A 57,671-nucleotide genomic window follows, 5' to 3' on the forward strand; every position below is an offset into this window, starting at 1 on the left:
CTTTTTCGAGCTGTTCCTGATGTTCCATCATGTTCCCTGTCTGGCTGTGCGTCGATTCTTTTCAGGAGATGAAGGTCTCTCAGACCTCCATGATCTCCTTCTGCTTGGCTTCGAGCAGGGTATCAAGTTCATCAGTGGTCTGCTTGGTGATCTTGTCGAGCTCCTTGAGCAGACGATCGCCCTCGTCCTCACCCATCTCGCCGTCCTTGATGGCCTTGTCAAGGGATTCCTTGGCCTTGCGTCGGATGTTGCGCACTGCGACCTTGCCATCTTCCGCCTTGCCCTTGGCGAGTTTGACATATTCCTTGCGACGTTCCTCGGTCAGCTCCGGCATGGTCAGGCGAATGACGTTGCCGTCGCGACGCGGGCTGGCGCCCAGATCGGAATCACGCAACGCCTTCTCGACGGCATTGGCCTGGGACGCGTCAAACGGAGTGACGGACAGGGTACGCGGTTCCGGCACGCCGATGGTGGCGACGGCCTTCAGCGGGGTCGGAGCTCCATAATAATCAACGGTGATACCGTTGAGCAGCGCCGGATTCGCGCGGCCGGTACGAATGCCGGAGAAGTTCTCCTTGGTGGATTCCACGGACTTGGCCATCTGTGCCTTGGCCTGTTCGACAATAGTTGCCATTTGTACTCCTTGTTGTTGGTTGTTTGATCGATATTCGACGTTGAATGTCGTTATTCAGCGAGTGTGGACTCCGCGGTGGAAACCATAGTTCCGATTTCCTCACCGAGAAGGGCGCGGGTCACATTGCCATTGCCTTCGAGCCCGAAAACACGGATGCGCTGCTTGTTGTCGCGGGCCATGGAAAGCGCGGATGCATCCATAACGGCGAGATTGTCGACGAGGGCACGATTATAGCTCAATGTGGCGAAACGCTTGGCGTTCTCGTCCTTACGAGGATCGGCGGTATAAACGCCGTCCACGCCGTTCTTGCCCATCAGCACCTCATCGCAATGGATTTCCAAAGAACGCTGAATGGACACAGTGTCAGTGGAGAAATACGGCATACCGGCACCAGCGCCGAAAATCACGACACGGCCCTTCTCCAGATGACGAATGGCCTTGAGCGGAATGTACGGCTCGGCGACCTGACCCATGGTGATGGCGGTCTGCACGCGCGTGGCCTGTCCCTCCTGCTCCAAGAAGTCCTGCAGAGCGAGGCAATTCATCACCGTGCCCAGCATGCCCATATAATCGCCGCGGGAGCGGTCGATTCCAGCCTGTTGAAGTTCCGCGCCGCGGAAGAAGTTGCCGCCTCCGACGACGATGGCGACCTGAACGCCCTGCTGCACCGCGGGAACGATTTCCTCAGCGATACGGCGGATGACGGACGTGTCAATGCCGACTTTGCCGCCGCCAAACGCCTCTCCGGATAGTTTGAGCAGCACTCTGCGTGGATTATCACCAGTGTTTTCGCCAGTCATGAAAAGCCTTTCTTGCCCGAGAACTCACGAAATTTACCGCTCTCAAGAGTATCGGCAAACACAGACACCACACCGCAACGACACAGCGTCGAGAAGAAAACAAAGTTGGCCATCACCCTGTGGATGATGGCCAACCTCATGGAATCTCTAGCGTCTAACGCACGGATTCACCATTGAAGCCGAATTCACTCAGCCTCGCCCTTGCCGACCTCGACACGAGCGAAAGCCACGGCTGCGCCGCCGACTTCCTTGAACAGGTCGCCAACGGTCTTGGACGGATCCTTGACATAGGACTGCTCGAGCAGGACGTTCTCCTTGTAGAAGGCATTGAGACGGCCTTCCACGATCTTCGGAACGATCTTCTCCGGCTTGCCTTCGGCCAAGGACTTCTCGGTGGCCACGCGGCGCTCGGACTCGACCACATCGGCCGGAACGTCCTCGCGGGTCAGCCACTGGGCACCCATTGCGGAAATCTGCAGAGCGGCTTCGTGAGCCACAGCAGCGCCGGCCTCATCGGTGGCGATCATGGCCACGATGCTCGGCGGCATCTCAGCGGACTTCTTGTGGGCGTAGATCTCAACGTGTGGACCCTCGACCTTGGCGAACTGGCCGACCTTGACGTGCTCACCGAACAGAGCGGCCGCCTCTTCGACGGCTTCCTTCACGGTGGCTTCGCCGGAAGCGGCTGCCAGCACTTCGTCCACAGAAGCGGCCTCGGCTTTGACGGCGTCTTCGAGCACGCTGTCAGCGAACTCCACGAACTTCGGAGTCTTGGCCACGAAGTCGGTCTCGGAATTCAGTTCGACGGCGTAACCGGTCTGGCCATTGGCGGATTCCACGACCTGGGAGGCGATGGTGCCTTCCTGAGCCTTGCGACCTTCGCGCTTGCCAGCGGCCTGGATGCCCTTGGCGCGGATGATTTCCTTGGCGCGAGCCACGTCACCCTCAGCCTCGGTCAGAGCCTTCTTAACGTCCATCATGCCGGCGCCAGTTTCCTCGCGCACCTGCTTGATCAGAGCTGCAGTGATTGCTGCCATTGATTTGTCTCCTCTGAAAAATAGTGATGCCCCATATGATGGGAGGCACAACACCTCCCATCATAGTGGATATTTTCACTCAGCCTTGGCTTCAGCTTCGGCTTCGGCTTCAGCCGGTGCATCGGCGGCCGGAGCGCCCTCAGTGAGGAGCTCCTTCTCCCAAGCGGCCATCGGCTGCTCGGTCTCGCCCTCAGCCTTAGCGGCCTTGCCGGAACGCTCCAGCAGGCCTTCGGCCACTGCGTCAGCCATGAGGCTGGTCAGCAGTTCGATGCCGCGGATGGCGTCATCGTTGGCTGCGATCGGGTACTCGACGGACTCCGGATCAGCGTTGGTGTCGACGATGGCAACGACCGGAATGCCCAGCTTGTGAGCTTCCTCAACGGCCAAAGCTTCCTTGTTAACGTCAACCACGAACATGGCGGACGGAGTACGGTTCATGTTGCGGATACCGCCCAGCTGCTTAGCCAGCTTGTCCTTCTCGCGCTCGAGAAGCAGCAGTTCCTTCTTGGTCAGACCGGAACCACGCACGTCGGTGAAGTCCATCTCTTCGAGTTCCTTGAGACGGGAGACGCGCTTGGACACGGTCTGGAAGTTGGTCAGCATACCGCCGAGCCAACGCTCGGAAACGTACGGCATGTTCACGCGGACAGCCTGATTGGAAACGGCTTCCTGAGCCTGCTTCTTGGTGCCGACGAACAGCACGGTGCCGTTGTGAGCGACGGTAGCCTTGATGAAGTCGTAGGCCTTGTCGATCATGTCGAGCGACTTGAACAGGTTGATGATGTGGATGCCGTTGCGCTGGGTGAGGATGAACTGCTTCATCTTCGGATTCCAACGACGGGTCTGGTGGCCGAAGTGCAGGCCTGCCTTCAGCATGTCGCTCATATTGATCTGAGCCATGGTATTACTACCTCTTTCTGTCGGTTCTTGCCTGGTCATGCGTTCCTGCGTGCAGCCAAAGCCTTGCGGCGTCGGCCGACCGACACAGGTCGTCGCGAACATGACGCGAATTGGTTGTATGCCGGTTGACAATATTGGGTGGCTCAGGACTTTCACGACAAAGCCCTTCGCCGGATGGCACACAAGGCATAAAATACCATGGGGTCACGTCTTTTCGCAAAGACGTGACCCCAAGTCGTCATATCGGTGAGATGCGAACAATCACTTGTGGTGATTGCGCATGTAGCGCATCGCCTCTCGGCGTTCCTCTTTCTCCAAACGATCAAGATAGACATGACCGTTCAAGTGATCGGTTTCATGCTGCAACATGCGGCCCATAATGCCACGACCTTCCAGCACGACCGTCTTGCCTTCCAAATCGATGCCACGCACACGAGCGTAATCGGCGCGACGGGTCTTGTACCACAATCCCGGCACAGACAGGCATCCCTCATCTCCGTATTGTTCACCGCAGGTCTCTTCGAGGACAGGGTTGAGCACATACCCGATCTTGCCGTTGATGTTATAGGAAAATGCCCTCAGATTCACGCCAATCTGATTAGCTGACAAGCCAGCCCTTCCTGGATCGTCAACGGTATCAAGCAGATCCTGTACCAGATGACGCACGGCCGGCGTAATTTCCTTGATAGGATCACAGGGGGTACGTAGCACCGGATCAGGTACGACTCGAATCTCACGAATTGCCAAGATTATCGCTCCTCGTTCATGGTTGTTTCCTCAGTTTCCGATGAGTCTTCCGGCGTTTGGAACTCGCCGGCGTCTTCGGTCTGCTTCTTAATTTTCTCCTGCATGGTATCAAATGCCTGCCGAACCTTCGGACTTACGGATTCGGAAGCCTGACGCATGGATTCGGAAGCCTGCTTGACCGTTTCGGTGGTTCGGTCAAGAATCTGCACCGTCTTTGGCAGCGGTTTGTTGGATGGCTTCGGCGCATACAGCACATTGTCGATGACATTTTCGTACCGCTTAAGCACCTTCGGCCTGACAACTTTCAGGCTCGCCGTCAGAGTGCCCTTCTCCTGGCTGAACTCCTCGTCGAGGATTTCGAACTTGCGAACGGATTCAGCACGAGAGACATTCGCATTCGCCTTTTCGACATACTGCTGAATGAATGCGCGCACGGCATCGTTCTTCGCGATCTGCTCCATGGGCATGTTGCTATCAAGTCCCTGCTGTGCAAGCCAGGAACGAACCATCTCCTGATCAAGCTCAATCAAAGCTCCGATGAACGGCTTGCCATCACCGACCACCACACCATGCGACACGATCGGGCAAGTGTTGATGACATCTTCCATAGGTGCCGGACTGACGTTCTTACCGCCGGCCGTAATGATGATATCCTTCTTGCGACCCGTAATGTACACGAATCCGTCGTCGTCGATGGTTCCCAAATCGCCGGTCTTCAGCCAGCCATCAGCCATCCTGACATCGGCTGTCAGCTCCGGCTTCTTGTAGTAGCCAAGGAACACGTTGGGGCCCATCACCTGCAGTTCGCCGTCGTCATCGGTGCGCACGCCCATGCCCGGCCCGGGCTTGCCTACGGAACCGACGCGGTTGGCGTCCTGCCAGTTGACAATCATGGGAGCGGCGGTTTCCGTCATGCCATAGCCCTGAATGAAGGTAATGCCATCCATACCGTTGAAGAAATGGGCGAGATCGACGTTCAAAGGAGCGCCGCCACAAGCCAGATATCTCATGTTCGGACCCAAAGCAGAACGAATGGATTTGCCTACGACAGACATAAAGAACGAATGTTCGGCACGAGCCACAATGGAATGGCGTCCGGTTTCCTGCTCGTCCTTCGACCATTGCACAAAATGATCGAAAGCCTTGGCGAACACTCTTCCACGAATACCCGCTCCGGCCTTTTGCGAAGCCGCGTTATACACTTTCTCGAACACACGGGGAACTCCCAGCAGATAGGTCGGCTTGAAGCTACGCAGATCGGCAAGCAGATGCTTGGCTCCGGGCAGATAGCCGACCACCCCCTGCCCGCCAATCGCAACATACTGAATATAGCGAGCGAAGCAGTGCGCCAACGGCAGGAACAACATCAGACGATTCGGCTGATATAGCATTTCATCGAGAATGATGTAGCCGTTCAGCACGATATGCGTGAAATTCCGGTGAGACAGCATCGCTCCCTTGGGCTTGCCAGTGGAACCAGACGTGTACACAATGGTGAGCATGTCATCGGCCTTGACCCTGGAAATCACCTGATCGAGCGTGTCCTCGCCGACACCTTCTCCAAAATCAGCAACGGCATCAAGACCATCCGCCTTGAAGTTGAAGACGTAGCGCAGGCTGCTGTGCTCATCGCGAATCTGTTCAAGCGTTTGTGTATGCGCGAAATCACCGGCAAAGGCGATGATCGGATCCACCTCTTCGATGATGGACGCGGCCTGCCTGGCGGAATCGGTTTCATACACGGGCACGCTTACCGCGCCGATTGCGGCGCAGGCAAAATCGATGACTCCCCATTCGTAGCAGGTAGGCGAATAGATGACTACCATGCTTCCGGCCTTGACCCCTAGGCCAAGAAGACCTTTCGCAACCGCGCGCACACGCTCAAGCATCTCCCCCGCCGTAACGTCATGCCATCGACGAGTCTCGTCGTCCTGCCATTGGGCGATGAGATCATCAGGATCACGTTTAGCGCGTCTGGAGAGCAGTGCGAAAACGGTATCCTCATCCGTAGTGCTATACGCAGGTTCCGGTACAAATTCTCTCAACATGAGTCCCTATAGTAGTTGCAGTATGCTCAAGGCACGCTGAAAACCCTTGAAAACGGCTGAATTCAGCCAATTCCAAGGGTTTTGAATGGTTACTTGTTATACGTCACACGCCGAAATCAGCGACTTCGCACTTCCAAGCAGATCCCTTGAGGACGCACTTCAAATTGCTGCACAGCCTTCGTCCTCCAATGCCCATCAGCACGGTGCTTTCGAAGCATGTCGGAGAGACCAACCAGCTGTCAACGTAATATACGGTGATCGGAAGCAGACCCAACTGCGCGTATATCCTCACATCCTTCTTCATCTGTGCTGCGATCTGAGCGGAGGCATTTCTCAGCTTTCTCATGCAGGCCTCGCTCAATACCCTTTCCACGCGTGCTTCTTTCTGCCTGCCACGGAAGATATCGACAACATTGCAGATCAACTGCGCCGCGAACATGTTCATGGAGTAGGCAAATTCAGCATCGCACGGCCCAGGCATTATCTGGATGTAATGGAATGGTATTTTCCTGCCGAAAAGATCTGAATTAAGAAACCCATCATACGAGGGAAGCGTTTTATCGTAATCGAAAACCGGCTTTCTGCCAAGCTCAAGAGATATCCTTTCCCACTCTGTCAGGTTTTCTCCCTCGCGTTTCTTCCCACTTTTATCAGCGCGCTTCGCATTGGCCGCTGATCCCTGGTCAGAAGGTGGAACCTCCGAGAAGGGCTCGTTAGCCTCCGGCGGCGGAACATCATTTTCACATGAATCATCCATGATGAATCCCTTTCTTATTCGCCCGACTCATCGTTGAGAGGGGGTGTAAGAACCATTAAGGCACAAAAGCCATCCCCCGTCAAGTTGACATTTGATTCTTGTGGATAAGTGGATAACTTCAGATATTTCAAACACTTTAGAACACCCTAAAGATAAATTTTATACCCCTAAAACATTACAAAAAAGGTGGCATATCGTTGAAAAAGCAAAGAGAATCCTTCTTTGGCGAAAAACCCTAAGTTCGTCTCAAAAACGCTTAGTAAAAATGAACGGCATTAGCCTTCACTGAAAGATAATGATCATGTTTGTTCGTATATGCTCACATAAAGTTATGTTACCGGGCATACACTCCTCTAAGTGCGCTCAAGAAAAATAAAAAAAATTGGCTCTGCGGCATTCGCCGCAGAGCCGTCTGAGAATGGGCTCCCCCACCTGGACTCGAACCAAGACAAAGGGTTCCAAAGACCCGTGTGCTGCCATTACACCATGGGGGAATGGCGGAAAACCTTGCGGTTACCGCCAAGTGTCTATTATGCCACATGTCGCCAACACCGCGTGTCTCGACGTGTCGCACTAATAAAAAACGTTGTTTAAGGTGCACAAAAAGTGTTATGCGCACCTTAAACAACGGTACTCGCTTCACTGATATGGGAGTTACCCCACAAACATGCGGAACGTACGCTAAGCATGCCCGCACAACGCGTCATCAGGCGAACAAGAAGCCCTGTCCGTGATGCTCCGGATATGTGTCGAACAACTCAGCCACAGAGCCGTCTTCGAACACAGCACGGATGGCGCTGGCCAGCAGCGGCGCGATCGACAGCACGGTCAAACCGTCCCAACGCTTCTCTTCAGGAATCGGCACGGTGTCGGTAAGCACGACTTCGCGGGCTCCGCTGTTCTTCAAACGTTCGACGGCGGGACCAGACAGCACGCCATGTGTGGCGACGACAGTCACCGACTTGGCACCGGCATCCTTAAGCACGCTGCATGCACCGGCAATGGTTCCGGCGGTATCGATGAGATCGTCGACGAGCACGCAGTCCTTACCTTCGACATCGCCCACGACTCGGTTGGCGACCGCTTGGTTCGGACGGGTGATGTCACGCGTCTTGTGGACGAATGCGAGCGGACCACCGCCAAGACGCTGCGCCCACTGCTCCGCAACACGAATGCGGCCCGCATCCGGAGAGACGACGGCAACATTGTCAAGCTGGTTGGAGAAACGGTCGCGAATGTAGTCGACCAGCACCGGCATAGCGATAAGGTGGTCGACAGGACCGTCGAAGAAGCCTTGGGACTGCGCCGCATGCAGGTCGACACTCATGATGCGGTCGGCACCTGCGGTCTTCAGCAGGTCGAACATGAGACGGCAGGAAATGGGCTCGCGGCCGCGATGCTTCTTGTCTTGGCGCGAGTAGCCAAGCAGTGGGCAGACCGCGGTGATGGAACGCGCGGATGCACGCTTGAGCGCATCAATCATGATGAGCTGTTCCATAATCGATTGGTTGATCGGGGCTGCGTGGCTTTGCAGTACGAACACGTCCGCGCCACGCACGGATTCGGTGTAGCGCACGTACATTTCGCCGTTGGCGAAGTCGTATGCTGTGGTTTCCAGAACATCAATGCCAAGTTGTTCGGCGACTTCCGCCGCCAGTTTCGGATGTGTTCTGCCTGTGACAAGGATAAGGTTTTTATCCGGCTTTCCTTCAAGGATTGCGCTCACCATGTCTCCAAACGTCTGTTTTCGCGTCAAGTGGACGTGACCCATATTAACCATCTGCGCAGACCGTCTCACCCGCGCGTGTTCACCTGAAATTTACCGGTACAGTCCGTGCTTGCCAATATATTGCACCACGCCGTCCGGTACGAGGTACCAAACAGGCTCCCCATGCTCCGCACGTCGCCGCACATCGGTCGAGGAAATCGCCAGTGCCGGTATTTCCAACGTATCGACCTTGCCTTCCGGCAGTTTCACCCCTTCCGGCGATGAGTACCCGGGGCGGGTCACGGCCACGAAGTGGGCCAGATCCCACATTTTGTCGGCGTCTTTCCATTGCATGATTTCCGCGACCGCGTCAGCTCCGGTGATGAAGAAGAGTTCCGCGTCGGGATGTTGCGCACGGATGTCTCGCAACGTGTCGATGGTATAGGTGACTCCCGGACGGTCGATGTCCACGCGTGATACGGTGAATTTCGGATTGGACGCGGTGGCGATGACCGTCATGAGATACCGGTCTTCCGCGTTGGTGACGTTCTTGTCGAGTTTGAATACGGGGCGTCCCGTCGGCACGAAGATCACTTCGTCGAGGTCGTACACCCACGACACTTCTGAGGCCGCCACCAAGTGGCCGTTGTGGATGGGGTCGAACGTGCCGCCCATGATGCCGATGCGAGGCCTGCTATGCCAGTTGCCGCGTGCTGAACGTCGGCCTGTGGCCACCGCGGAACCTGCTGATTCCACGGAAAGGTCGGACATGCGCCGTTCCGGTTCCACCACATAGCTGATGGCAAGTTCGGAATCGGCTTCGGCGGATTCGGGCCGCATGCGTTTCGGGCCGGTCATGAGGCATCCTCGTTTTTTTGTTCCTGATCGGCGTCCGCGGTCTCACGGCCGATGCTGTCTGCCGTTGGCGATGCGTTGTCCGGGTCGATTTTGCCCATATCCTCATCCCACTCGTCCTGCACGACGCGCCTGATCTCCGCGAAAGTCGGCAGAGGGAAGTCCGGCTGATAGGCGCGACGCACTTCCGCCACACGTTCGGTGACGCGAATCAGCGTATCGGTCATGCCGTCAATATCCTGTTCGCGCTCCATGGCGCTGAATTTGGCGATGTACTGTTCCATGAGCCGCATCTGCTCATCGACGCTTTTAAGCTTCTCTTCGTCGAGTTCCACCACGTCTTCGGCATCGACTTCCGGCCAACCGATCAGCACCGCGTCGGCGTATTCGAGTGAAGCACGCTGTGCCGCCGATGCGATGCCGTCCTCGATCTGCACGAGAAACACGTATCGTACGATGCTTAATCGTTCGGATGCGAGCTTCAATCCCAGATAGGGGTCATTGAGATCCGCATTCCATGGGTTCTTAGCGTCAGTCATTGTTTCCTCCATCTGGCCGTCATTATTGTTGTGTTCGTTCATGCCCGTACCTGGCCTGTTCCGTAGCCGATCCACTTGGTCGTGGTCATTTCGCGTAGTCCCATGGGCCCGCGTGCATGCATTTTTTGCGTGGAGATACCAAGTTCCGCGCCGAAGCCGAACACTCCCCCATCTGTGAAACGCGTGGACGCGTTGACCATCACCACCGCCGAGTCGATGCGTGAGGTGAATTCCTCAATGGCCGAATAGTCTTCGGCGATAATGGATTCGGTATGCCCTGTGGAGTGGCGGTTAATGTGGCTGATGGCCTCGTCGAGTGAGTCGACCACTTTGACGCCGATCTTCAACGCGAGATACTCGGTATCCCAGTCTTCCTCAGTGGCATGTATCAGTTTCACCCCGTCAATACCGGTTTTGTCGATGATCTCGTAGGCCTGTTCGTCGGCATGCACTTCGACGTCGGCTGCGGCAAGCGCTGTGGCGATTTGCGGAAGGAACGCTTCGGCGATGTCACTGTGCACGAGGAGTTTTTCAGTGGCGTTGCAGACGCCGACGCGTTGCGTTTTGGCGTTGAGAATGATGGGGATGGCTTTGTTTTGGTCGCCGGTTCGGTCGACGTAGATGTGTACGTTGCCCGCTCCGGTTTCGATGACGGGTACTTTGGAGTTTTGCACGACGGCTTGGATGAGGCCCGCTCCCCCTCGTGGAATAAGCAGGTCGATGTGGCCTTGGGCCTGCATCATGGCGTTGGCGCCTTGACGCCCGTATTCGTCGACGGAAGCGATGAGTGCGGCATCATATCCGTGTTCGTGCAATACGTCGGCGATGATGTTGAGGGTGGCTGCGTTGGTGCGTTCGGCCGCGTGTCCTCCTCTGAGGAGTGCCGCGTTGCCTGATTTGATGCAGAGTGACGCGACGTCGACGGTGACGTTGGGTCGTGCTTCGTAGATCATGCCGAGCACGCCGATGGGCACGCGGGTTTGTTCGAGTCGCAGACCGTTGTCGAGGTGGTATCCGCGCACGATTTCACCGATCGGATCCTGTAGGGTGGCTACGTGGCGCACACCTTGTGCGGCTGCGTTGACGCGGGGTACGTCAAATTTGAGCCGGTCGAGTTTGCCTGCGTCCATGCCATGTTCGGCGGATTTCTGCATGTCGATGGCGTTGGCTTCCGCGATTTCATTGGCGCGCGCGTCGAGTGCGTCAGCGATGGCGTTGAGAAGTTCGTTTTTACGCTGCGTGTTGGTTTGGGCAAGTTGCGCTTGCGCGATTCGGGCGGCGTCGGCTTTGGCGCACACCTCGTTGAGCACATCGGGCTCCATGGCGTTGGATTGGGTCTGTGGGTTCGTCATAATTTCCTAGATTAGCGCGAAATCGCGCCTTGTTCCGTAGCTTCGACCATTATTTCGTCGTAGCATCGGAAACAGGGCGCGATTTCGCACGTCACGTGTCCTCAGAGATTTATATCCGAAACCGTTCTCGATCAACCGTTATTCGACATGGAATCAGTGGATCTGATCGAGACCCGGATACAGCGGGAAGTCTTCGGCGAGCTTGTCGACGCGAGCCCTGAGGGCTTCCACGTCGGCATCCTTGCCTGCTGCGAGTGCGGTTCCGATGATGTCGGCGACCTCTTCGTATTCCTTGTTGCCGAAGCCGCGGGTGGCGAGGGCGCTGGTGCCGATGCGCAGACCGGAAGCCACGCTTGCCGGACGCGGATCGAACGGAACGGTGTTGCGGTTGATGGTGATGCCGCACTGGGCGAGGAGGTCTTCGCCCTGCTGGCCGTCCATTTCGCTGTTGCGCAGATCAACCATGACGAGGTGGACGTCGGTGCCGCCGGTGAGGACGCTGATGCCGTTGTTCTTGACATCGTCGGACATGAGGCGTTCGGCGAGGATCTTGGCACCGTCGAGGGTGCGCTGCATGCGGTCCTTGAACTCCGGAGAGGCTGCGACCTTGAACGCGACGGCCTTGCCTGCGATGACGTGCATGAGCGGACCGCCCTGCTGACCCGGGAAGACCGCGGAGTTGAGCTTCTTGGCATAGTCCTGCTTGGCGAGAATGAAACCGGAACGCGGACCGCCAAGAGTCTTGTGAGCCGTGGAGGATACGACATCGGCGTACGGGACCGGGCTCGGGTGCAGTCCGGCCGCGACAAGGCCCGCGAAGTGTGCCATATCAACCCAGAACTTGGCTCCGACTTCGTCGGCGATTTCCTTCATGGCCTTGAAGTCTTCGATACGCGGGTAGGCGCTCCAGCCGCCGATGATCATGGCCGGGTGGGTTTCAAGCGCGCGCTGGCGGATGATTTCAGGATCGATGCGGAAGGTTTCAGGATTGACTCCGTAGGCTTCGGCATGGTAGAAACGTCCGGAGAAGTTGATTTTCATGCCGTGGGTGAGATGTCCGCCATGATCGAGGGCAAGACCGAGCACGGTGTCGCCCGGCTTGACGAGCGCCTGGTAGACGGCTGCATTGGCCTGTGCGCCGGAGTGAGGCTGCACGTTGACGTATTCGGCGCCAAACAGGCTCTTGGCACGCTCACGGGCAATGGTTTCGATCTTGTCAACCTGCTCGCAGCCACCATAGTAGCGGCGTCCCGGATAGCCTTCGGCATACTTGTTGGTCAGCACGGAACCCTGAGCCTGAAGCACGGCACGCGGCACGAAGTTTTCGGAGGCGATCATCTCCAAGCCGTTCTGCTGTCGAGACAACTCAGCGTTGAGTACCTCGGCGATTTCGGGGTCTGCTTCGGCGATAGGCGCGTTGAACATGTCGTTCGGAGTTTGCGCGAGAGGCGATGCGGTCATTGAGCTCTCCTTGGCTTGGAGGATAAATACGTTGCCCGTACGAACGTGCAGGCTTAACGATGAAGTGTACGTGCACAAATCGCATGAGGGAATAGGGCGTTTCGAAACATGGAAGCAATCACGAAACAAGCAGGAAACAATCACCACCCATAAACACGCATCGTCCCATTCCACGGACGCCAAACACGCTTCTTCCCGCCCATAACGCTACACTCAATATTGTTTGACGTTCATTGTCCGTTCTATTGCTAAGGAAATCCAGTGACCACGTTCCACAGCACTCGCAGCACCACCGATTCACTCACCTCCAAGCAAGCCATACGCAAAGGCATCGCCGACGACGGCGGCCTGTTCGTAACCGACTCACTGGGCGAAACCCACGTAGACGTCGCATCTCTCGCAGGCAAGCCCTACCAGCAGATCGCATTCGACGTGCTGAGCGTGCTGCTGCCCGACTTCTCCGAAACCGAACTCAAGGCATGCATCGATGAAGCGTACGGCGCGCAATGGTCCGACGAAAAGATCACCCCGGTCAAGCCGCTCGGCGATGACTACGTGATGGAACTGTTTAACGGCCCGACCTCCGCATTCAAAGATGTCGCATTGCAGATCCTGCCGCGTTTCATGGCACGCACCACCCCGGCCGGCGGCGACGGCAACGAGAAAATCATGATCGTGACAGCCACCTCCGGAGACACCGGCAAGGCGGCGCTCGCTGGTTTCGCGGATGCCGAGGGCACAGGCATCACCGTGTTCTATCCGGAAGGCAAGGTTAGCCAGGTACAGGAACTGCAGATGAGCACGCAGGCTGGTTCGAATGTGAATGTCTGCGCGGTGAAGGGCAATTTCGATGACGCTCAGTCCGCTGTCAAACGCATTTTCGGTGATCGTGAGCTTGCCAATCGTTTGGCTTCCGATTCGCATGTGGTACTGTCTTCCGCAAATTCGATCAATGTGGGACGTTTGGTGCCGCAGGTCGTCTATTATTTCTCCGCTTACGCGCAGCTGCTCGAACAGCAGGTCATCAATGTCGGTGATGAGGTCGAGTTTGTGGTGCCGACCGGTAATTTCGGCGATATTCTCGCCGGATATTATGCGAAGCTGTTAGGCTTGCCGGTCAAGCATCTGGTTGTTGCGTCCGATAAGAACAATGTGCTGTTCGATTTCCTGACTTCCGGCACGTATAACCGTCAGCGTCCGTTCTATCAGACGATTTCCCCGTCGATGGACATTCTTATCTCCTCGAATCTGGAACGCATGCTGTATTACATGTCCGACAAGGACACTCGTCTGATCGCCATGCTGATGAACGATTTGAACCAGTGGGGCGCCTATGAGGTTCCCGAACCGATGCTGGCCAAGATTCGTTCCCTGTTCGGCACCGGCTGGGCCGATGAGGATCAGGTGCGTGAGATGATCGCGGATTGCTGGAACAAGAACCATTATGTGATCGACCCGCATACCGCGTGCGGTTATTACGTGATGCAGCAGATGCCTCGCGATCCGCTGACGCCGCGCGTGCTGCTGAGCACCGCCAGCCCGTACAAGTTCCCGCGCGTGGTCAACGAGTCCTTGGGTTTGGATGCTTCCGGCACGGATTTCGAATGCATGGACGTGCTTGCCGAGGCGACCGGCACTACCGCTCCGGCCGCGTTGCGCGGTTTGGAGACCGCCGACGTGCGTTTCGACCATGTCGTTGACATCGACGGTATGGAAGGTTTTGTCGAGCAGGCCGCCAAAGCTCTGTAAAAACTCTGTAAGCGAAGCATACTTTCACATCGTTAAAGCCATCTCCATCGGCCGTCCGCAATATGTGGACGGCCGTTTTTCGTCAAGGCTGCTACAGTTGCATGCTCGGAGGCGAACAAGCATGACAGCACCAACGATACCCGCATCTGAATCGGTACGACAGAAGCAACCGGCACAACAATCGAACCAGCCCGAACAGCCCCGGCGTAAGCATGATCGTCTCATCACCCGTGATATGGCGTTGGTCATGCTTGCGACGTTCTGTTTCATGTCGAGCAATATGCTTGCCAATCCGATCGTTGCCGGATATGCGGAATCGTTGGGCGCGGACGGCATGCTGATGGGTGCGGTGGCCGGGTCGATGAGTTTCATCTCACTGTTCTGCCGCCCTATCGCAGGCAATCTTTCCGACAAAACCAGCAAGCGCACACTTGTGGCGGTTGGCACGGTGCTCTATTTCGCCGCCGGACTGCTGTACTATTTCGCAAACTCCCCCATCATGCTCATCATGGCTCGCGTGATCAACGGCGTTGGTTTCGCATGCTGCTCGGTCTGCCTGGCCACGTGGATGTCGCTTTTGCTGCCGATCCGGCATATGGGTGCCGGCATGGGATTGTATGGCACGATGAACGCGCTGGCTATGGCGGTCGGACCGGCATTGGGTATTCGCGCGCAAAAATACATCGGTTATCGTCTGACGTTTTTGAGTTCGCTGGTGCTGGCGGTGATCATGCTGCTCGCCACACTGATGGTGAAGAATGGCGGACAGCCGGTACGCAAAAAGCAGACTTCCATAACGGAGAATCCCTCCACTGCCGTAGACATTGACGGTTCTGCTAGCGCAACCAAAAAGCATCGTTTTTCGATCCGTTCGATTCTAGAACCGCGTGTGGTGCCGTTGTCGCTGACGTTCATGATGTTTGCTATAGCGTATTTCGCAAATCAGTCCTTCATCGTGAGTTATGTTCAGTCTCGTCATCTGCCGGTATCATCCGACCTGTTTTTCATGTTTTACGCGGTCGCGTTATTGGTGTTGCGACTGGGCTTGCGCGACCTGTTCGACAGCAAGGGCTTCCGTTTCTGGCTGACGGTCTGCTCGTTGGGCATGCTGGCGATGCTCGCATGCATGACGTTCCTGTTCAATGATTGGATGCTGTTGTTGGCTGCGATTTTCACCGCTGTCGGCTACGGTCTGATGAGTTCAGTCACGCAGGCGCAGGCCGTGGTAATCGCAGGCCGCGAGCGCAGTGGTATTGCGAATAGTACGTATTATGCGGGTATTGATTTGGGTATGTCGGTTGGTCCGTTTGTGGGTGGTTTGGTGTATGGGCATTTGCCTGCTGTGTGGTTTTATCCGGTGTTTATGTTGGCGATGCCTGTTGCTTGGTTGATTTATTTGTTGTGTGTGAAGCGTGTTTCGCGGTAGTTGTTGGCATCGTGTGCGAGGTTTCTGCCGTAAACCAGTCCAAGCGCGTGTCGTTCTAACTGTTTTTGCGGTCGGTCGTATTTTCCATATACGGCAATATGACCGACCGACGCCCATCCTGGCTCGTGCAAGGCGTCCATGCCGAAGGGGAGATGTCAGGATCGGTCCTTGCCGCCGTGTTCCGTTCCAGCCTTTCCGGCTATTTGACTTGGTGGATTTTGTTGCCTTTGACCATGTAGGCACGTCGGGCCATGTCGATCATGGGCTGGTCGAATCGGCTGTCTGTGTAGAATTCGTCCACTCGAACGTTGTCTCCGTAGAGTTCGCGGAATCGTTTGGGCTTGTTGGTGTTGAAGTTGAGGTAGTTTACGTTCAACGTGTTGTCGTCGATGGTGGACGAGACCAAATGTTGCACGCCAAGCCTGCGGCAGGCCTCGCCCACGGTGATGTCGAACGAGGCGGTGAGGATCGCATCGTCTTCGCGTGGCTTATACCAGGGTTTGATGCGCTTCATGTTCTGATCCCAGAAGGCGTTGACCAATTCTTCGAATTCCAACGATTCGGCAAGTTCGCTTATATATCCGTGGCATAGCTTGCCCACACCGTATTCCATTTGATCGAACGTGGCTCGTCCGAGCTTGTATTTGATGGCATAGCGCAGTACCGGGGCGATGTACCGCAATACTTTCGGATTGTATTTGGCCGAAAACAGGTACAGGTCGAACAGGCTTTCTCCGTCATAGATGGTTCCATCGAAGTCGAATACACGCATGTATGCAGCTCTCACTTCCTCGTATGCGCGCATTCAATACGCGCCATTGCACCTCATGCTAAAGTCCGAAGGCTGATTCCTTCTTACACCAAGGTGAACGGCCGGCGACCGCAATGTGCACAAATTGCACATCTCAATGCACATTCGGTTCATGTCACGTTTGGAAGGAGGAACACACAGTCGGACCGCTATTCGCCCCATAGGAGCCGTTCGCGCTGCTGATACTCCTCATTGAACAACGGCTGGGCCTTCGTGTCGATGAGCTTGGCGAATTCCAGATCCTCATCTCGTTCCACCCGATGCTCAGCCATATTCCATTGGTCATGGTACGTGTAACGCAATGCCTCGGCATCCGTTTTCAGAACATGCGACCGGTAAAGGTCCCGTTCGAATAGAAGCGTATCAACCAGCCATCCTGGCTCGTCCGGAAACTTACTGATGCCATTGACGTACTCCGCACGATACGCGTCATGGACAAGGACAGGCAACGCATCGATACGCAAAAGCTCCTTGAACATGATAAGCCGTCCGATTCGACCGTTGCCGTCCGAAAATGGGTGAATCTTCTCAAACGTCCAATGGACACGGGCGATCTGATATGGCTCGTCCTCAAGTTTCGTGCACATATCAAACAGCCTGTCCATAAATTCGGGAACATCCTGCGGCAGCGCGGTCCTTGTCGGAGTGACAGGATTGCCGATAAAGTTCGGCCGAGTCTTGTAGCCGCCCACGTTGAAAAGCGAGTCGGAGACCTGTCTGGTGCCCTGCTTGAGAATGGCATGCAGGTGACAGACCATATCCCGGTCCACCGGCTCATCAGCATGGTCGAGAATCCAACGGAACGCAGCAAAATGATTACGGGTTTCCAACGCATCATCAGGATTGACCTGTTCGCTGCCATCCGTGGTATAGGTACCGGTGGCAAATAGCTGCGCGGTCTGTTTGGCAGTAAGGGTGGAACCTTCCATATGATTGGAATTCCATGCGAACTGGATTTGCGTGGTCGTGTAAATGCCGTCACCATATCGAGTATCACGCTCTCGGATAAGACGCTCCACGATACGTTCCGCCATAACCCCATCCTTCCTTCATTCCGCTCGACTATCCTCCCATGGTAATTCATTTAGGCTAGAAACCGTGGTGGATGTCGTATATCCTGCAGGTTGGTTCCATGTCGAACGTGACCGTGTCGAACTGTTCGGGATGGTGTACGAACGTATCGATCAGTTTCCATTGGCGACGGCTGATGCCGATACGATAGTCCGGGCGGACCATAAGCACCGGCGCTTTCGGCTGGAGTTCCTCCAAGAGCTGCGCGCGCTGTTCGAAGCATTCATCATCGTCGATCCATACGATCGGCGCGGGTTCATTCTCTTCGCATTCGATGCGTACGCGTCGTTGGATGGTCTGCCATTTGCCTGCCTCACGTCCCCATTTGGTGACAGGATCGTACCAGGTGATGACATCGACCAGCATGGGATCCCATCCGAGCATCGGGTCGAGAATCTGACTGCAGTATGGCTGCCAGGTGGACAGCCACCACAATTCCACAATGCCGTCAACTGCCAACGCGTACATGGCGTCGGATAGTTCGCTGGACCAGTGGATGCGCCATGAGCCTACGGGCGTGTGGGCTTTTTCGTTGCCGTTCAGGTGGAACGCTTTTTCAGGATTGTACATTTTCGCGTAGGGACTGTCGGGCTTCGCCCAGGTCATAACTTTGTTCACGCCGCCCCTGCGCAAAAGCTTGTCATCCGGAAAGGCGTTGAGCACCCCATCGAAATCCGTGAACACCACAGGCTTGGAAAACATTTTCAAATCCGTCATCACCACTCCCCTTTCAATCATCAACTATCTTCTTATATTGACCTTACGGTTTCCTCATTACGTTTTACCTGACAAATACTGACAGCACCGCCATCGTTTTATTTGCTATACTCGGATTGGTTCGGCACGGACGCCGAACGACCGCAGGCACGAGCATAGGCAACCGCAAACATGGTCCATAGATGCGCAAAACATGATGCGCGGACGCATCCAAAAAAGCGGTCACCATCACGCAAAGGAGCGAAACATGGCAGACGAATCATCGAAGATTCCAGAGAAAACCGTCGAACAAATCTTCGACGAACGTTATCCCCTCGACAAATGGGAGGATTCAAACTACTCGATACTCGACAAATTCTCAATGCGCGGCCGCAAAGGCTTCGTCACCGGAGCCGCAGGCGGTCTAGGACGCAACGCGGCGGCCGCGCTCGCCCAAGCCGGAGCAGACGTCGCACTAGTCGACCTGCCCAGCCAAGAAGACAAGCTCACCGAACTGGCGAAAGACATGAGCGAACGTTTCGGCACCAACGTCATCGCGCTCACCTGCGACGTCACCAACGTCGAACAAGTAGCCGAACTCAAAACACAATTGGTGGAACAGCTGGGCACCGTCGACTTCGCGTTCCTCAACGCCGGAGTCAACGTACCGGGCGACGATCAAGACGCCACCGAAGAAGTATGGACGCGCACCATCAACATCAACCTCAACGGCACCTACCGTACCGGCCGCATCGCGCATGAAATCATGCGCGAACACGGTCATGGCGGCTCACTGATCTTCACAGCCTCCCTGTCCGGACACAACGCGAACTACATGATGGGAAGTCCGACGCCGGTGAACGCGTATGGCGCCACCAAAGCGGCCATCATGGAACACTCACGTTACCTTGCTGCCGCGCTCGCCAAGGATGGTATCCGTTCCAACACCATCTCCCCCGGATACGTGTGGTCTGGAATTTTCAATGGCCGTATCGACATGCCTGGCCACGACGCCATGCTCGAGGTCGTGCCGATGCATCGTTTCGGCACGAATGACGAGATTGCCAGCACGGTGCTCTTCCTCGCCAGCGACGCGTCCTCGTACGTTACTGGCATTGACATTCGCGTAGACGGCGGCTACAGCGTCTTCTAATCACCGTACCCCATCTGATAAATGGCCGGTCGCAGCTAATGTGCTTCGACCGGCCATTTATCTGGTGATGGTTTCTAGAACATACCGCTACACATGCTTGCGGCGTATCAACGTACCGGCAGTGGTTCCGGCTCCTGCAAGGAGAAGCATGACCGCGATAATGGGAACGATGTCGGAGCCCGTGCGAGGCAAGTCCGCAGTCGGTTTTCCATCGGCCTTGCTGGCATTCTTGTCTTTCGAGGGCTGCTTGTCATTCGGCTTGGCCTCGCCACCGCCCGGCTGGTCATCAGGCTTCGTTTCCCGAAGCTTCAGACCGTCCAATGCCGTGTTAAGGAGCGTGGCGGCATTGGAGACAAGACCGTTCTGTTCGCTGCTGAACGTGGTGTTGTTCCACAGCGAGAGGACCTGCTCGTACGCTTCCGTGAGAGATGCGACCGTATCGTCCGTGTATTTGCCGAATTCGGCAAGCTTGGCCTGTGCCGCCGCGATCGGAGCTTCGAGCGCGCTCTTGTCGAGTTCGGTCGGATCATCATACATGGCCTGATATCCTGGGATGGTCAGTTTGGCGAGCTGATCGTACATCTTGGAGCAGAGGCGAGCGTTGAAGTTCATGACACTGAACCCTGCGCGGGACAAGTTCATCTGTCGGATTTCCAGATTGTCTGGATCGTAGGCGCCTTCGGCGAACGTCATGTCGGCCGATTCGCTGTCGGACGCGCCCTTGCCTGTTCCGCTGGTGTCGAGCGCGCTGCCCGTGGAGTAGTCGAACGGGGTGCCATCCTTGCCGCTCCATGCGTTGATGATGAGGCTCGACGTGCGGAACGGGTCAGATCCAACTCCTGCGTAGTTGTAGACCGCAATGTCCTTGCCGGAGGAAACGGTGTCGCCGTTCTCATCGACGAAGTAGATCGGGTTGCCGTCGACGTCGAGCGGATACCCGTCGGGACCCCACACGTTGTCGGTGATCACTGCGAGACCGTCACGGTCGGTATAGCTGCCCATGCGGGATTCGCGATGCCATGCGTTGCCGGTCGTGGCCGTCGGATGCAGAAACAGTTCGGCTCCGGACGCGGCATAATAACGACCGAGTTCCGGATAGAAGTGGCCGTCTCAACAAATGTCGATACCGGCCTTGAGCGGCTTGCCGTCCGAGCCGGTCCACTCGGGCATCTCGAACATGACCGGCGTGCTGCCAGGCAACGACCATGCGGTTTCCTCGGATCCGGCGCGATGCATCTTCTGGTAGGAGTCGGTGTGCCCGTCAGGGAACGCTATGGCGGCAGAATTGTAGACCTTCCGCACGCCGTCGCTGTCGGTGATGAGACTCTCGGTGATTTCAGCTTGGGAGGCCGCCATCTTGTATGCTGCGGAGTCTAGGTCGCTTGAGGAAACGTAGCCGGTGAGTGCCGCGACGAAGGCCATGGTGGCGCACAATGCGACGCTGCCCACCGCCGCAACCGCCATGTTGAGCTGTCGTTTGAACCATATGGATTTCGCGGTGACGTTCGCTGCCGCGTCTTTGTTCTCCGTTGTCGTACGGTGCGACGTGGATGTCCCTCTCTTCAACGCGCCATGCTTCCCCGAAATTTCCCCGTTCTGGAAAACATCATAGGAGATAAACGGAATTGTATGACAGTTCGTTTTCCACTTGGCTTCTGAATTCCGAAGAGTAGCTAAAGAGTACTCATGCCCGATTCTGCGAGCGCGATCATTTGACGTTTCCTTTGTTGTTGAACACCGTTTTGCTCATATCTCGCTTATGTATGGCAGATTTGCGAACGTGTCCGGAGATATCTTGCTTATATATGGCAGGTCAGTCCGTCAAAGCAGTAGGTAGGGGGGCATGAAAAACCTCATTTTCGCGAAACCGACTGCCATATATAAGCGAGATGCCTCATGTCACATCCCGAAATCTGCCATACATAGGCGAGATACAGCCTGCTTTGCTCAGCACAAGGCCGACAGATCCAGAAAATGCGCACGATGACACGTTTCAAACCATACTTCGCGCAGGATCTTTTTCCGATTTGTTCCCTTGACAGGTCTGACGCCTACTGTTTGGAGTTCGCGGCGGCGCGCAACGAGTCAACGAACTGTGCACACGCAAAGGCGGGTATGATGACGTTTATTCTCGCTTGGTATCGGCACTTGAAATCCGAAGAACAGTAAGGAGATAATCATGTCCGACATCAATCCGTCAGTAGCCTCGGCAGCACAGAACCCTCCTGCATTCGCACGACTCGAAGCGGGACTAACGGCCCCGGACTTTACACTTCCCAGCGACAACGGCGGTAGTGTCACGCTCTCCGCATTGCGCGGCCAAAATATCATCCTATACTTCTACCCTGCCGCGATGACTCCCGGCTGCACCACCGAGGCCTGCGACTTCCGCGACAACCTCGCACGCCTAAGCTCCCGCGGATTCACAGTGCTCGGCGTTTCGAAGGATCCGCTGGACAAGCTCATCCGATTCCGCGAGCGCGACCATTTGACGTTCCCTCTGTTGTCGGATGCTGATTTGACCGTGCATCGTTTGTATGGTGCGTACGGTGAGAAGAAATTGTATGGCAAGGTTTACGAGGGTGTGATTCGTTCGACTTTTGTGATTGACGGTGATGGAGTGATTCGTGTTGCCCGATACAACGTGCGCGAAAGGTCATGTTGATTCTCTGCTGCGTGCGCTTGATAAGCTTGATGGTTCCATTTTCTAATCTGGAATGCGATGCCGCTTTGTTTATAGATCAGCTTTTTCATGCGAATGACGCAAGCAGTGTCAGTAGCGGGTAGATGTCGAATTCCTGATAGTGGTCGTGCAGTGTGCCGATATCTTCGAACATGGGCTCTTCGGCGAGCCTTTCGAAGGTCTCGTAACGGCACGGGGCACGGCCTCGTAAGAGAAGAGAAAAAGCGCGATGAGACTCAGACTTCCGACAATAAATCATCGTCTTCCGACATGTCAGCCCACGGCTTGCGTGTGCGGTTTGCTTGATCGTGTTGGCGATGCGTTGGCTGAGGAGCGTGAACGTTTGGAGTTGAAGGCGATTGAAATGCTGAAGGGACCGAAGTGTCTTGTGCAGCCGGAGCCGGTGGATCATGCTTGGTGGGATGATGGTTCCGGCGTGTACAGCATCGGCTGAGGGAGCCGGTAGGCTGGGTATGTAAATCCAGCAGAGAGGAACGTGCCATGGTGACGCGTCGTAATGATGAGCGGACGGTTGCGGGAAGGCATCGCATGATGAGGCGTGCCGACCGTGAGGTAACCGAACCACAGCAGATCGATGCGATTATCGCAACGTGCAAGATCGTGAGTCTTGCATACACCGATGCGGAAGGCATCACCATCGTGCCGTTGAATTTCGGATACGTGTTCGATGCGGAATCCAATCATCTCACCTTGTATTTCCATGGTTCTGCGACCGGACGTAAGATGGACGCGGTCAAGGCCGCAAACAACGCGCTTCCCGTGGCGTTCGAAATGGCGACCGACTGCGAGGTGGTCGAAGGACGTACGTTGTGCAATTGGGGCGAGGCGTTCAAGTCGATCGTCGGCAATGGCACCGCATCCATCATCGACGATCTTGACGAGGCACGCCAGGGGCTCGCACTGCTGATGAAGCAGCAGGCCGGCATGGAACATGCGGAATTCACCGACCAGCAGGTACGCGCCGTCACCGTATGGAAGGTGGAAGCGGACTATCTCACCGCCAAAGTACGCGAAAAGCCCCAGCTGCATACGCACTGACCTCATACCGCACCTTGACGCAATGATGCGCTGCTTCCAAGCCCGAGGATGGGAATTGGGAACAGCGCATCAGATGTAAAACGCTAGACCGAAGTCCGGCTGCGGCCAAGTTGCAAGTCAGGCCGTAACCCGGTCGAGATAAGGTTTCAAATCAAGCCTTCCGGCGGGAACGCCGCGCGTAGCTTCCTCCAAAAATCGCGGAGGACACCATCACGACGGTCGCCACGATGGCGGGCGTCACGTTTGAACCGGTTTTGGCGAGCTTGACCGCATCGCCGCCGTTCGCGGACGATTTCACCGGATGCTTCCGCTGGCCGTTCGCATCATTCGCACCCGGAGCCTTCTGCGAATCATCTGGTGTCGATTCATGGCCCGGCGTTTCAGGCTGACCTTCCTCATCCGTCAGTCGGGCATCAACCGTGGTTCCCTTACCATTCAGGCAGCTTTTCAGCTCGCTTTCCTTATACCAGGTCGAACCATCCGCAATTGGCGTGCAGGAATCGTTGAATCCGATTTCCTTCTCGTTGTACAGCATTCTGACCAACGGCTGATACGGCTGCCCCGAGACGTCCGTACCATCACGCACGACCACATCCCACTGCACATTCGCAGCCATCGGCGTCACACTTTCGCCACGCCACGGATTATTCTCATACGTGTACAGTTCACTCGCCTGCTGCTGCGATCCAGGCAGCTTCAGCAATGCCGCAAACGGAATAATGGTTTCGGCATGTGCGAATCGGAACGTCGCGGCGGTGCCGGCCCGCTCCCTCGTGTCGATCGCATTGAAGAAATCGTCGAGCAACGGCTGGGCAATGCGGTAGGTCTCATCCTGACCTGCGCGCCCCGGTCCCTTCTCATAGAAGTCCTCGGCATCAAGCGACCAAGCAAACGTCTTAGCCTCCTGGGCGTGCTGACCTTGGAAGTACTGGTCGAAATTGAACGTGTGGGATCCGGTGTTCTCCTGTTCCATATCGGCCGCGATGATGTACAGATTGTACAAATCCATTGCCGCATCCTGTTCCGACGCGATCTTCTTCTTGGCGTCACCGCACGCGTTCGCATCCTTGGCAGGGTCGGCGCCAGCAGCGCAATTGGCCGCACCCTTTTTCGTGCCGTCAGCCGTGTTGTACCAGATGCGCTGGCCTTCCTCCTTGCCGATGGACGCGAGGAAATCGTCAGTGAAGATTTGAGAGAGCAGATTATGCGAAGCGGTGGTCATGGACGGATCGTTCGTCACGTTTTCCTCAGCTTCGGCGATGCCCCCATCATTCGCGACGAACTGCTGGTAACGTTCCGCGCGCTCCTTGGCCTCGCCCGTTTTCTGCGTACCATCCGGATTATCAGTCTTATGGAAATACAACGTGGTGGTGTTCTTGTCGAAATTCTTGCCGGAATTGTTATCCGCAGGATTATTCGGTGCTACAACCGCATTCGCCAGCAAACCGTTGGAAGCCTGATCGAATCCTAGTTTGAAATTCTCTCCGGATTCGGTTGCACGAGGCTCACCCGAGCTCTGGTATGAGACGCGCAGTCCCTGCTTTGCGGCATTGGCGAACAGATCAGCATCACGCTGGTATATTCTCTCACCAATGCCCTGATGCTGTATGGCGCCCTGACCAGAGAGCATGCCATACCCGTTGCCCACGTTGGCCGCAGTAATGGCATTGACATTGTTGATGAATTCCTTGCCAACCTCTGGGCTAACGAATCCAGCATAATTGTTTTCCGCAGCAGACTGAGCCATCAGTGCCAGCAAAGCGTCATACTTGTAGCTCGACAGGCCACGCGAGCCATGCCTTGCCACAGACTCGGTGTATGCAAGATGGTATCTGCTCGGAATTGCTGAATATGATGTGCTCGCCGGCGCAACATACGGCTGCTTGCTGCTGTAATACCGGGCGGTTCCTTCCCCAGCCAAAGCCGCTGGCGTTGCGAGCATGGCCGCTGCCACTACAGCGCTTGTCAACGCGAGCATGCCACCGCCCACCGATTTGGTACCGCGTTTGCGCCAGGCTCCTGCCTGCCGCTGTTCCTTTGTTGCCGTATGGTTTTTCGCCATTATCCTCATTCTTCTACCTCTTCTGCTTTGCCACATTGAAGCTGTCAGACAAGCCAGCCTGGGCGACAAAATAGGCTCGGAAGGCGAACACGCAACGCCTTAAACGTGAACGATCGACAAATAATCCGCGAACCGTCGCTTAGAACTCAAGTAAGTTGCACAGCCGCAACTCCCCCACCCCATGGATTCACGATGCTCGACGTATCACAGAACCTGCTGGACAAGTTCCACCGATTTCGCTGCGGACACCCCCAATCAACGCACATCATTATGGCTGGCCGATTGTCGACTTGACACGTGGAAACGTCCCCGCCTTTCACGTCAGGACCGAAAACCCAAAGTATGCAAGAATCCGGACGTTACAGGATGCGGACGTTTTCTTGGAGACTGAATGAAAGGATTATCGTATGTTCGGTCCCGAGGAACGACGGCGCGGAGGGGTCCTTCGGACGCATGAAGATGGAGTCCGTCCATCCCGGGCATTGGGAGGAACGTACCCGCGACGAGGTGCTCGTCCCGGTCGACGACTGCATCCGTTGGCACGACCACGAGCGCATCAAACGGTCGCTCGGTTGGATGAGTCCGGTACAATACCGTCAGAGCCAGGGAATGGCTGCGTGATCATCTCCAAGAAAACGTCCGCAGCCCCTCTGCCATTTGCGATCAGTCATGGCACGCTGATTCCAATGGGTTTCAGCAGTACGCTGGATGACGCATTATCGCAAAGCGTCGAACACGCCATCAATATGATTGCCGCCATGTTCGAGATGCCACGTCAACAAGTGTACCTGCTGCTGTCGGCTGCCATCAACTTCAACGTGACGCAAGTCGTTGATATCACACCAAAGGCGTTCACGGTCTGATTGATCTGTCGATGTTTCAACAACTACCCGACTATGAACGGACGATACGCGATATTGGAAACAGCAGATGGACTGCCATGCGGCGCATGCCTTATTGGCCCAGCAGGCTCAGACAAGTCACTGATTGGTCTAGCCAAAGAACTCTATAAGGGAATGGAATAACAGATGGTTTCCCCAACAAACAATCATGCAGCAAGATAGCAACACCACCCAGGCGACGGATCGCGCCGAAACGGACGCTCTCTCCTTCGGCGCGAAGAAAATCGCAATCATGATTGGCGTGGGACTCATCGCCGGTTCCCTACACTGCCTATGTTGATGACCATGCCGTTGGCGTAGCTGATCTACCTGTGTTTCCGCCGTATCATCCATCCGACTCGCGCATAACCGTCCATACGGGAATCCTCGAACGCAAGTAAATGTCGCTTCCGTCAATCGTCGACCGCAAGAGGCGTTCATGGAGCGGCGGATTTCCTTATATTCCAACAAAACCCGTACTGTTATGCGACACGTAATAACAGTACGGGTTTTCTGTGTTACTGTTATATATAACAGCTAAACAGTTTGCATCTAACTGTTCAGCCGGGAGATATATCACCTACGAAACATACAGAAACAGAGGCACAGATTGAAGCTGATCATCTCATCCGTGTCCGGAGAACCGATTTACGAACAGATCAAGAACCAGATCAGGTCCGCGATCATGTCGGGTGAGCTTACAGCAGGCGAGGCGCTTCCCTCACTACGCAAGCTCGCCAAGGAACTGCGCGTCAGCGTGCTCACCGTGACCAGAGCGTATAACGAACTGGCCGACGAGGGGCTCGTGGAGAATGTGCAGGGCAAAGGCACATTCGTGATGGAACGAGGCAACGAACTCATGAAGGAACGTGCGCGTGAACGCATCATGGACAAGCTCCGTGAAGTTTCCATCGAGGCCAAAGCCGCCGACATTAGCCTACTTGATCTGCTTGGCATGTTCGAGAAAGCGTACAGGGAACAATCATGAACGATTCCTCACTCCCCCAAGGAACGCGGCCAACCTTGGCCTTGAGCGTAACCGGATTGACGAAGCATTATGATTCCGGCTTCACATTGGATGACGTGACCTTCGACCTGCCGTCCGGCTACATCATGGGTCTGGTCGGTCCGAACGGAGCCGGCAAATCCACGTTGATCAAACTGATCCTCAATATGACCGCGCGAGACGCGGGACGAATCGAAGTGCTCGGCCTTGACGCGATGGCCGATGAGGAGCGGGCCAAAGAGCAGCTGGGCGTAGTGCTCGACAGCAGCTATTTCATCGAATACATGACGGTCGACGCGGTGGAACGGACAAGCAGCCCAATGTACCCGCTGTGGGACCACAATCTGTTCGACGCATATCTCAGACGGTTCGGACTCGGACGGAACAAGAAGATCAAGGATCTGTCGCGCGGCATGCAGATGAAGCTCATGCTCGCCGTGGCGTTGAGCCACGATGCGAAACTGCTGATTCTCGACGAGCCGACCAGCGGTCTGGACGTACTGTCCCGCGACGAGCTCATGGACATCCTGTCCGATTATGTTGCGGATGGCGGACACAGCGTAATCTTCTCCACGCATATCACCGCCGATTTGGAGCGTTGCGCGGATTTCCTCGCGTATATAACGAACGGCATGCTGTATTACAGCGGGCCGAAAGACGAGTTCGAAGACGCGTTCCGCCTGGTCAAGGGCGGTCCGGATGAGCTTACGGATGGTCTACAGCGGGCAATGGTCGGCATCCGCACATACGCAACCGGCTTCGACGCGTTGGTCCGCACGCAGGACATCCCACACATCGGCGGCACCGACGGTCTCCTGACACAGCATGCTTCGATTGAGGATGTGATCAGACTGACCAACGCCGCGGCACATACGGCAATCGGCAATACCAACAAAGGAGACGTACGATGAACACGACAGCGAACGCGGACGCCATGACCGCCATCCTTAGGCAGATTTCCTTGGACTGGAACCGCACCATCAGCTACGGGCGGTCGTACATAGCCATCTTCTTCGCGTACGTTCCAGGCTTCACATGCCTGATGGCGGCCACAGGGTCCACTCTCGACAGCGTTGCGGGAGCCGCCATCGGCGGGGCGGCCTCCGGCTTCCTGATGCTTAATATCACCCTGTTCTCCTATGAACAAATGAACAACCATCATTGGATGAACGGCATCGTGCCCATCAACCGCAACCACCAGATCCTCGGACGATTCGCATTCCTTATCGCCTGCGATCTGGTGGCGGGATTGGAAGTGGCCGCCAGCATCGCCTGCGCCGGCACCATCATGCACGAGCCAGTTAAAGTGACGGATGCGATCGACTTCGCCGCGATGACCGTGCTGACCCTCGTGCTGCTCAACGCCATCGTGCAGCCGTTCCTGTACCGGTTCTCCCCTTATCGCGCCATGGCCGCCATTATTCTGAGCATCGGCGTGATCGTGGGCACGGTCATCGGACTGCGCAAGGCATTGCCGGAATTCGAAAAGACCGTCGAACAGCTGGCCGAAGCGATCAGCCGGCACCAAGCCATTGCATTAGCGACATTCTTGATCATCGACGTACTCGCCTTGGTGTTCTCCAGCAAGATATCGCTGCATATTTACGGTAGCAAGGACATCTGAACCGAGCCAGCCGGTAGACTCTTATGGAACGTATTTGGGGTCTTCCGAATCAACGGAAAGCCCCAAATGCATATATCCCCGCACGACGCCGGTTCCTACAATACGGCAGGCGCGTCATGGAAGTCGAACATGACACCATCCGCCAGACCGCAAATAGCCGGCCAATCGGCATCGGACGAATCGTCGTGCATGGCCCATACCTTCATGCCAACCGACTTGGCGGAACGCATGCCGATCAGCAAATCCTCGAACACGGTGCACTCCCCCGGCTCGACTCCGAGGCGAGATGCAGCCAACAGATACACGTCCGGCTGGTCTTTGCCGACGTCGCCGGCATCATCGACACTGACCACTTCATCGAAGTAGTCGAAAATGCCAACATGCTTCATCGCCGGCTCTCTCAGCATCGGCGGCAGCGATGTGGCAACGGCAAGTTTCGCTCCACTCTCTTTCAATTGAGCGAGATATTCACGTGCATACGGTTTAGCTTCGACCACTGTGGCATACATGACGCGGGCCATATGATCCCACTCATCCATCAGCTCTTCGGGAGTGTCGGTAAGGCTGAAACGCGCAATCGTATATTCGGCGATCTGGCGGAATTGCATGGCCGCGACTTTCGTCATGTAATCGTCCGGCACGTCAATGCCTCGTTTTGAAAGAAAATCGATGTCAACCTGATCCCAAACGCCCATGGAATCAAGCAGCGTGCCGTCAAGATCGAAAATGGCGCCCTTGCCTTGATTGCCTGCCATCGATATCCTCCTTTATTATTGTGCATCTTACGTTAATCGAGAACCGATGATTTGAGCAGTTCTTCGGCATGTTCCAGCGACGCTTCGCTTTCACTGCCGGAGAGCATACGGGCGATTTCGTGCACACGCGCCTCCCCACGCACTTGATTGATGGTGGTGGCGATTGATCCGTCATCCATTTCACCTTTGGCGACCACGTACTGTTCGTCCGCCCAGGATGCGACCTGTGGCAGATGGGTGACGACAATGACCTGCGCGGATTGAGCGAGTTTCGCCAATCGCGCGCCAAGCTCCACCGCGGTTTTGCCACCGACGCCTGCGTCGACCTCGTCGAAAATGAACGTCATGGGAGGTACGGAACCGCCCGCCACCACATGTTTTTCCGCCGCAACGAGTTCAAGCGCGAGCATGAGCCGGCTCAGCTCGCCGCCGGACGCGCTTTTGCCCATCGGCATTTGCGGCGAACCCGGGAACGGCGTGAACAGAAAATCGATGCCGTCAGCGCCGGAAGCGTCCAAATGTTCACGTTCCGATACACGGATCTCTAGTTTCGATCCGCTCATGGCAAGAGATTCGAGTTCCGCAGTGACTTTGGCGGCAAGTTCCTTCGCGGCGGCGGCACGTCTTTTGCTTACCGCACGCGCCGCCTTCAACGCCTCACCGAACAGTTTTTCACGTTCCGCCTGCAATTGACTAACTTTTTCCGGAGACGCGTCCAGATCCTCCAAGTCGAACACCGCTTGATCTCGCCACGCGATCACGTCCGACAATTCCGGGCCCCAACGACGAACCAATTCGTCAAGCTCATGGATCCGCCCGTTGATGGCGTCCAAGTCTTCCATGCCGAGATCATTGTCGACTTCGCCCGACAAGGTGAACACCACATCAGACAAATCAGTGCTGATGGAATCAAGCCGATCGGCCAGTTCCGAAAACACGCCGTCCACATGAATGGCGCGAAGCGCTTGCGACGCGCGATCAATCAGATCGGTGGCGCTGGATGATTCAACATCGTCAACAACCTGCGAAGCATCCAACGCGCTCAACGCACGGTTCACCCCTTCGGCGATCTCGGCCGCGTTCTCAATGCGATCACGCCGGGCACGCAACTCGGCCATCTCCCCCGGCTGCGGATCGATGCGGTTGATTCGTTCGATGGACTCGCGCAGGTAATCCGCCTGCTGGCGCATGGACGACTCCTGGCTCGACAATCGCTCCAACCGCTCATCCATGGCACGAAGCGCATTCCAAGCCTTGCCGTATGCGACCAACGCCACATCATCGCCGGCATAGCGGTCCAAAAACTCACGTTGCCGCGCCGAAGACGCGATACGCAACTGGTCCGCCTGACCATGAATCGTCACCAACTCCGCTGCGATCGACCCCAGTACGGAACGAGGCACACTACGACCAGACAGCATGCTGCGGGAACGACCGGAGGCAGGAACCTTGCGAGACAGGAACAGTTCTCCGTCTTCAGGTTCGAAACCCGCCTCGTGCGCGGCTGCGACCGCGGCCGGTGACGAAGCGACCTCGAACACGCCCTGCGCCCACGCCTCGCTCGCTCCGACCGACACGCGCCCACCGTCGGAAGGACCGCCGGAAATCAGCCGAATCGCACTGAGCAGCATCGACTTGCCTGCACCCGTCTCACCGGTGATCGCCGTCATACCGCCGGCAGGCGCGATCAGCGCGGAACGGATCGGCCCAAGATTATGAATCTCAAGTTCTTCAAGCATCAGTGTTTTTACTCGTTCGTTTCTTTATCTTCCGGAAACACATGCCCATGATGCACTCCCCCGGTTTTACGCGCCTGCTCGCGCCAACCGACAACAGGAAGATCGAATTTCGTGACCAGACGATTCGTGAACGGCACGCCGGAAAGACGGGCCAGGCGCAATGTGCTCTTCGATTCGCGCACCTCAACCCTAGTGCCCCGCGGCAACGCGCATTGGCGACGGCCATCGCAGCAGATCCAACCATCCGACGTGGAATCCTCAAGGATATCAATGGCGAATGTGGAACCGGAGCCAATAATCAATGGGCGAGCGAACAGGGCGTGGGCGGCCAACGGCACCAACTGCAACGCCTTCACGTTCGGCCACATGATCGGTCCTCCGGCGGAGAACGCGTATGCGGTTGAGCCGGTCGGAGTCGACACGATCACGCCATCGCAGCCGAAGGAGCTCATTTCCACATCATCCACACGAATCGACAGTTCGACCATTTTGCCACGGTCTGCACGCTCCAACGTGATGTCATTCAACGCCCAATCCTCAATCGGCTCGCTTGCTCCCGGCAGCCACACATCGACATGCGCAATCATGCGTTCGTCAATGGAATAATCATGCTCGGCAACCCTGCGGATCGCCTCACTCATCTGGAAGCTTTCAAACTCCGCCAAAAAGCCGACATGTCCCAAGTTCACGCCAAGAATCGGCACACTGGTGCAGTGCACCAGTTCAGCCGCTCGAAGAATGGTGCCATCCCCGCCGAGCACCACCACGATCTCAGTGCGTTCGGAAACCACCGGCGGCTGCTTGCCGAAATCCGGCGCCTCGATATTGTCAATGATCGACACTTCGAAACCGGCCTGGGTCAGCTGCCCGACAGCCTCCTCAACCACCGTGCCACTCTCCCTCAGACGACTATGCGTCACCACCACCGCATGACGGGTACCGAACATCGTTAATCCCTTTCCAGCAAAAGGAAACGCCCTATGGAAAACGCCCATGAAGACGTCACCGACCTCCAGTGTAATCGAACAAATGAACGAAAACCGGCAATGCGCGTCGAAAACATGCCAAAACCCGCGAACACGCCTCAAATCCGTCTCCGATGCAAGCCACGAATCAGGAATGTCAGCCGTCAAATAGCCTGTTAGTCGCACATATGCTTACAATAGCTCACAGGAACGAAGACCGAACATCGTAAGAAAAGGAGAGAGGAACGGCATGTCAAACCTCGTCTTTGACGAGTCCTCCTCCAATCGTGAGGCCTCACATGGCTACGCATGGTGGTTCTCGGGAGATACTTTCGAGAAGGCCATGGCGGAAGACCGCAAGCCACGCAAGCGCGGCCTCACGCGCCGACTCGTCAACCATCCAGGCCGTCTGACCATCTTCTACTTTCTGACGCTCGCGGCGTTGTCCACTACGTTGCTGATGACGCCCATTGCCACGCCGAAAGACGAAACCACCACGTTCACCACCGCGTTCTTCACCGCAGTATCCGCCATTTCCACATGCGGAATCTCCATCGTCAACTCCACCACGCATTGGACCACCTTCGGCCAAGGCGTGCTCATCTTCGCCGTGCAGATGGGTGGCCTTGGCGTCATGACGTTCGCCTCCTTGATCGCATTGGCCGTGAACCACCATCTCAAGGCCACGCAGCGCATGCTGACCGCCAACGAACTCGGCACTACGAAGCTCGGTGAAATCAAAGGCGTGCTCACCGTAGTCATCACCACCGCATTCGTCATCGAAGGCATCACATTCGTCGCATTGTTCCCCGGCCTCTACAAGGTCAACCACGGTAATGTGCGCCACACATTGTGGGAATCGTTGTTCTTCGCGGTCATGGCGTACAACAACGCCGGCTTCACCCCCGACGGCGCCGGTCTGCATGTCAACAACTGGGCGGTCGGCCTGCCGATCCTAGCCAGTGCTTTCTGCGGAACCCTTGGCTTCCCGGTATTGCTGAACCTGATGCGTTCCTGGCGTATGCGTCGTCCTCCGAAGCGTTGGAGCCTGCACACCAAGCTCACACTGACCACCACGTTCTGCATTGTGATCGCCTCGTTCACGTGGTTCCTGCTGATGGAATGGAACAACAAGCTGCTGTTCGCCGGAAACGGCATCGAGCCGCGCCTCTGGCACGCCATGGTCGCGGCCGTCATGCCACGAAGCTCCGGATTTGACCTGTCGTGGATGCCAGGCGTCAGCGACGCAACCAAAGTGTTCCTGTCCATCGTCATGTTCATCGGCGGTGGCAGCACCTCGACCGCAGGCGGCATCCGCGTCACCACGTTCGCGGTGACCCTGCTGACCTGTCGTGCCGCATTCACCGGACGCCACGACATCAACGCATTCCACCGCCGCATCCACACGCAGGCGGTTATGACCGCCGTGGCCGTAAGCACGGCATGTCTCATGCTGGTCACCGTGGTGTCGATGGCGCTGATGATCATCACCGGCTGCTCGCTGTGCGACGCACTGTTCGATACCTGCTCCGCGTTCGGACTGGGTGGCTACTCGGTGGGCGTAGCCAGTGAAAGCAGCCCCACGGTGCTATACATTCTCGCCGCAACCATGTTCATCGGGCGGCTCGGACCGCTCACCATCGCCTACGCGATTTCGCGTCCACACAATCTCGAGGCCGTCCGCTACCCCACCGAGCAGATCGTGGTCGGCTGACGATACGGCTTCATATACTTGCAGTTGCCTGCAATCACACATGAATATAGATTTTTGAAGATGGAATTTCGAAAGGTGCATAACATCATGGCCAACAACACCAGAAGCGTTCTCGTAGTTGGTTTGGGGCGTTTTGGCAGCTCTGTGGCCACCACGCTCGACATGATGGGCCAGGATGTGCTCGCCGTCGACAAAGACGGCGAACTGGTGAACCGTTGGTCTTCGCAGATTCCCACCGTGCAGGCCGACATGACCGATGTGATGGCGTTGGAGCAGATCAACGCATCCGATTTCGACACGGCCGTCGTGGCTATCGGCGACAGCGTCGAAGCTTCCGTCATTACCGCCGGTAATCTGCTCGACGCCGGCATCTCCGACATTTGGGCCAAGTCCGTGTCGAAGGAACACGCCCGCATTCTGCAACGCATCGGCGCACGCCACATCATCAACGCGGAAACCGACGCCGGCAAACGCGTCGGACATCTTGTGTCCGGCAACTATCTTGACTACATCGAGCTTGAAGGCGCATACAACGTCGTCAAAATCCATACCCCCGCGCATGTGGTCGGCTACACCATCGAAGACGCTCGCGTGCATGAACGCTTCGGCATTACCGTGGTCGGCATCAAATCGCCGGGCAAGGAATTCGAATACGGTTCGAAAGAGCTCATCATGCACCGCAACGACGAACTCATCATCATGGGCAAGCAGAATCAAATCGACCGGTTCCTACGCAGCTGACACGCTCTTTCCATATGGAAAAATCCGGAATTTCATAATCATGATTTCCGGTTTTTTTTACTTATCTTATTTGCCTTGATTACACTGCAGACACGGTTCTCTCAACCGGTCGCTGTTTCACTGCATGACCGCGTACAGCAGATATTCGATATTGCCATGCGTGCCTTCAATGGGAGATACTGTTGTGGCGCGCACGTCAAGCCCGTTGCGTTCCGCGCATGCCACGACGGAGGACAGCGCCTGTTCGCGTAATTCCTGGCTTTCGACAATCCCGTTTTTCCCAAGGTTGCCTTTGCCGACCTCGAACTGCGGTTTGACCAGCAGCACGATCTGCGCCTGCGGTGCGGCGATTCTTGCGATCACCGGAATCACATATGTCAGCGAAATAAACGATACGTCGGAAACAATCATTTCCGGACGATACGGCAAATCCTCCGCATACACGTCGCGAATATTGACGCCGCTCATTTCGATAATACGGTCGTCATGCGCGATTTTCGGATCCAATTGCCCATGGCCGACATCCAAAGCGATGACCTGCGCGGCATCATTGCGCAATAGCACGTCGCAGAAACCGCCGGTGGACGCGCCGATATCCAAGCAACGTAATCCTTGCGCGGAACGCAATCCGACGTCGGCGAACCGTTCGAACGCGCCGACAAGCTTGTATGCGCCACGGGAAACGTAGCCGTCTCCCCTATCGGCGGCGATGACGTCATCACCACCGACTTTCGCCGATGCTTTGGTGACGGTGACACCGTTCACACTGACTTTGCCATCCGCGATCAGACGTTGCGCCTTGGAACGACTGTCGGTCAGACCACGTTCCAACAACGCAACGTCAAGACGAACAACCTGAGTGGAATCACTGTTTCGCAATGGTTTTCCAATAATCGGTACGAATTGTTCGTTAGGAAATACGGAATTCCGGAACGATCACGCCACTCACATCTCGCCCGCTGTCGGCCGCGGCCCACATGGCGCAGCATGCGGCACGCAACCCGTCGACGCTGGTGATGTCGGTGACATACAGGCGGTCGCCGTCAACGCGGGCCTTCGCATCGCGGCACAGCCATGCGCCCTCATCATGCACCACTTCAGGAGCGGGCTCGTTCAAGCCCCGCAGATCTTTGGCGATGTAGGTCGGGCGAAGATACGCCGGAGCGAACATGAGTTCGCGCGGATCGGTGACGCCGGTCAACACCGCAAGGGAATCGTACCCGCCCCGATTGCCCGCCTCGATATCGGTGTCGAGACGGTCGCCGATGGCGAGGCACTGTTCCTTGTCCACCGGCTCGCCATCATCATGGGCTGCGAGAATGCGCGCCTCGTCATACATGGCGGATTCCGGCTTGCCTGCGGACGAAACCGGTTCCACACCGGTGGCATTGATCACCGCCATGATCATGGAACCGCATCCCGGCGCGATGCCAAGCTCACGAGGAATGGTCAGATCACGATTGGTCACGAAATAGGTCGCGCCATGCTCAACGGCATAGGCGATTTGGGCCATTTCGTTCCAAGACATGTCGGGATACCATCCTTGGATGGCGGCGACCGGCTGCGCTTCTGCGGAATCGACGACTTCAAGACCTTGCTTGGCCACTTCCTCACGCAGATGCTGGGCGCCAAGCACGAAAACCTTCGAACCTTCAGGCACGGCACGTGCCACCATGCGCGCGGCGACAACCGACGAGGTGATGACCTGCCAGGATTCGACATCCAAATCGAACCCCTTCAGCTGGTCTGCCACCACGGCCTGAAGTCGGGACGAATTGTTGGTGGTGTATTCCACCGCCATGCCCAAGGATTCGGCCTTGCGGATATTCTTGGCAGCATGTTCCACCGGGTTCTTACCACGGTAGACCACGCCGTCAAGATCAAGCAGTGCCAGCGAGTATGCTTCGCTGAGCGGCTGATTCGTGGACTTCAGCATGCGGGCCACGTCACCTCACTTGTTATCTTCGGAGGATTCGGAAGAAGCATCCGAAGACTCTTCGGCCTCTTCAGCCTCACCGTCATCATCGGCGTCATCTTCCGCAGCATCGTCAGCTTCTGCCGGCTCGTCATCGGATTCCGCGCCTGCTTCCGTCTCTTCGGCCTCAAGCTGGGTTTCGTCGTTGGTTTCGCCGTTCTCGTCGATGGCTTCGGATTCGTCTTCCTCATTCTCAGGGTCTTCCGGAGCGTACTGCGCGTCATCTTCGGAAATGCCAAGCACGTCCATGAGTTCGTCGTTCAGCTCCTGCATGTCGTATTCGACAACCAGATCGTCGGAAGTCTCATCATCCTCAACATCGGCGTACTGCAGTTCGAGCTTGTCGAGCAGACGATCCAATGCGATGGCCTCATCGGTACGGCCGGCCTCTTCAAGGAAATACTGTTCGGCCTGCACCGCACGCATGCGGTATTCGCCGGCCAATCCCTTGGAACGGCCCAGCGTGTGCACGATCTCGATGGCCTTGTCCCACATCTTCAGATCGCCCAGAGCGCCAGCGTACACCAAGAACATTTCAGCCTTGGCTTCACCGCGCAGATACTTGGCGTCGTCGCTCACAGCCACTTCGATGGCCTTCTTCGGCTCGCCCACGCCACGCTCGCAGTCGGCGATGAACGGCAGATAATCCAGGAAACCGTTCATACGGAACGCGGTGCGGAACTCACGCAAGGCAAGCTTGTAATCACCCTGACGGTATGCCACGAAGGCGAGTGTCTCGCGGGCGAAATCGATGCGGGAAGCCTGGCGGGCCACCCACTTGGCATGTTCGAGGGCCAGCTCCGGGTTGCTCTCCTCAAGCGTGTACGCGGCAAGAATGTGCAGACCAATGTTTTCCGCATGTTCCTTCGACAGGCCACGCAGGCGTTCGCGATCGTCGGTGGTGAGCATACGCCATTCGATGCCCTTCGGCATCTTCGGCTCATCAGGACGACGATGCGTGTACGGGTTCTGCGAGGGGAAGCTCACCGTGCCATCGGAATTGCGGCGCGGCTTGGCCATGTACTCGCCACGCTTCTCCTCACGGTAGGCCATCTTCTCTTCGCGGGTGAACTCACGACGCTCCTCGCCCTGCTGCTGGTCGCGATCCTTGTGGAAGTCACGGCGCTGATCGTCACGACGGAAATCCTTACGATCGCCATCACGGAAATTACGGCGTCCGCCATCACGACGATCATTGCCACGGTGGTCGTCACGACGGAAGTTACGACGATCACCATCACGATGGAAATCACGGCGATCATTATCGCGGTGGAAGTTACGACGGTCGCCATCTTCACGACGGAAGTTACGACGGTCGCCGTCACGGTGGAAGTCTTTACGGTTTCCGTCACGTCGATCGTCACGACGGAAACCGGAACGCTCGCCATCGCGCTGATAGCGAGGATTGTCTCCACGACCGCCACGATAATCGCGATGATCGTCACGACGCTCGCCGTCACGGTTGAACTTGCGCGGACCGTTATGGAAGCGACGCTCCTGGCCTTCCCCCTCACCGTCACGACGGAAATCGCGGTCGCGGTGGAAATTGCCGCCATTGCCCTTGCGGTATCCGCCCTTATGATCGTCGTTGTGGAAGCCGCCGGACTTGTGGCCGTAGGACTTGCCGCCATTGCCACGCGGCTTGAATCCCTTGCCGCCGCGATCGCCCGGCTTGCCCGAGCCGTAGGACTTGTGGTTGCCGTAGGACTTGCCGCGCGATCCGCGCTGTTCTTCTGCCATGCTGTTCCTTATATTCCTTGTATTCCTTGAAAATGGTCTTCGTTTGTTCTTTGCTTACGTTTGTTTACGCCGCTCGCGATTGCCTCACACGTTTTCGACGACGCCGAGGGCCTTCTTGCCGCGACGAATCAATGCGAAACGTCCATGCAGGAAGTCATTTTCGTTCAAAACCTGCTCTTCGTCTTTAACACGGGCGTTGTTCAGATACACGCCGCCAGCCTTAATCGTCTTGCGCGCTTCGGAAATCGACTTGAACAGTCCGGCCTTCATGCCGGCTTCCGCCACACGGTCGCCCACCGCGGCCTTGGCGAACTCGCCGTCGATCTTCACGCCGTCAAGAGCAGCTTCGAGCGTGGACTCGTCAACGCCCGCAAGATCGCCGCCACGGCCGAACAGCGCACCGGCGGCCTCGATGGCCTGTCGGGTGGCTTCCTCACCATGAACCAGGCTGGTGACCTCCCAAGCCAAGGTGCGTTGCGCCTCACGCGCGCCCGGATTGGTCTTGCTTTCCTCCACAAGACGTTCGATCTCCGCCTTCGGCAAGAACGTGAACACCTTCAGCAGGTTCTCCATCTCGCTGTCAGGGCGGTTGAACCAGAACTGGTAGAACTTGTACGGGCTCAGCATAGTGCCGTCAAGCCAGACGGCGTTGCCTTCGGACTTGCCGAACTTCTTACCCTGAGCGTCGGTGATAATCGGGCTGGTGAACACGTTCACATCCACGCCACGTACCTTGTGGATCAGGTCAAGACCGGACGTGAGGTTGCCCCACTGGTCGGATCCGCCAAGCTCAAGCACGCAATGGTATTCGTCGAACAGGTGCAGGAAGTCGTTGCCCTGCAGCACCTGGTAGCTGAACTCGGTGAATGAAATGCCATCTTCAGAATTCAGCCGACGGGCAACGGTGTCTTTGGCGAGCATGGTACCCAAACGGAAGTTCTTGCCGACGTCACGCAGGAAGTCGATGACGTTCATGGAGGCGATCCAATCGTAATTGGACACGAAACGGACCGGATTGCTGCCTTCCACTTCGAGAATGCCGCCGATCTGCGCCTTCAGACGCTCGGCCCAACCAGCCACGACGTCTTTCGGATTGAGCGTACGTTCGCCCGATTGGCGAGGATCGCCGATCAAGCCGGTGGCGCCGCCGACCAGGGCAATCGGATGATGGCCTGCTGCCTGAAGGTGACGCATGTTGATGAGCTGCACCAGATTGCCGATATGCAGAGAGGCAGCGGTCGGATCGAAACCGCAATAATAGGAAATGGGATCTCCGTTCAACGCTTCGGCGAGTCGATCCCTGTCAGTGGACTGGGAAATCAACCCGCGCCATTCCAGTTCATCGAGGACGGACTCGAAACCGGCCTCCTTGAAATCGATGACGTGAGCCATAGCTGTGTTTTCTCCCTATTGAATTGCGGATGATACTGCGTTTTACGCACCCTACAGTTTCGCAGAAGATGAAGACAGGCGCACGCGGTGTTTCCCCATCATCCACCAACCATCGTGCATACAGGTAAAGTTAGAAGGAGCATCCCCATATCAAGAAGGGAGATACCTGCATGGACCGCAAAGGCATGAAGGTTGCGGCTAAGAAAGCCCAGAGAAAACATTATTGGATGATAGTCGCCATTTGCCTGTTCGCTTCGGTGTTCGGTGTTGCGTACACTTCATCGACGCTCTCGGTCAGCACCAACATTTCGATCAGCACCCCGCAAACGGAGGATTCCACGCAATCCAACGACATGTATGACGTATTGCAGGATCTTGCCGTAGGCAATGAAAACGATGCCCGTGAAAAGGTCAAGCAAAACCAAGAGCAGATCGTCAACAACGATACCGATGCCACGTTCGGCCGTCGCCGCGGAGTAATCGCGTCCCTGCTCAACTCGTTTGCATCCGGCTCGATGGTGATCGCCGTGGCCGACGCCATTAATTCCGTCACCCATAACGGCGGCGTCTCCATCGCCGTGCCGGTAATACTCTCGCTGGCCGTCTACATTTTCGTCTGGCTGTTCATTCAAGAAACATACCGCATCGTCATGGCACGTATGCTGTTGGAAGGACGTTCCTATAACAAGCTTCCGGCAAGTCGCTTCTTCTACCCCATTCACACGCGCAAATGGCCGCGCATGGCATGGACCATGTTTGTGGAAAACGTGTTCCTGTTCCTTTGGAGTCTCACCATCGTCGGCTTCTTCATCAAGCAATATTCCTACCGTATGGTGCCGTACATCGTTGCGGAGAATCCGAATATCGAGGCTTTGGACGCCATTCGCTTGTCCCGACGCATGATGAAAGGGCATAAATGGGAATGCTTCGTGGCGGACTGCTCGTTCCTCGGCTGGTACCTGCTCAACCTTATCACCTTCGGCTTGAGCGGCATCTTCTATTCCAATGGCTACAATGCCGCGTTCTTCGCGGAATACTATGTGTACGTGCGTTCGATGGCCAAGACTACCGGCATTGCAGGCAGTGAGATGCTCAACGACGAATACCTGTACTTCAAGGCCGACCCGCAGACGCTCCATACCACGTACGCCGATGTCGCCCAATCCGTAGCACAGCTGGAACAGAATCTTGTTCCAGCGCCCAAGCCGCATGGATTCACAGGATTTCTTTCTGAGTGGCTTGGCATCCGCATTCTGCATGCCAGCGCAGTGAACCGCTATGAAGAGTATCGTGAGGATCTTCACCAGATGCAGATCGGCGAGAATATTCTGAATGGCTCCATTTATCCGGGGCGTCTTGCGCCTGCTCCGATGCCGTTCAAATTCCGTGAATCACGTACCATCAGCGCCGACCGCAGCTACTCACTGGTCAATCTGATCATGATGTTCTTCATCTTTTGCTTCGTCGGCTGGGTGTGGGAGGTAGGTCTCGCATTTATTTCCGAAGACATGTTCGTGAACCGTGGCACGCTGCATGGCCCTTGGCTGCCCATCTATGGCACCGGCGGAGTGATCATTCTGGTTCTGCTCAAAAAGCTGCGCGAAAAGCCAGCGCTTGAATTCGTCGCGGCTATGGTGCTGTGCGGCTGCTTGGAATACTTCTCATCGTGGTATCTGGAGATGACGCATGATGGTCAACGCTGGTGGGATTACACCGGATACTTTCTAAATATCAACGGCCGTATCTGCGCCGAAGGATTATTGACGTTCGGCCTTGGCGGATTGACCATCGTATATCTGCTGGCTCCGGCCCTCGACAACCTGCTCAGCAGAATCGATGCGCGAAAGCTTGGCATCGTGGCCGCCGTGCTGCTCGTGCTGTATTGCGCCGACCAAGTGTATTCCGCGCAACATCCGAATGTCGGTGCGGGCATCACCGACTACAAGGGATCGGACACGTCGCTGGAAGCGCCCACTCCATACGAAATCCGTAAACGATCCGATGGACTGTCATAGCGTGATTGTCATGCAAATCGCATATCGCAAACAATAATAAAATCGCCTGTCGTTCTTTCGAGCGGCAGGCGATTTCATGCCGTTGCTTATTGCGCGATTATTTGCGACGCAGCATTTCGTGCAGAGTTTCGATGATCTTGCTGTATTTGATGGAATCCGTGAAACGCAAACGCGGGAATGCGTTAATCATACGACGCTGCTGCTTGTTCAGGATAGATGCGGCAGTGGCCTGCATATTGGCAAGAATCTCCTGCGAGGAGTCCGACCAATCCTGGACCTTGTCTTGCACCTTGTCGCGGAATTTGTCTCGGAAAATGTCTTTGCCCCATTGCAGGGAATCACCGGCTTTCTCCGCATATGCCTGCACGGTTTCGCTGAACTTCGCAAGATTGTCGGCCAAATCGATGATGCCAAGCACTGTAATAATGGTATCCGCGACGATAAACGCCATGAAAATCACGCACATCCAGTGCACTACTGGCAAAGGAATCATCTGTGTAATGCGATTCACTTCAGGCTGTATCACATCGGTGATGAGCACACCCAGCAGACCGAACACAATCGCTCCAAGCAAGCAAATGCGCCCTTGAATGTTGAATCGGCGATGACTGTAATCCCACCATCGTGCGTGGAATAGCTTTTCCATGCCCCATGACGTGACATATTCAAGCATGCATGCACCGATTGAAGAAATGAGAAAAACCGCGAAGGGATTATGCAGATCATGCAGCAGCACAATCGCAAGAACGGCTCCGCAACCGTAGATCGGGCAGATGGGACCATTCAGGAAGCCACGATTCACCAAGCGACGTTCCGAAACGGACACGAGAATCGATTCATATACCCATCCGGCAAATGAATAGAACAGGAACCATAAGAACAGGTATTCCAGCATGAGCATGCTTTCGCGCCGTCACTTTCCACTTGTATGCATATTGACTTTCGGCTTGTAGAAGCGCTCAAGACTGACCGTTTCCCGTGTGGCGCTGATCTTATCCGCGACAGTCACCAAATACCCTTCAAGATACCGAGGCGGTATCGGCGTCAAAGGAAACATATGATTCTCGATGCTGTCACGTTCCACTCTATTGAGATGGAAATCGCGCACGGCATTGCGCATGGCGGTGCCACCATGGGTGAAACCATGCATACGATGACGGCCGCCATCATGCGCATGCCAGTCGTAAAGAAAATAATCGTGCAGCAAAGCGGCGCGAATCAACGAATGCAAATCCACCCTATGCCATAAGCGCAGCCTGTCAGCGATCCATACGGCCAGACAGGCCACACGGATGGAATGAGCAAACGTGGTGACCACGCCATGCTGGTAACAGACTCTTTCGATCTGCATATGCTCATGGCACAGTATCTCCTGGCCGTGAAGTCGAACAAGCTGCTGTATCTGCGTTCGTGTCAGTGGCACCGCTTTGCCTTTGCTATGTACTGTTGCTGTAATTATTTGAGCAATGATTCCGGCGTCTTGTATGCCGGGCCGTCGCTGACGGAGTTGGCGAAGGCACGCAGCTGTTCGATGGCGGTTTTCGCGGAAACGATCTGCTCGCGCACGCGCAGCGGAGACGTGCCTCCCTTGCCATTGCGGGCGGAAACAGAACCTTCGGTGGATAGCACTTCGCGCACTTCGGGAGCCTTGTCGGCCGGAAGGAATTCCTTGAAGACCTCGATGAAGTCATCGTCGGCCAGGTCCCACAGTTCCTGGCCGCGGTCTTCGGCGATCTTCACGCATGCACCGGAAAGCTCGTGCGCGTGGCGGAACGGCACACCGTTCTTCACCAGCCATTCGGCGATGTCGGTGGCGAGGGCGAAACCGGTCGGCGCTTCCGCTTCGAGGCGTTCCTTGTTGAAGACCATGGTGCCGACCATGCCGGTGAACGCGGGAAGGAGCACTTCCAGCGTGTCGACCTGGTCGAACACGGCTTCCTTGTCTTCCTGAAGATCACGTGCATAAGCGGTGGGCAGGCCCTTCAGCGTGGTGAGAAGACCAGCCAGATCGCCGATGAGACGGCCGGACTTGCCTCGTGCAAGTTCCGCAATATCCGGGTTCTTCTTCTGCGGCATGATGGACGAGCCGGTGGAATAGGCGTCGTCAAGGCGCACGAACGCGAACTCCTGGGTGTTCCAGATGATGATTTCTTCAGACAGTCGGCTGATGTCGACGCCTGCCATGGCTGCGATGAAAGCGAATTCGGCGACCAGATCACGACTGGCGGTGCCGTCGATGGAGTTCGCGGTTACCTTGGAGAAGCCGAGTTCGCGGGCCACGGCCACCGGCTCCAAGCCGAGGGTGTTGCCGGCGAGGGCGCCGGAACCATACGGGCTTGCATCGATGCGCTTGTCCCAATCGGCAAGACGTTCCACATCGCGCAGCAGCGGCCACACGTGGGCCATGAGCTGGTGTGCGAGCAGCACCGGCTGGGCGTGCTGCATGTGGGTACGCCCCGGCATGACGGTGCGTCCGGCCTTTTCGGCCTGTTCGGTCAGTGTTGCGGCAAGGCCGAGCAGCATTTTGGCGATGACGCGGCTGTGGCGACGGAGCCACATGCGGATCAGCGCGGCGATCTGGTCGTTGCGGGAGCGGCCGGCGCGGAGCTTGCCTCCAAGCTCGTCTCCGGCGATCTGCAGCAGTCCACGTTCCAATGCGGTGGCTTCGTCCTCATCGTCTTCGATCGGAGCGAACGCACCGGAATCGACACGGCGCTGCAGCTCGTCGAGAGCGTCTTCCATTCGCTGCAGCTCGTCGGCGGTCAATAGTCCCGCACGTCCGAGCGCACGGGCGTGGGCTCGTGAGCCTGCGATGTCGTCGTCGGCAAGACGCCAATCGAATTGGGTGGACTTGCTCAGTCGCGCGAGTTCCGGAGACGGGCCGGACTTGAACCGGCCGCCCCACAGGGCGAGGTGTTCACCATTGGTTGTGCTCTCGGTCATTGTTACTTCATTCTCCTTGCAGATATGACTGAGGGAGAGGATACCAGTCAGGATGGTCCTAACGGTACGCTCTCCCCCATTATCAAGACGATTCGGCGTAAAAAACTCGCTTACTCGACGCTGTTTTCCGGAACCTCGATGCCATTGCCGAACTTGACGTCGCGGGCTGCGGCCACACGGCTCGGCAGACCGTAGATGTCGATGAAGCCGTTGGACGACTTCTGATCGAAGCTGTCGCCGGAATCGTAGGTGGCCAGATTGTAGTCATACAGCGAGGTGTCGGAACGACGACCGGTCACGACGGCGCGTCCGCCATGCAGGATCATGCGGATTTCGCCGGAAACGTACTTCTGGGTGTCTTCGATGAAGGCGTTCAGGGACTGCGTTGCCGGGGAGAACCACTGCGCATCGTAGACGAGTTCGGCCCAGCGCTTGTCGATATCGCGCTTGATGCGGTGCTGCTCGCGTTCGAGGCAGCAGTTCTCGAGTTCCTGGTGGGCGGTGATCAGTGCGATAGCACCAGGAGCCTCGTACAGCTCACGGGACTTGATGCCGACCAGACGGTCCTCGATCAGATCGATACGGCCGATGCCCTGTGCGCCTGCGCGACGGTTCATCTCTTCGATGGCCTGCAGCGGGGTGACGTCGTGACCGTCGATCTTGACAGGAATGCCCTGCTTGAATTCGATGACGACCTCATCTTCGACTGGCGGGAATGCCGGATCGTCGGTATAGGAGTAGCAGTCCTTGGTCGGGCCATTCCACGGATCCTCAAGGAAGCCGGTTTCAATGGCGCGGCCCCACACGTTCTGGTCGATGGAGAACGGGCTCTTCTCGGTCTGCACGATCGGAAGCTTGTGCTCCTTGGCGAATGCGATCTCGACGTCGCGGGTCAGCGACAGGTCGCGGATCGGGCTGATGGCCTTCAGTGTCGGATCAATGGAGGAGATGGACACCTCGAAACGGACCTGGTCGTTGCCCTTGCCGGTGCAGCCATGGGAGATGGTGTCGGCGCCGAACTGGTGGGCGGCGCGCACAAGATGCTTGGAGATGAGCGGGCGGGAAATGGCGGAAACCAGCGGATACACACCCTCATATAGGGCGTTGGCTTTCAGCGCCTTCATGCAGTACTCATTGGCGAACTCGTCGCGGGCGTCTACCACATACGCTTCAACGGCACCGCAGGCAAGCGCGCGCTGCTTGATGGTTTCGAGGCTTTCGCCACCCTGGCCGACGTCGAGGGATACGGCCACGACATCCTTGCCGGTGCGTTCCTTCAGATATGAAATGGCGACGGAGGTATCCAGACCACCGGAGTACGCCAGAACGAGACGATTTTGATCGCTCATGGTTTCCCTTTCTAACATCAAACGTTATTCATCAGTATATGCAATGCTCTGTATATTTATGCATATACGGTGCGTCGTGTCCACTATATGGCTATTCAGCCTTTGGACACGACGTCCAACAGCCATTGCGCACGCTGTTTCGCATAATCGTCATCGGCGCAAATCACCATGACGGTATCGTCCCCGGCAATGGTGCCGAGCACTCCATCGATGGGCTGCTTGTCGATCACACTTGCCACATACTGGGCCGCGCCAGACGGCGTGTGGACCACCACCAGATTCCTAGCCGCCGCGACCGAAGTGACCAGTCCCGAAAGCACACGATTCATCTGCTGTTCCGTTTTTGCATCAGGATTGGCCGACGCGCTTTCCTCCGGCTGTCTGCCCAGCGCATAGGCCACGGTTCCGTCAGCCAAACGGGTTTTGGTGGCATGGATCTCGTCAAGATCGCGGCTCAGGGTGGCCTGGGTCACTTCGATGCCCTGATCCGCGAGAATCTGGGACAGCTGCGACTGCGAGGTGACGATGCGCGTCAGCAACGCCTGCTCGATGGCGCTCAATCGAGCGGCCCGTGTGGCAGGACGTTGCAGCGCAGGTGTTTGGTCCGTCATCAGGCCAGCAGGCTTTCATCTCCGCGGGCCTTGCCGGCAAGCCAAGTCAGCAGTGCCTTCTGCGCATGCAGGCGGTTACCGGCCTCATCCCAAACCACGGACTGTGGCCCGTCGATGACTTCGGAGGTGACTTCCTTGCCACGGTATGCCGGCAGGCAATGCTGGAAGATGGCGTCTTCCTTGGCATAAGACATGAGTTCGGCGTTCACCTGATAATCCCAGAACGGCTTGGAACGGATGGCGTATTCCGATTCTTCGCCCATGGAAACCCATGTGTCGGTGAACACGCAGTCGGCGCCGGCGACCGCTTCCTTCGGATCGGTGGTCACCAACACGGAACCGCCGGTTTCGGATGCGATGGCTTCGGCATCGGCAACGATCTGCGGATCCGGCAGATAGCCGTTCGGCCCTGCGACACGCACGTTCATGCCGGCCACGGCGCCACCAAGCAGATAGGAGTTCGACATGTTGTTGGCCGCGTCGCCGAGGTAGGCGATGGTCTGGTTTTTCAGATTGTCGACGCCACCACGATGCTCGGCAATGGTCTGGAAGTCGGCAAGAATCTGGCAGGGATGGAATTCATCCGTCAGAGCGTTCACCACCGGATGGGTGGAATACTTGGCCATTTCCTCCACACGATCCTGGCCAAAGGTGCGCCACACCACGCCGTAGGCCATGCGGTCAAGCACACGTGCGGTGTCTGCCACCGGTTCGCCACGGCCCAGCTGGGATCCGGACTTGTCGATGACCAGCGGATAGCCGCCCAGTTCGGCAACGCCAATGGAGAAGCTGGAACGGGTTCGGGTGCTCGGCTTGTCAAAGATCACCGCGATGCCTTGCGGTCCGGCGAACGGCTGATGGTAGAAACGGTCGTTGTGGAATTTGATGGCGAGTTCGAGCACTTGCTTCTGCTCTTCATGGTTGAGATCGTCATCGCGCAACATGTGGCGCAGTTCAGGAGTTGCCATTGTTGGCTCCTTTCAAAATATCCAGTCTGCTTTGATTGCCGGCTATGTTCAGTCGTTGGGAAGATCAGTTGGAATCTTCGCGAGGATGGAGATGGCCTGATCGATGTCCTGTTCGGTCACCACCAGCGGAGGGGCAAGACGAAGCGCATCCGGCGCCACCGCGTTGACGATCAAACCGTGTTCCAACGCCCAATTCATCGCCGCATGCGCGCATGGATGGGCAAGTTCGACCGCGTCAAGCAATCCACGTCCACGCACGGAGACGAAGAGCGGATTGACGCAAGCCATGATGCCGTCACGCAATTGCTGGCCACGCGCCTCAGCGTTGGCCACGAGACCGTCTTCCTCAATGGTCTCCAACGTGGCCATCGCGGCGGCCGCTCCGAGAGGATTGCCCGCAAAGGTGGAGCCGTGGGATCCTGGGGTGAACAGCGCGGAAAGCTTGGCGCCGAAGGAGATCATGCCACCCATCGGGAAACCGCCTGCAACGCCCTTGGCGAAGGTCACAATATCCGGAACCACTCCGCCCGCAAGATCCTCACGCTGGAATGCGAACCAGGATCCGGTGCGTCCGATGCCTGTCTGGACCTCATCGATGATGAGCAACGCGTTGTTGTCGTCGCACATCTGACGGGCCTTCTTCACGTAGTCGGCGCCGAGCGGACGCACGCCGGCCTCACCTTGGATCAGCTCCATGATGACGGCTGCGACAGGACCTTTGCCATATTTGCCGGGACCGGTTTCGGCAAACGCGTCATGCAATGCGGTCTCGTCACCGGCTTCGACGAATTCGATATTGGGAACCAGCGGTTCGAACGCTTCTCGGATGGTGGGCTTCCACGTTGCGGACAACGCGCCCATGGTACGTCCATGGAAGCCATGGGTCATGGCGATGATACGCGCCGGTTTGCCTCCAATGGCAGGCGATGCGCCCGGCAAGGTGCGGCCATACAGTTTGGCGAGTTTCAGTGCTGCCTCGTTGCCTTCCGCTCCGGAGTTGCCGAAATACACATGAGATCCCTCGGGGGCGCCGGCAAGCTCAATGAGCTTCGACGCCAGTTCAATCTGCGGTTCCGTGGCGAAGTAGTTGCTCACATGAGCGGCTTTGGCTGCCTGCTCGCTGACGGCCTTCACCCATTTCGGGTGGGCGTATCCGAGCGCGTTCACCGCGATGCCCGCAAGGAAATCGAGGTATTCATTGCCATCGATGTCCCAGATGTGCGCGCCTTCGCCATGATCCATAACACGCAGCGGAGTACCGAACACGTTCATGTGCACCCGGGAGTACTCCCCCAGCCACTTGGCGTCCTCGCTGCCGAGGTTTTCCAACTGTTCAGTTGCCATACGAACTCCTCATTTCAATACCGTCTTCGGGAACGACCATGGTTCCAATGCCGTCTGTGGTGAAAATCTCATTCAGGATGGAATGCGGTTTGCGTCCGTCGATGATGTGGGCGCGTGGCACGCCTCCATCGATGGCTCTGACGCAGGCTTCCATCTTGGGGCGCATGCCGCTCTCCAGATCCGGCAACATGTCGCGTAGGTTCTCCACGCCGATGCGACCAATCAGAGAATCCCTGTCCGGCCAATCGGCGTACAGGCCATCCACATCGGTCAGCACGACCAGCTTGCTGGCTCCAAGAGCGGCCGCAAGCGCCGCAGCCGCGGAATCGGCATTCACATTCAACACTTCGGTAGCATCATCCTCATTTGGAGCCACCGAGGAAACAACAGGAATGCGTCCGGCATTGATCAGGTCCTCAACCGCGGATGCGTCGACGCTCACCACGTCGCCGACCAAACCAATATCGGTTGGCGATCCATCGATGATCGGCTTGCGCTGCATGGCGGAAAACAGCGCACCATCCTCGCCGGAAAGACCGACCGCGAACGGACCATGGGCGTTGATCAACCCGACAAGTTCACGGGAAACCTTGCCCGTCAAAACCATACGCACCACATCCATGGCCTCCGGCGTGGTGACCCTCAGACCTCCCTTGAATTCCGACTTAATGCCCAAAGCCTTAAGCATGTGCGAGATCTGCGGGCCTCCGCCATGCACCACAACCGGATGCAAGCCGACCTGTCGCAGAAACACCATATCTTCAGCGAAACAGGCTTTGAGATGATCGTCGATCATCGCATTGCCGCCATATTTGATGACGATGCGCTGTCCGGCGAATTCCTCAAGCCATGGCAGTGCCTCAATCAGCACTTCCGCCTTTTGGTCGGCGCGCAAATCGGTATGCACGTCAAAATGGAATCCAGGTCCTTTGAGTTCCTTGGTCATTACCGTTCAATCAGCTTTCGTAATCTGCATTAATGTGTACGTATTCGTGGGTCAAATCGTCGGTCCAGACAGTTGCTTCCGCATTTCCCGCATGCAGATCGATGTCGATGTGCACCTCGCGCGGAGTCATGTCGACTTCGGATCGGTCGCGTCCGGCTCCGCCGTTCTCACAGATACGCACGCCATTGACGTCGACCGTGACTTTATTGGAATCGTAGGGAGCGACTTCCGGCGGCACGGTACCCAGCGAGCTGACGATACGACCCCAGTTCGGATCATTGCCGAAGATGGCGCATTTCAGCAAATTGGATGCCGCTACCGCACGACCGCAAGCAAGCGCCGCATCTTCCGTGGTGGCGCCGGTCACCTTGACACGGATGTCATGGCTCGCGCCTTCACCGTCTCCGACAATCTGACGCGCCAAGGAGGCAGTCGCCTGCGCCACAAGCTCGTTGAACTCGTCGGGATCCGGTTCGATACCGGATGCTCCAGACGCAAGCAAAAGCACGGTGTCGTTAGTGGACATGCAACCGTCAACGTCAATGCGGTTGAACGACATTTCCACTCCAGTGTTCAGAGCTGCCTGAAGCTGTCCCGCGCTTACCACGGCATCCGTGGTGATCACGCACAGCATGGTGGCCAGCTGAGGCGCGATCATGCCTGACCCTTTGACCATGCCGCCGACACGGAACCCATTGGACCCTTCAAGTTCAACGGTTTTCGGCTTGGTGTCGGTGGTCATGATGGCATGGGACGCATCCGCACCGGCCTGAGCGGTATCGGCAAGGGCCGCGAACGCTTTGTCTGCGCCAGAAAGCACATGGTCAAGAGGCAGAAGCTCACCGATCAGGCCCGTGGAGCAGACCGCGATATCGCTGTCTTTGGCACCTACAAGCGCCGCGACCTTTTGGGCCGTGGCCTTGGACTGCTCATATCCCGGCTGGCCGGTGCATGCGTTTGCGCCTCCGGAATTAAGGATGACGGCTTTCACATGACCGTCGGCCACGATCTTGCGCGTCCACTGCACGGGAGCTGCGCAGAAACGGTTCGAAGTGAACACTCCGGCAGCCATATCCAGCGGACCGTTATTGACCACAAGAGCCAGATCCTTCTTACCTTCGACTGCGGAAATACCGGCTTCCACGCCAGCCGCGGAAAAACCTTGCGCAAACGTTACGCTCATGGCGCCACTCCAATCTTTGTCAGGCCTGCATCTTCAGGAAGTCCCAGTGCTACGTTCAACGACTGCACCGCCTGTCCGGCCGTGCCGCGGTTGAGATTGTCAATTGCCGCGAAGGCCAGCAAACGCCCCGCCTTACGGTCGATGGCCACCTGAATATGGGCCGCGTTCGATCCGATGATATTGGCGGTGGCCGGCATGACGCCTTCCGGTAAAACAATCATGAAATCCTGATCCGCATATGCGTCAGTCCAAACCTGCCTGATTTCAGCATCTGACATATTCAATGCTGTATCGGTTAGTTTGGCGGAAACCGAAGCGAGAATGCCACGGGCCATTGGCACAAGAATCGGGGTGAATCCCAGCGTGAACTCGTTTGCCGCGGATGCGTTCTTTCCTGCAGCATGGGCGAAGTTCTGCAAAATCTCAGGAATATGACGATGAGTACCGCCGACAGAATACGGTAATGCGGAACCGAATGCCTCAGCTGCAAGCAAATTGACGCGCTTCAGATTCTTCCCTGCGCCGGAGTAGCCGACCACCAGATCGGCAACAATATCCGCCGGTTCAACAAGCCCTTGGGCAATGCCCGGCTGCAGCGCCAATGTGGTTGCGGTCACATTGCATCCTGGACCGGCAATACGCTTGGTTCCTGGAATCACCTCACGCTGGTGCTGGTAAGAACCATCTTCGGATATGCCGGTAATGAGCTCAGGCATGCCGTAAGTCCAGTGCTCATAGAAGTCGCCGCCGTAGAACTCATCCCATGCGGTTTTTTCCTCAAGCCTATGGTCGGCTCCCAAATCCACCACCACGGCATTCGGATCAAGCTGGGAAGCCAATGCACCGGATGCCCCATGAGGCAGCGCAAGGATGATCACGTCATGCCCGTTCAGTACCTCCGGAGTGGTGTCTTCCACCACAAGGTCGGCAAGCTGCGGAATATGTGGCATATGCTTGCCAAGCTTGTCCCCAACGGATGAATGCCCGGCCACGCACGTCACTTCGAAATTTGGATGGGCCGCGAGGATACGGAGGGCCTCGCCTCCCGCATACCCTGTCGCGCCGGCCACGGCTACTGTGTATTTGGCCATGTCACGCCTCTTTCCATTGACTCACTGAAAACACATTCAGCATACACTTTATGCACTACATTGCATAATTATGCATTCATTTCGTGTCGCATAGTGGTCATTGCGAGACTATGACAATTATTAAAAGACTAGAAAACACGCCGAATCAGGCAGCGATCGACTCGTCTCCCTGCCCCGATCCCGCGCCGCCAAGCATATTCTGCAACGTCTCGTTATACAGGTCGGCAACGGAAAGACCATGCATCGCCAACCAAATCACGGCCAAGGTGTACAACACATTGATGATCACCGCGGCGAGAGCCAAGCCATACCCTTTCATATGGAGCTTCTTGGTACGCCACATCGAAATCGCGCCGACCAACGCGGGAAGGACCGGCACCGGCATCAGCACGGCAAGCACGAGAGACATGATCGCATAGGCATCCCAATGGCCGTATGCGGGATTCTGCCGAGGATCGTTGAGATCCAGATTCGGCAGATAGGGCATATTGCCCTGCTGCGGATATTGGTTCGGATCATACGGATTCGGCCCATACGGGTTGGCGCCGTATGGATTCCGTTGTCCGTTCGCATTGTACGGAGGCATCGGTTGCTGCCCATTTGAAGGGTATTGCCCCGTTTGGTATTGCATATTCTGCTGCTGTACAGCATCCGCAGGTTGCGGTTCAGGTTCAGGCGCACCATACACGTATGGATCGTAACCGGCCGGCAGCTGGCTACTCATCGCACCATATTCGGGTTGATTGATCTGACCATACTCCGGCTGTGAAGACGCAGCGGCATCGGAAGATGACGAAACCGGAGCAGCATCAGCCGTCTCCTGACGTTCGTCGGTGTTGGTCGGCTGATACTGCTCCGGTTCGTTCATAATCATCCTCTGTTCTTGGGAAGGTCGGGATCAGGCGCGCAGCTGCGCACCAAGCTTGGACGCTTCATCCACAATACGCTTGCGGATGGCTTCGCTGTCTTCGGAAGCGAGAGTCTTATCCGGAGCGCGGAATGTGACCGCGTAGGCCAAAGACTTTTCGTCCTCGCCCAGCTGGTCGCCGGTGTACACGTCGAACAGCTCGATGCTTTCGAGGCTGCTTCCAGCGGCATCGACAATAACCTGCTTGAGCTCGGCGGCCGTGACATCGGTAGACACCGTAAAGGCCAGATCCTGCTTGACCGGCGGGAAGGTGGAAATCGGCTTGGCCTGCACCGGCTTGCCGCTCAACGTGGCGAACAGCGCGGTCAAATCCAACTCGAAGGCCGCGGAATGGGCCGGGAAGCCCAACACCTCGTTGACATGCGGGTGAAGCTCGCCGACCATACCGACGAATACGTCACCAGCCATCACACGAGCCGCACGACCCGGATGCCATTGTGCCGGCACATCTTCAGCCTTCGGCTGATCCAGCGTGAGAGCTGCACCAATACGGTCGGAGATGCGCTGCACCGCCTCAACGGCGTCAGACCAATCCACTGCGCGGCGCTCGCCCAGCCAACCGGAGTCAACGGCGTTGCCGGTCAGAATGCCAGCAACATGCATCGGCTGGTCCGGAAGACCGGCATCAAGCGCGGCAAGCTGCTCGTCCGTCGGCTTGACTGCACCCGGCAGTGCCGGAATCGCCGGAGCGTTCGGATCCCACAGATACACGTGGCCGATCTCATACAGCGACACATTCTCCACGCCGCGACGTAGATTGCGCTGAACGGTCTGTGCCAACGTTGGAATAATGTCACGACGCAGGAACGGACGATCACCGGCGAGCGGGTTGGCGATCTCCACGCTGACGTTCTTCGTCTCAGCGACGTCCAGCGCGAAGTTCTTGTAATCCTCATCGCCGACGAACGGGTAGCTCAACGTTTCCACCATGCCGTATTCGGCAAGTTCATCGGCAACCTGGCGCTTGCGCAGCTGCTCAGCAGTCAGACCGACCTGACCTTCGACCGGTGCCGGCGGCACGGTGACGGGAATCTCGTCATATCCGACAAGACGCGCCACTTCCTCAACCAGATCGCACGGCTCGTTCAAGTCGGGGCGCCAACTTGGAGGCGCCACGGAAAACTCGCCGTTGCCGCCTCCTGCGACGGAGCAACCGATGTCGGTAAGAATGTCGCTGATGGTGTTCACGTCCGTGTCAAGTCCGGCCACACGAGCCACTTCCGAAGCCTTGAACAGGATCGGACGGCGGTTAGAGACGGTATTGAAGTCGGTCGGGTGCTCGCTCGGCTCGCCATTGCCGTACCTAACCATCAGTTCGGCGGCCATTTGGGCGGCTGCCGGCTGCAGCTGGTCGTCCACACCGCGTTCGAAACGACGGGAGGCTTCGGACGGAATCTTGTGACGGCGTGCGGAACGCGCGATCGACACCTGATCGAAGTGCGCGGATTCCAGCAGGATGTTCTTGGTTTCGGCAGTGACCTCGCCATACATGCCGCCCATCACGCCTGCGATGCCAAGCACACGGGAGCCGCGTTCGCCATTCGGGGAATCGGTGATCAGCAGATCCTCGACGCTCAAATCGTGATCCTTGCCATCCAACGTGGTGAGCTTCTCACCTTCGTTGGCGCGACGCACCACGATCGGTCCTTCGATCTTATCCAGATCGTAGGCATGCATCGGCTGTCCCAAGTCGAGCATCACGTAGTTGGTGACATCCACTGCCAAGGAGATGGAACGCATGCCTGCGCGGGTCAGGCGGCGACGCATCCAATTCGGCGTATGGCTGGCCGGATCGAAGCCCTTGACCGCGCGAGCGTAATAGCGATCGCATCCAACCACACCGTGAATCGGATTATTGTCGTCGACGATCACTTCGATGTCGGTCTTGGTGCCTTCCGGCAGGCCCTTGGTGATCGGCGCCTTCTCGTTCAGGGCGACAGCCGGATCGGTGTAGGCCGCACCGGTGGAATGATGGTATTCGCGAGACACGCCACGGTATGAGAACGCGTAGCCGCGATCCGGAGTGATGTTGATCTCCAGCAGCGGCTCGTCCAAGTGCAGCAGGTGCATGGCGTCGTCGCCCGGCTGGAGCTTCTCATACTCTTCCGGGGTGAAGCCGTACTTGCGAAGCAGGATGATGCCGTCATGGCTATCACCCAATCCAAGCTCGCGTTCGGAAGCGCACATGCCGTTGGAGATATGGCCGTAGGTCTTGCGCGGTTCGATCTTGAAATCGCCCGGCAGCACAGCGCCAGGAAGCGTTACGACGACCTTTTCGCCGGCAGCCATGTTCGGCGCGCCGCAGATGATGCCGCGCGGCACCTTGTTGCCGTTCTCATCGGTCTCGTTGTATTCGTCGCCGACGTCAACGTGGCACCAGTTGATGATCTTGCCGTTCTTCTGCGGTTCCGGAGTGGCGTCGACCACGTAGCCGACGACGATCGGACCGACCAGCTGGGAGGTGTGGATCTCTTCCTCTTCGAGACCGACCTTCACCAGATCTTTGGCAAGCTGTTCGTACGTAAGGCCTTCCGGAACCTCGACATGGTCCTTGAGCCAATCAATGTCAACCATTGGCATGGGTCAATCACTCCCCCATCACAAACTGTTCGCTGAATCGCACGTCGCCTTCGACCAGGTCGTGCATGTCGTTGATGTCGTGGCGCAGCAGCAGGGTACGTTCCACGCCCACGCCGAAGGCGAAGCCGGTGTAGACCTCAGGATCGAGGCCAGCGGACTTCAGCACATTCGGGTTGACCATACCGCAGCCGCCCCATTCGAGCCAGCCTGCGCCACCCTTCTTGTCAGGGAACCACAGGTCGAGTTCGGCGCTCGGCTCGGTGAACGGGAAGTAGCTCGGACGCAGACGGGTCTTGGCTTCCGGGCCGAACATGGCCACGGCAAGCTTATCGAGCACGCCCTTCAGGTCGGCCATGGTCAGATGCTTGTCGACCGCAAGAGCCTCCACCTGGTGGAACACCGGCGTATGGGTGGCGTCGAGCTCATCGGTGCGGAACACGCGGCCCGGGCATGCGATGTACAGCGGCACGCCACGGGTGAGCAGACCACGCACCTGATCGGAGGAGGTCTGGGTGCGCAGCACCATGTTGGATCCGACGAATCCTGCGGCGTCCTTGGCCTGATTGCCCTTGACGTAGAAGGTATCCTGCATCTGGCGTGCCGGATGATCGGGGCCGAAGTTCAGCGCGTCAAAGTCGTACCATTCGGTTTCCACTTCAGGACCGTCGGAAATCTGCCAGCCCATGGAAATGAAGAAGTCTTCGACATCCTCCATCAGTTTCGGCAACGGATGGCGCGCGCCAAGCGGCTTGCGATTGACCGGAAGAGTCATGTCCACGGTTTCGGCGGCAAGCGCACGGGCCTCTTCCTCGGCCTTGACCTGCTGTTCCTTGGTGCCATACGCACGACCAAAGTCAGCGCGCAGCTTGCCCATGATCTTGCCGGCGTCTTTCTTCTGGTCCTTCGGCAGCGCGCCGATGGCCTTGCTGGCCTGCGTCATCGCGGATTCCGCTCCGGCGTACTGCGTCTTGATGGCTTTCAATTCCTCCATGCTGGAGGCGTTTTCGATTTTCGCGATGCCCTCGGCAACCGCATCGGTTACCGCTTGGGCGTCGAATACCGCACCTTCTGCCACGAGATACCTTTCTCATTTCCCGTTTGTTTTACGCGAAAAACGCGCAATTTCAACGTTTTCCGACTTTACATTCTTTCAACATGACTCGACATAGCCAAGCTCAGCAGCATTACCGCCGAACTGGTGCCGAGGTTCAAGGATTCCGCTTTGCCATAGAGCGGTATGGACACGATCCTATCGGTTCGTTCCAAAACTTCCTTGGTCAATCCGCGTGCCTCATTGCCGAACAACACCGCTTTGGCGCCGGCAAGCGTTTCCGGCGCAGCGATTACATCCGTCAGGGATTCCGGCTGCCGGGAATCCGTGCCATATACATCGGCCGCATACACTGCCAACTCGTGAGTATCGCACCATGCGAAGAAGTCGTCCGTTCCCATGGTCAGAATCGGAAGGTGGAACAGTGATCCCACGGTGGAGCGGATCACTTTCGGATTGAACACGTCCACGCAGTCGTCGACCAATACCACGGCGGAGCAGCCGGCCGCGTCGGCGGAACGAATCACGGTTCCGGCGTTACCGGGATCGCGGACCTGCCAAAACGCGGCGACCATCGCATGC

Annotated in this window: 54 protein-coding genes, 1 tRNA gene and 1 pseudogene (2 of these 56 running past the window's edge); 15 read left to right on the forward strand and 41 right to left on the reverse strand. The window is 56.9% G+C overall.

The window, feature by feature from the left end:
* The 14 genes from BBPC_RS05080 to glyA all read right to left on the reverse strand — a co-directional run.
* Positions 1-28: the beginning of a phosphatidate cytidylyltransferase gene (locus BBPC_RS05080; protein ID WP_022244819.1), read on the reverse strand. It extends 959 nt beyond the left edge of the window; only the first 28 of its 987 coding nucleotides appear in the window; it begins with the start codon at positions 26-28; its stop codon lies off the left edge, out of view.
* A 51-nt stretch (positions 29-79) separates the two neighbouring features.
* A complete protein-coding gene (gene frr / locus BBPC_RS05085; protein ID WP_004222243.1) occupies positions 80-634 on the reverse strand; it encodes a ribosome recycling factor in 555 nt (184 codons plus the stop codon).
* Between the two features lie 50 nt (positions 635-684).
* On the reverse strand, positions 685-1,434 hold the full coding sequence (pyrH, locus tag BBPC_RS05090; RefSeq protein ID WP_004222244.1) for a UMP kinase: 750 nt from the start codon (positions 1,432-1,434) through the stop codon (positions 685-687).
* Positions 1,435-1,619: 185 nt separating this feature from the next.
* Positions 1,620-2,471, reverse strand: a complete 852-nt coding sequence (gene tsf, locus BBPC_RS05095) for a translation elongation factor Ts (protein ID WP_004222246.1) — start codon at positions 2,469-2,471, stop codon at positions 1,620-1,622.
* 75 nt (positions 2,472-2,546) lie between these two features.
* Positions 2,547-3,371, reverse strand: a complete 825-nt coding sequence (gene rpsB / locus BBPC_RS05100) for a 30S ribosomal protein S2 (RefSeq protein ID WP_004222247.1) — start codon at positions 3,369-3,371, stop codon at positions 2,547-2,549.
* A 261-nt stretch (positions 3,372-3,632) separates the two neighbouring features.
* Positions 3,633-4,118, reverse strand: a complete 486-nt coding sequence (def, locus tag BBPC_RS05105) for a peptide deformylase (protein ID WP_033524031.1) — start codon at positions 4,116-4,118, stop codon at positions 3,633-3,635.
* A 2-nt stretch (positions 4,119-4,120) separates the two neighbouring features.
* Entirely contained in the window at positions 4,121-6,166 is a 2,046-nt protein-coding gene (locus BBPC_RS05110; protein ID WP_004222251.1) for an AMP-dependent synthetase/ligase, read from the reverse strand.
* A 103-nt stretch (positions 6,167-6,269) separates the two neighbouring features.
* Positions 6,270-6,923 (reverse strand): hypothetical protein, encoded by a 654-nt coding sequence (locus BBPC_RS05115; RefSeq protein WP_004222253.1) that lies wholly within the window; start codon positions 6,921-6,923, stop codon positions 6,270-6,272.
* A 423-nt stretch (positions 6,924-7,346) separates the two neighbouring features.
* A tRNA-Gln gene (locus tag BBPC_RS05120) sits at positions 7,347-7,417 on the reverse strand.
* Between the two features lie 212 nt (positions 7,418-7,629).
* Positions 7,630-8,652 carry a ribose-phosphate diphosphokinase gene (locus BBPC_RS05125; RefSeq protein ID WP_033524032.1) on the reverse strand — a complete coding sequence of 341 codons (1,023 nt, stop codon included), beginning with the start codon at positions 8,650-8,652 and terminating at the stop codon, positions 7,630-7,632.
* 90 nt (positions 8,653-8,742) lie between these two features.
* Positions 8,743-9,471, reverse strand: coding sequence for a nicotinate-nucleotide adenylyltransferase (gene nadD, locus BBPC_RS05130; RefSeq protein WP_047749747.1), 729 nt, complete (start codon positions 9,469-9,471; stop codon positions 8,743-8,745).
* Between the two features lie 14 nt (positions 9,472-9,485).
* Complete coding sequence (locus tag BBPC_RS05135; protein ID WP_033524105.1) at positions 9,486-10,025, reverse strand: hypothetical protein; 540 nt, start codon at positions 10,023-10,025, stop codon at positions 9,486-9,488.
* 38 nt (positions 10,026-10,063) lie between these two features.
* Positions 10,064-11,377 (reverse strand): glutamate-5-semialdehyde dehydrogenase, encoded by a 1,314-nt coding sequence (locus BBPC_RS05140; RefSeq protein ID WP_004222264.1) that lies wholly within the window; start codon positions 11,375-11,377, stop codon positions 10,064-10,066.
* A 153-nt stretch (positions 11,378-11,530) separates the two neighbouring features.
* Entirely contained in the window at positions 11,531-12,838 is a 1,308-nt protein-coding gene (glyA, locus tag BBPC_RS05145; protein WP_004222266.1) for a serine hydroxymethyltransferase, read from the reverse strand.
* A 261-nt stretch (positions 12,839-13,099) separates the two neighbouring features.
* On the opposite strand from glyA, the gene thrC reads away from it, so the two are divergent.
* Both thrC and BBPC_RS05155 read left to right on the forward strand, forming a co-directional pair.
* A complete protein-coding gene (thrC, locus tag BBPC_RS05150; RefSeq protein ID WP_004222270.1) occupies positions 13,100-14,587 on the forward strand; it encodes a threonine synthase in 1,488 nt (495 codons plus the stop codon).
* A 121-nt stretch (positions 14,588-14,708) separates the two neighbouring features.
* Entirely contained in the window at positions 14,709-16,013 is a 1,305-nt protein-coding gene (locus BBPC_RS05155) for an MFS transporter (RefSeq protein ID WP_270201604.1), read from the forward strand.
* A gap of 199 nt (positions 16,014-16,212) precedes the next feature.
* Here BBPC_RS05155 and BBPC_RS05160 read toward each other — a convergent pair whose 3' ends face one another.
* From BBPC_RS05160 to BBPC_RS05170, 3 genes are all read right to left on the reverse strand, one after another.
* Complete coding sequence (locus tag BBPC_RS05160) at positions 16,213-16,785, reverse strand: haloacid dehalogenase-like hydrolase (RefSeq protein WP_033524106.1); 573 nt, start codon at positions 16,783-16,785, stop codon at positions 16,213-16,215.
* A gap of 188 nt (positions 16,786-16,973) precedes the next feature.
* On the reverse strand, positions 16,974-17,858 hold the full coding sequence (locus BBPC_RS05165) for a Fic family protein (protein ID WP_004222279.1): 885 nt from the start codon (positions 17,856-17,858) through the stop codon (positions 16,974-16,976).
* A gap of 55 nt (positions 17,859-17,913) precedes the next feature.
* Positions 17,914-18,612 (reverse strand): hypothetical protein, encoded by a 699-nt coding sequence (locus BBPC_RS05170; protein ID WP_033524107.1) that lies wholly within the window; start codon positions 18,610-18,612, stop codon positions 17,914-17,916.
* 247 nt (positions 18,613-18,859) lie between these two features.
* Between BBPC_RS05170 and BBPC_RS05175 the strand changes: the two genes are divergently transcribed.
* A complete protein-coding gene (locus BBPC_RS05175; RefSeq protein ID WP_051922677.1) occupies positions 18,860-19,744 on the forward strand; it encodes an SDR family NAD(P)-dependent oxidoreductase in 885 nt (294 codons plus the stop codon).
* A gap of 87 nt (positions 19,745-19,831) precedes the next feature.
* Here the strand turns inward: BBPC_RS05175 and BBPC_RS05180 are convergent, their stop codons facing one another.
* Together BBPC_RS05180 and BBPC_RS09370 are read right to left on the reverse strand one after the other, a co-directional pair.
* Positions 19,832-20,746, reverse strand: a complete 915-nt coding sequence (locus tag BBPC_RS05180; protein WP_004222285.1) for a hypothetical protein — start codon at positions 20,744-20,746, stop codon at positions 19,832-19,834.
* A gap of 108 nt (positions 20,747-20,854) precedes the next feature.
* Positions 20,855-21,310: a carbon-nitrogen hydrolase family protein gene (locus tag BBPC_RS09370; RefSeq protein ID WP_004222288.1), complete on the reverse strand. Its 456-nt coding sequence runs from the start codon at positions 21,308-21,310 to the stop codon at positions 20,855-20,857.
* 613 nt (positions 21,311-21,923) lie between these two features.
* Between BBPC_RS09370 and bcp the strand changes: the two are divergent.
* The 3 genes and pseudogenes from bcp (at position 21,924) to BBPC_RS05195 (ending at position 23,486) form a co-directional block, all read left to right on the forward strand.
* A pseudogene (gene bcp / locus BBPC_RS05190) lies at positions 21,924-22,455 on the forward strand (thioredoxin-dependent thiol peroxidase).
* A 270-nt stretch (positions 22,456-22,725) separates the two neighbouring features.
* Complete coding sequence (locus BBPC_RS09975) at positions 22,726-22,881, forward strand: hypothetical protein (protein WP_181982000.1); 156 nt, start codon at positions 22,726-22,728, stop codon at positions 22,879-22,881.
* 47 nt (positions 22,882-22,928) lie between these two features.
* Entirely contained in the window at positions 22,929-23,486 is a 558-nt protein-coding gene (locus BBPC_RS05195; RefSeq protein WP_033524034.1) for a pyridoxamine 5'-phosphate oxidase family protein, read from the forward strand.
* Between the two features lie 151 nt (positions 23,487-23,637).
* Here the strand turns inward: BBPC_RS05195 and BBPC_RS05200 are convergent, their stop codons facing one another.
* The gene (locus BBPC_RS05200; protein WP_080550623.1) at positions 23,638-25,548 is read right to left on the reverse strand and encodes a histidine-type phosphatase; all 1,911 of its coding nucleotides are present in this window, start codon (positions 25,546-25,548) and stop codon (positions 23,638-23,640) included.
* A gap of 453 nt (positions 25,549-26,001) precedes the next feature.
* Between BBPC_RS05200 and BBPC_RS05205 the strand changes: the two genes are divergently transcribed.
* From BBPC_RS05205 to BBPC_RS05225, 6 genes are all read left to right on the forward strand, one after another.
* Positions 26,002-26,169 carry an IS3 family transposase gene (locus BBPC_RS05205; RefSeq protein ID WP_231857824.1) on the forward strand — a complete coding sequence of 56 codons (168 nt, stop codon included), beginning with the start codon at positions 26,002-26,004 and terminating at the stop codon, positions 26,167-26,169.
* Entirely contained in the window at positions 26,166-26,411 is a 246-nt protein-coding gene (locus tag BBPC_RS05210) for an acetamidase/formamidase family protein (RefSeq protein ID WP_004222317.1), read from the forward strand. The genes BBPC_RS05205 and BBPC_RS05210 overlap by 4 nt, the downstream gene beginning before the upstream one ends.
* A gap of 187 nt (positions 26,412-26,598) precedes the next feature.
* Entirely contained in the window at positions 26,599-26,730 is a 132-nt protein-coding gene (locus tag BBPC_RS10180) for a hypothetical protein (RefSeq protein WP_003810269.1), read from the forward strand.
* 309 nt (positions 26,731-27,039) lie between these two features.
* The gene (locus BBPC_RS05215; protein ID WP_003810270.1) at positions 27,040-27,417 is read left to right on the forward strand and encodes a GntR family transcriptional regulator; all 378 of its coding nucleotides are present in this window, start codon (positions 27,040-27,042) and stop codon (positions 27,415-27,417) included.
* Positions 27,414-28,346: an ABC transporter ATP-binding protein gene (locus BBPC_RS05220; protein WP_003810271.1), complete on the forward strand. Its 933-nt coding sequence runs from the start codon at positions 27,414-27,416 to the stop codon at positions 28,344-28,346. Before BBPC_RS05215 ends, BBPC_RS05220 begins: the two co-directional genes overlap by 4 nt.
* The gene (locus BBPC_RS05225; protein ID WP_003810272.1) at positions 28,343-29,059 is read left to right on the forward strand and encodes an ABC-2 transporter permease; all 717 of its coding nucleotides are present in this window, start codon (positions 28,343-28,345) and stop codon (positions 29,057-29,059) included. The genes BBPC_RS05220 and BBPC_RS05225 overlap by 4 nt, the downstream gene beginning before the upstream one ends.
* Positions 29,060-29,154: 95 nt before the next feature.
* Here BBPC_RS05225 and BBPC_RS05230 read toward each other — a convergent pair whose 3' ends face one another.
* Genes BBPC_RS05230 through BBPC_RS05240 form a run of 3 tightly spaced genes read right to left on the reverse strand, consistent with a single transcriptional unit; the run spans position 29,155 to position 32,500 of the window.
* Complete coding sequence (locus tag BBPC_RS05230) at positions 29,155-29,814, reverse strand: HAD family hydrolase (RefSeq protein ID WP_003810273.1); 660 nt, start codon at positions 29,812-29,814, stop codon at positions 29,155-29,157.
* 32 nt (positions 29,815-29,846) lie between these two features.
* The gene (gene recN / locus BBPC_RS05235; RefSeq protein WP_004222325.1) at positions 29,847-31,553 is read right to left on the reverse strand and encodes a DNA repair protein RecN; all 1,707 of its coding nucleotides are present in this window, start codon (positions 31,551-31,553) and stop codon (positions 29,847-29,849) included.
* 8 nt (positions 31,554-31,561) lie between these two features.
* Entirely contained in the window at positions 31,562-32,500 is a 939-nt protein-coding gene (locus tag BBPC_RS05240; protein ID WP_033524035.1) for an NAD kinase, read from the reverse strand.
* 268 nt (positions 32,501-32,768) lie between these two features.
* Between BBPC_RS05240 and BBPC_RS05245 the strand changes: the two genes are divergently transcribed.
* Both BBPC_RS05245 and BBPC_RS05250 read left to right on the forward strand, forming a co-directional pair.
* Positions 32,769-34,232 (forward strand): potassium transporter TrkG, encoded by a 1,464-nt coding sequence (locus tag BBPC_RS05245; RefSeq protein ID WP_003810276.1) that lies wholly within the window; start codon positions 32,769-32,771, stop codon positions 34,230-34,232.
* A gap of 87 nt (positions 34,233-34,319) precedes the next feature.
* Positions 34,320-34,973 carry a potassium channel family protein gene (locus tag BBPC_RS05250; protein ID WP_022245237.1) on the forward strand — a complete coding sequence of 218 codons (654 nt, stop codon included), beginning with the start codon at positions 34,320-34,322 and terminating at the stop codon, positions 34,971-34,973.
* Between the two features lie 117 nt (positions 34,974-35,090).
* On the opposite strand, the gene BBPC_RS05255 is transcribed toward BBPC_RS05250, so the two are convergent.
* The 4 genes from BBPC_RS05255 to tyrS all read right to left on the reverse strand — a co-directional run bounded on the left by BBPC_RS05255 (position 35,091) and on the right by tyrS (position 40,080).
* Positions 35,091-35,852 carry a TlyA family RNA methyltransferase gene (locus tag BBPC_RS05255; RefSeq protein ID WP_004222330.1) on the reverse strand — a complete coding sequence of 254 codons (762 nt, stop codon included), beginning with the start codon at positions 35,850-35,852 and terminating at the stop codon, positions 35,091-35,093.
* A 31-nt stretch (positions 35,853-35,883) separates the two neighbouring features.
* Complete coding sequence (locus BBPC_RS05260) at positions 35,884-36,909, reverse strand: HAD-IIA family hydrolase (protein ID WP_004222333.1); 1,026 nt, start codon at positions 36,907-36,909, stop codon at positions 35,884-35,886.
* A gap of 15 nt (positions 36,910-36,924) precedes the next feature.
* Complete coding sequence (locus BBPC_RS09980) at positions 36,925-38,688, reverse strand: tetratricopeptide repeat protein (protein ID WP_033524036.1); 1,764 nt, start codon at positions 38,686-38,688, stop codon at positions 36,925-36,927.
* Between the two features lie 84 nt (positions 38,689-38,772).
* On the reverse strand, positions 38,773-40,080 hold the full coding sequence (gene tyrS, locus BBPC_RS05270; RefSeq protein ID WP_004222339.1) for a tyrosine--tRNA ligase: 1,308 nt from the start codon (positions 40,078-40,080) through the stop codon (positions 38,773-38,775).
* Positions 40,081-40,250: 170 nt separating this feature from the next.
* Between tyrS and BBPC_RS05275 the strand changes: the two genes are divergently transcribed.
* Positions 40,251-42,095 carry a DUF975 family protein gene (locus tag BBPC_RS05275; RefSeq protein ID WP_004222342.1) on the forward strand — a complete coding sequence of 615 codons (1,845 nt, stop codon included), beginning with the start codon at positions 40,251-40,253 and terminating at the stop codon, positions 42,093-42,095.
* 97 nt (positions 42,096-42,192) lie between these two features.
* Here the strand turns inward: BBPC_RS05275 and BBPC_RS05280 are convergent, their stop codons facing one another.
* From BBPC_RS05280 to BBPC_RS05345, 14 genes are all read right to left on the reverse strand, one after another.
* On the reverse strand, positions 42,193-42,996 hold the full coding sequence (locus BBPC_RS05280; RefSeq protein ID WP_003810284.1) for a putative ABC transporter permease: 804 nt from the start codon (positions 42,994-42,996) through the stop codon (positions 42,193-42,195).
* A gap of 12 nt (positions 42,997-43,008) precedes the next feature.
* Positions 43,009-43,518 carry an HD domain-containing protein gene (locus BBPC_RS05285; RefSeq protein WP_003810285.1) on the reverse strand — a complete coding sequence of 170 codons (510 nt, stop codon included), beginning with the start codon at positions 43,516-43,518 and terminating at the stop codon, positions 43,009-43,011.
* A 32-nt stretch (positions 43,519-43,550) separates the two neighbouring features.
* Positions 43,551-45,038: an argininosuccinate lyase gene (gene argH, locus BBPC_RS05290; RefSeq protein ID WP_003810286.1), complete on the reverse strand. Its 1,488-nt coding sequence runs from the start codon at positions 45,036-45,038 to the stop codon at positions 43,551-43,553.
* Between the two features lie 110 nt (positions 45,039-45,148).
* Positions 45,149-46,405, reverse strand: a complete 1,257-nt coding sequence (locus BBPC_RS05295) for an argininosuccinate synthase (RefSeq protein ID WP_003810287.1) — start codon at positions 46,403-46,405, stop codon at positions 45,149-45,151.
* Positions 46,406-46,482: 77 nt separating this feature from the next.
* Positions 46,483-46,998 (reverse strand): arginine repressor, encoded by a 516-nt coding sequence (gene argR, locus BBPC_RS05300; RefSeq protein ID WP_004222349.1) that lies wholly within the window; start codon positions 46,996-46,998, stop codon positions 46,483-46,485.
* Positions 46,998-47,966: an ornithine carbamoyltransferase gene (gene argF, locus BBPC_RS05305; RefSeq protein WP_004222352.1), complete on the reverse strand. Its 969-nt coding sequence runs from the start codon at positions 47,964-47,966 to the stop codon at positions 46,998-47,000. The genes argR and argF overlap by 1 nt, the downstream gene beginning before the upstream one ends.
* A 48-nt stretch (positions 47,967-48,014) precedes the next feature.
* Positions 48,015-49,310 (reverse strand): acetylornithine transaminase, encoded by a 1,296-nt coding sequence (locus BBPC_RS05310; RefSeq protein WP_033524037.1) that lies wholly within the window; start codon positions 49,308-49,310, stop codon positions 48,015-48,017.
* On the reverse strand, positions 49,300-50,256 hold the full coding sequence (gene argB, locus BBPC_RS05315; protein WP_004222361.1) for an acetylglutamate kinase: 957 nt from the start codon (positions 50,254-50,256) through the stop codon (positions 49,300-49,302). The genes BBPC_RS05310 and argB overlap by 11 nt, the downstream gene beginning before the upstream one ends.
* Before the next feature lie 10 nt (positions 50,257-50,266).
* Positions 50,267-51,439 (reverse strand): bifunctional glutamate N-acetyltransferase/amino-acid acetyltransferase ArgJ, encoded by a 1,173-nt coding sequence (argJ, locus tag BBPC_RS05320; RefSeq protein WP_004222363.1) that lies wholly within the window; start codon positions 51,437-51,439, stop codon positions 50,267-50,269.
* Positions 51,436-52,530 carry an N-acetyl-gamma-glutamyl-phosphate reductase gene (gene argC, locus BBPC_RS05325; RefSeq protein WP_004222366.1) on the reverse strand — a complete coding sequence of 365 codons (1,095 nt, stop codon included), beginning with the start codon at positions 52,528-52,530 and terminating at the stop codon, positions 51,436-51,438. Before argC ends, argJ begins: the two co-directional genes overlap by 4 nt.
* A 145-nt stretch (positions 52,531-52,675) precedes the next feature.
* Complete coding sequence (locus tag BBPC_RS05330) at positions 52,676-53,404, reverse strand: DUF4190 domain-containing protein (RefSeq protein WP_004222369.1); 729 nt, start codon at positions 53,402-53,404, stop codon at positions 52,676-52,678.
* A gap of 24 nt (positions 53,405-53,428) precedes the next feature.
* Positions 53,429-56,038, reverse strand: a complete 2,610-nt coding sequence (gene pheT / locus BBPC_RS05335) for a phenylalanine--tRNA ligase subunit beta (protein WP_117793509.1) — start codon at positions 56,036-56,038, stop codon at positions 53,429-53,431.
* Between the two features lie 7 nt (positions 56,039-56,045).
* Positions 56,046-57,113, reverse strand: a complete 1,068-nt coding sequence (gene pheS / locus BBPC_RS05340) for a phenylalanine--tRNA ligase subunit alpha (RefSeq protein ID WP_004222372.1) — start codon at positions 57,111-57,113, stop codon at positions 56,046-56,048.
* 65 nt (positions 57,114-57,178) lie between these two features.
* Positions 57,179-57,671 carry the 3' portion of a TrmH family RNA methyltransferase gene (locus BBPC_RS05345; protein ID WP_004222373.1) on the reverse strand. Its footprint extends 380 nt past the window's final position, so 493 of the gene's 873 nt are visible here — the last part of the coding sequence; its start codon lies off the right edge, out of view; the stop codon is at positions 57,179-57,181.

Origin of the sequence: Bifidobacterium pseudocatenulatum DSM 20438 = JCM 1200 = LMG 10505, assembly GCF_001025215.1 — a bacterium.
Lineage (GTDB): Bacteria > Actinomycetota > Actinomycetes > Actinomycetales > Bifidobacteriaceae > Bifidobacterium > Bifidobacterium pseudocatenulatum.

Excerpts from the sequence above, each read along its gene's own strand:
- BBPC_RS05245 (WP_003810276.1), top strand. The coding sequence starts at position 32,769 with ATGTCAAACCTCGTCTTTGACGAGTCCTCCTCCAATCGTGAGGCCTCA.
- BBPC_RS05225 (WP_003810272.1), top strand. The coding sequence starts at position 28,343 with ATGAACACGACAGCGAACGCGGACGCCATGACCGCCATCCTTAGGCAG.
- BBPC_RS05230 (WP_003810273.1), bottom strand. The coding sequence starts at position 29,814 with ATGGCAGGCAATCAAGGCAAGGGCGCCATTTTCGATCTTGACGGCACG.
- argR (WP_004222349.1), bottom strand. The coding sequence starts at position 46,998 with ATGACGGACCAAACACCTGCGCTGCAACGTCCTGCCACACGGGCCGCT.
- argF (WP_004222352.1), bottom strand. The coding sequence starts at position 47,966 with ATGGCAACTCCTGAACTGCGCCACATGTTGCGCGATGACGATCTCAAC.
- argC (WP_004222366.1), bottom strand. The coding sequence starts at position 52,530 with ATGGCCAAATACACAGTAGCCGTGGCCGGCGCGACAGGGTATGCGGGA.
- BBPC_RS05250 (WP_022245237.1), top strand. The coding sequence starts at position 34,320 with ATGGCCAACAACACCAGAAGCGTTCTCGTAGTTGGTTTGGGGCGTTTT.
- nadD (WP_047749747.1), bottom strand. The coding sequence starts at position 9,471 with ATGCGGCCCGAATCCGCCGAAGCCGATTCCGAACTTGCCATCAGCTAT.
- BBPC_RS05135 (WP_033524105.1), bottom strand. The coding sequence starts at position 10,025 with ATGACTGACGCTAAGAACCCATGGAATGCGGATCTCAATGACCCCTAT.
- pheT (WP_117793509.1), bottom strand. The coding sequence starts at position 56,038 with ATGCCAATGGTTGACATTGATTGGCTCAAGGACCATGTCGAGGTTCCG.
- BBPC_RS05275 (WP_004222342.1), top strand. The coding sequence starts at position 40,251 with ATGGACCGCAAAGGCATGAAGGTTGCGGCTAAGAAAGCCCAGAGAAAA.
- BBPC_RS05155 (WP_270201604.1), top strand. The coding sequence starts at position 14,709 with ATGACAGCACCAACGATACCCGCATCTGAATCGGTACGACAGAAGCAA.
- BBPC_RS05160 (WP_033524106.1), bottom strand. The coding sequence starts at position 16,785 with ATGCGTGTATTCGACTTCGATGGAACCATCTATGACGGAGAAAGCCTG.
- BBPC_RS05295 (WP_003810287.1), bottom strand. The coding sequence starts at position 46,405 with ATGTTAGAAAGGGAAACCATGAGCGATCAAAATCGTCTCGTTCTGGCG.
- tyrS (WP_004222339.1), bottom strand. The coding sequence starts at position 40,080 with ATGGCTCACGTCATCGATTTCAAGGAGGCCGGTTTCGAGTCCGTCCTC.
- BBPC_RS10180 (WP_003810269.1), top strand. The coding sequence starts at position 26,599 with ATGCAGCAAGATAGCAACACCACCCAGGCGACGGATCGCGCCGAAACG.
- BBPC_RS05165 (WP_004222279.1), bottom strand. The coding sequence starts at position 17,858 with ATGGCGGAACGTATCGTGGAGCGTCTTATCCGAGAGCGTGATACTCGA.
- BBPC_RS05240 (WP_033524035.1), bottom strand. The coding sequence starts at position 32,500 with ATGTTCGGTACCCGTCATGCGGTGGTGGTGACGCATAGTCGTCTGAGG.
- tsf (WP_004222246.1), bottom strand. The coding sequence starts at position 2,471 with ATGGCAGCAATCACTGCAGCTCTGATCAAGCAGGTGCGCGAGGAAACT.
- argH (WP_003810286.1), bottom strand. The coding sequence starts at position 45,038 with ATGACCGAGAGCACAACCAATGGTGAACACCTCGCCCTGTGGGGCGGC.
- BBPC_RS05310 (WP_033524037.1), bottom strand. The coding sequence starts at position 49,310 with ATGGCAACTGAACAGTTGGAAAACCTCGGCAGCGAGGACGCCAAGTGG.
- BBPC_RS05260 (WP_004222333.1), bottom strand. The coding sequence starts at position 36,909 with ATGCTGAAGTCCACGAATCAGCCGCTCAGCGAAGCATACTCGCTGGCA.
- rpsB (WP_004222247.1), bottom strand. The coding sequence starts at position 3,371 with ATGGCTCAGATCAATATGAGCGACATGCTGAAGGCAGGCCTGCACTTC.
- BBPC_RS05205 (WP_231857824.1), top strand. The coding sequence starts at position 26,002 with ATGAAGATGGAGTCCGTCCATCCCGGGCATTGGGAGGAACGTACCCGC.
- BBPC_RS05175 (WP_051922677.1), top strand. The coding sequence starts at position 18,860 with ATGGCAGACGAATCATCGAAGATTCCAGAGAAAACCGTCGAACAAATC.
- recN (WP_004222325.1), bottom strand. The coding sequence starts at position 31,553 with ATGCTTGAAGAACTTGAGATTCATAATCTTGGGCCGATCCGTTCCGCG.
- BBPC_RS05330 (WP_004222369.1), bottom strand. The coding sequence starts at position 53,404 with ATGATTATGAACGAACCGGAGCAGTATCAGCCGACCAACACCGACGAA.
- BBPC_RS05110 (WP_004222251.1), bottom strand. The coding sequence starts at position 6,166 with ATGTTGAGAGAATTTGTACCGGAACCTGCGTATAGCACTACGGATGAG.
- BBPC_RS05220 (WP_003810271.1), top strand. The coding sequence starts at position 27,414 with ATGAACGATTCCTCACTCCCCCAAGGAACGCGGCCAACCTTGGCCTTG.
- BBPC_RS05180 (WP_004222285.1), bottom strand. The coding sequence starts at position 20,746 with ATGGGCAGCTATACCGACCGTGACGGTCTCGCAGTGATCACCGACAAC.
- BBPC_RS05140 (WP_004222264.1), bottom strand. The coding sequence starts at position 11,377 with ATGACGAACCCACAGACCCAATCCAACGCCATGGAGCCCGATGTGCTC.
- frr (WP_004222243.1), bottom strand. The coding sequence starts at position 634 with ATGGCAACTATTGTCGAACAGGCCAAGGCACAGATGGCCAAGTCCGTG.
- BBPC_RS09980 (WP_033524036.1), bottom strand. The coding sequence starts at position 38,688 with ATGGCAGAAGAACAGCGCGGATCGCGCGGCAAGTCCTACGGCAACCAC.
- BBPC_RS05280 (WP_003810284.1), bottom strand. The coding sequence starts at position 42,996 with ATGCTCATGCTGGAATACCTGTTCTTATGGTTCCTGTTCTATTCATTT.
- BBPC_RS05170 (WP_033524107.1), bottom strand. The coding sequence starts at position 18,612 with ATGACGGATTTGAAAATGTTTTCCAAGCCTGTGGTGTTCACGGATTTC.
- glyA (WP_004222266.1), bottom strand. The coding sequence starts at position 12,838 with ATGACCGCATCGCCTCTCGCGCAAACTCCGAACGACATGTTCAACGCG.
- BBPC_RS05200 (WP_080550623.1), bottom strand. The coding sequence starts at position 25,548 with ATGGCGAAAAACCATACGGCAACAAAGGAACAGCGGCAGGCAGGAGCC.
- BBPC_RS05115 (WP_004222253.1), bottom strand. The coding sequence starts at position 6,923 with ATGGATGATTCATGTGAAAATGATGTTCCGCCGCCGGAGGCTAACGAG.
- BBPC_RS05195 (WP_033524034.1), top strand. The coding sequence starts at position 22,929 with ATGGTGACGCGTCGTAATGATGAGCGGACGGTTGCGGGAAGGCATCGC.
- BBPC_RS05125 (WP_033524032.1), bottom strand. The coding sequence starts at position 8,652 with ATGGTGAGCGCAATCCTTGAAGGAAAGCCGGATAAAAACCTTATCCTT.
- argJ (WP_004222363.1), bottom strand. The coding sequence starts at position 51,439 with ATGAGCGTAACGTTTGCGCAAGGTTTTTCCGCGGCTGGCGTGGAAGCC.
- argB (WP_004222361.1), bottom strand. The coding sequence starts at position 50,256 with ATGACCAAGGAACTCAAAGGACCTGGATTCCATTTTGACGTGCATACC.
- pyrH (WP_004222244.1), bottom strand. The coding sequence starts at position 1,434 with ATGACTGGCGAAAACACTGGTGATAATCCACGCAGAGTGCTGCTCAAA.